Annotated in this window: 38 protein-coding genes (1 of these 38 only partly in view); 22 read left to right on the forward strand and 16 right to left on the reverse strand. The window is 60.8% G+C overall.

Annotated features, from left to right (window positions below; translation table 11 throughout):
- The 3 genes in view from PspCFBP13528_RS20265 to PspCFBP13528_RS20275 are tightly spaced (at most 15 nt apart) and all read right to left on the reverse strand, a layout consistent with a single transcriptional unit that may run on beyond the window.
- A protein-coding gene (locus tag PspCFBP13528_RS20265) for a metal-dependent hydrolase (protein ID WP_065952485.1) crosses the window boundary here: on the reverse strand, positions 1-382 show its 5' end (the start). Its footprint begins 461 nt before the window's first position; only the first 382 of its 843 coding nucleotides appear in the window; it begins with the start codon at positions 380-382; the stop codon falls past the left edge of the window.
- Positions 383-397: 15 nt separating this feature from the next.
- Positions 398-1,288: an SDR family NAD(P)-dependent oxidoreductase gene (locus PspCFBP13528_RS20270; protein ID WP_065952486.1), complete on the reverse strand. Its 891-nt coding sequence runs from the start codon at positions 1,286-1,288 to the stop codon at positions 398-400.
- A complete protein-coding gene (locus tag PspCFBP13528_RS20275) occupies positions 1,285-2,823 on the reverse strand; it encodes an NAD(P)/FAD-dependent oxidoreductase (RefSeq protein WP_101220518.1) in 1,539 nt (512 codons plus the stop codon). The genes PspCFBP13528_RS20270 and PspCFBP13528_RS20275 overlap by 4 nt, the downstream gene beginning before the upstream one ends.
- Before the next feature lie 269 nt (positions 2,824-3,092).
- On the opposite strand from PspCFBP13528_RS20275, the gene PspCFBP13528_RS20280 reads away from it, so the two are divergent.
- From PspCFBP13528_RS20280 to PspCFBP13528_RS20330, 10 genes are all read left to right on the forward strand, one after another.
- The gene (locus tag PspCFBP13528_RS20280) at positions 3,093-4,091 is read left to right on the forward strand and encodes an alpha/beta hydrolase (protein ID WP_101220519.1); all 999 of its coding nucleotides are present in this window, start codon (positions 3,093-3,095) and stop codon (positions 4,089-4,091) included.
- Positions 4,092-4,391: 300 nt separating this feature from the next.
- The gene (locus tag PspCFBP13528_RS20285) at positions 4,392-5,672 is read left to right on the forward strand and encodes an alkane 1-monooxygenase (RefSeq protein WP_065952489.1); all 1,281 of its coding nucleotides are present in this window, start codon (positions 4,392-4,394) and stop codon (positions 5,670-5,672) included.
- Between the two features lie 132 nt (positions 5,673-5,804).
- Positions 5,805-6,299: an alkane oxidation protein activator PraA gene (praA, locus tag PspCFBP13528_RS20290; RefSeq protein ID WP_065952717.1), complete on the forward strand. Its 495-nt coding sequence runs from the start codon at positions 5,805-5,807 to the stop codon at positions 6,297-6,299.
- A 118-nt stretch (positions 6,300-6,417) separates the two neighbouring features.
- Complete coding sequence (praB, locus tag PspCFBP13528_RS20300) at positions 6,418-6,921, forward strand: alkane oxidation protein activator PraB (protein ID WP_178084447.1); 504 nt, start codon at positions 6,418-6,420, stop codon at positions 6,919-6,921.
- Between the two features lie 126 nt (positions 6,922-7,047).
- Positions 7,048-8,457 (forward strand): outer membrane protein transport protein, encoded by a 1,410-nt coding sequence (locus PspCFBP13528_RS20305; RefSeq protein WP_101220522.1) that lies wholly within the window; start codon positions 7,048-7,050, stop codon positions 8,455-8,457.
- A 232-nt stretch (positions 8,458-8,689) separates the two neighbouring features.
- Positions 8,690-11,215: an acyl-CoA dehydrogenase gene (locus PspCFBP13528_RS20310; RefSeq protein ID WP_137201372.1), complete on the forward strand. Its 2,526-nt coding sequence runs from the start codon at positions 8,690-8,692 to the stop codon at positions 11,213-11,215.
- A gap of 152 nt (positions 11,216-11,367) precedes the next feature.
- Positions 11,368-12,711, forward strand: a complete 1,344-nt coding sequence (locus PspCFBP13528_RS20315) for a 3-oxoacyl-ACP reductase (protein ID WP_137201373.1) — start codon at positions 11,368-11,370, stop codon at positions 12,709-12,711.
- A gap of 3 nt (positions 12,712-12,714) precedes the next feature.
- Entirely contained in the window at positions 12,715-13,623 is a 909-nt protein-coding gene (locus tag PspCFBP13528_RS20320; protein ID WP_137201374.1) for a MaoC/PaaZ C-terminal domain-containing protein, read from the forward strand.
- Positions 13,616-14,914, forward strand: coding sequence for an acetyl-CoA C-acetyltransferase (locus PspCFBP13528_RS20325; protein WP_137201375.1), 1,299 nt, complete (start codon positions 13,616-13,618; stop codon positions 14,912-14,914). Before PspCFBP13528_RS20320 ends, PspCFBP13528_RS20325 begins: the two co-directional genes overlap by 8 nt.
- Positions 14,915-14,945: 31 nt before the next feature.
- Positions 14,946-16,649 (forward strand): AMP-binding protein, encoded by a 1,704-nt coding sequence (locus PspCFBP13528_RS20330; protein ID WP_101220527.1) that lies wholly within the window; start codon positions 14,946-14,948, stop codon positions 16,647-16,649.
- A gap of 113 nt (positions 16,650-16,762) precedes the next feature.
- Here PspCFBP13528_RS20330 and PspCFBP13528_RS20335 read toward each other — a convergent pair whose 3' ends face one another.
- On the reverse strand, positions 16,763-17,878 hold the full coding sequence (locus PspCFBP13528_RS20335; protein ID WP_137201376.1) for a Gfo/Idh/MocA family oxidoreductase: 1,116 nt from the start codon (positions 17,876-17,878) through the stop codon (positions 16,763-16,765).
- A gap of 315 nt (positions 17,879-18,193) precedes the next feature.
- Between PspCFBP13528_RS20335 and PspCFBP13528_RS20340 the strand changes: the two genes are divergently transcribed.
- Both PspCFBP13528_RS20340 and PspCFBP13528_RS20345 read left to right on the forward strand, forming a co-directional pair.
- On the forward strand, positions 18,194-19,261 hold the full coding sequence (locus PspCFBP13528_RS20340; protein WP_137201377.1) for a YCF48-related protein: 1,068 nt from the start codon (positions 18,194-18,196) through the stop codon (positions 19,259-19,261).
- Positions 19,262-19,277: 16 nt separating this feature from the next.
- Positions 19,278-21,653, forward strand: a complete 2,376-nt coding sequence (locus PspCFBP13528_RS20345; protein WP_101220530.1) for an RND family transporter — start codon at positions 19,278-19,280, stop codon at positions 21,651-21,653.
- A gap of 102 nt (positions 21,654-21,755) precedes the next feature.
- Here PspCFBP13528_RS20345 and PspCFBP13528_RS20350 read toward each other — a convergent pair whose 3' ends face one another.
- Together PspCFBP13528_RS20350 and PspCFBP13528_RS20355 are read right to left on the reverse strand one after the other, a co-directional pair.
- Entirely contained in the window at positions 21,756-24,725 is a 2,970-nt protein-coding gene (locus PspCFBP13528_RS20350; protein WP_137201378.1) for a DUF6543 domain-containing protein, read from the reverse strand.
- A 291-nt stretch (positions 24,726-25,016) separates the two neighbouring features.
- Complete coding sequence (locus tag PspCFBP13528_RS20355; RefSeq protein ID WP_137201379.1) at positions 25,017-27,959, reverse strand: DUF6543 domain-containing protein; 2,943 nt, start codon at positions 27,957-27,959, stop codon at positions 25,017-25,019.
- Positions 27,960-28,126: 167 nt separating this feature from the next.
- Here PspCFBP13528_RS20355 and PspCFBP13528_RS20360 point away from each other — a divergent pair, with 167 nt between their 5' ends.
- From PspCFBP13528_RS20360 to PspCFBP13528_RS20370, 3 genes are all read left to right on the forward strand, one after another.
- Entirely contained in the window at positions 28,127-28,423 is a 297-nt protein-coding gene (locus PspCFBP13528_RS20360; RefSeq protein ID WP_065952719.1) for a DUF5629 family protein, read from the forward strand.
- Complete coding sequence (locus PspCFBP13528_RS20365) at positions 28,410-29,585, forward strand: lactonase family protein (protein WP_065952501.1); 1,176 nt, start codon at positions 28,410-28,412, stop codon at positions 29,583-29,585. Before PspCFBP13528_RS20360 ends, PspCFBP13528_RS20365 begins: the two co-directional genes overlap by 14 nt.
- Before the next feature lie 155 nt (positions 29,586-29,740).
- Positions 29,741-29,920, forward strand: a complete 180-nt coding sequence (locus PspCFBP13528_RS20370) for a hypothetical protein (protein ID WP_137201380.1) — start codon at positions 29,741-29,743, stop codon at positions 29,918-29,920.
- A 119-nt stretch (positions 29,921-30,039) separates the two neighbouring features.
- Here the strand turns inward: PspCFBP13528_RS20370 and PspCFBP13528_RS20375 are convergent, their stop codons facing one another.
- From PspCFBP13528_RS20375 to PspCFBP13528_RS20395, 5 genes are all read right to left on the reverse strand, one after another.
- Complete coding sequence (locus PspCFBP13528_RS20375; protein ID WP_137201381.1) at positions 30,040-30,633, reverse strand: glutathione S-transferase; 594 nt, start codon at positions 30,631-30,633, stop codon at positions 30,040-30,042.
- A complete protein-coding gene (locus PspCFBP13528_RS20380; protein WP_137201382.1) occupies positions 30,630-34,268 on the reverse strand; it encodes an SbcC/MukB-like Walker B domain-containing protein in 3,639 nt (1,212 codons plus the stop codon). The genes PspCFBP13528_RS20375 and PspCFBP13528_RS20380 overlap by 4 nt, the downstream gene beginning before the upstream one ends.
- On the reverse strand, positions 34,265-35,506 hold the full coding sequence (locus tag PspCFBP13528_RS20385) for an exonuclease SbcCD subunit D C-terminal domain-containing protein (protein ID WP_101220535.1): 1,242 nt from the start codon (positions 35,504-35,506) through the stop codon (positions 34,265-34,267). The genes PspCFBP13528_RS20380 and PspCFBP13528_RS20385 overlap by 4 nt, the downstream gene beginning before the upstream one ends.
- 260 nt (positions 35,507-35,766) lie before the next feature.
- A complete protein-coding gene (locus PspCFBP13528_RS20390; protein WP_137201383.1) occupies positions 35,767-37,011 on the reverse strand; it encodes a saccharopine dehydrogenase family protein in 1,245 nt (414 codons plus the stop codon).
- A gap of 28 nt (positions 37,012-37,039) precedes the next feature.
- Positions 37,040-38,137, reverse strand: coding sequence for a carboxynorspermidine decarboxylase (locus PspCFBP13528_RS20395; protein WP_065887408.1), 1,098 nt, complete (start codon positions 38,135-38,137; stop codon positions 37,040-37,042).
- Positions 38,138-38,842: 705 nt separating this feature from the next.
- On the opposite strand from PspCFBP13528_RS20395, the gene metE reads away from it, so the two are divergent.
- The 3 genes from metE (at position 38,843) to PspCFBP13528_RS20415 (ending at position 42,944) form a co-directional block, all read left to right on the forward strand.
- On the forward strand, positions 38,843-41,131 hold the full coding sequence (gene metE, locus PspCFBP13528_RS20405; protein WP_137201384.1) for a 5-methyltetrahydropteroyltriglutamate--homocysteine S-methyltransferase: 2,289 nt from the start codon (positions 38,843-38,845) through the stop codon (positions 41,129-41,131).
- A 50-nt stretch (positions 41,132-41,181) separates the two neighbouring features.
- Positions 41,182-42,291, forward strand: coding sequence for a cell division protein ZapE (zapE, locus tag PspCFBP13528_RS20410; RefSeq protein WP_137201385.1), 1,110 nt, complete (start codon positions 41,182-41,184; stop codon positions 42,289-42,291).
- Between the two features lie 161 nt (positions 42,292-42,452).
- Positions 42,453-42,944, forward strand: a complete 492-nt coding sequence (locus PspCFBP13528_RS20415; RefSeq protein ID WP_065952510.1) for a GNAT family N-acetyltransferase — start codon at positions 42,453-42,455, stop codon at positions 42,942-42,944.
- Positions 42,945-43,046: 102 nt separating this feature from the next.
- Here the strand turns inward: PspCFBP13528_RS20415 and PspCFBP13528_RS20420 are convergent, their stop codons facing one another.
- The 4 genes from PspCFBP13528_RS20420 to PspCFBP13528_RS27655 form a co-directional block, all read right to left on the reverse strand.
- Positions 43,047-43,259 carry a hypothetical protein gene (locus tag PspCFBP13528_RS20420; RefSeq protein WP_065952511.1) on the reverse strand — a complete coding sequence of 71 codons (213 nt, stop codon included), beginning with the start codon at positions 43,257-43,259 and terminating at the stop codon, positions 43,047-43,049.
- Between the two features lie 141 nt (positions 43,260-43,400).
- Positions 43,401-45,638 carry a TonB-dependent siderophore receptor gene (locus PspCFBP13528_RS20425; protein ID WP_137201386.1) on the reverse strand — a complete coding sequence of 746 codons (2,238 nt, stop codon included), beginning with the start codon at positions 45,636-45,638 and terminating at the stop codon, positions 43,401-43,403.
- Between the two features lie 129 nt (positions 45,639-45,767).
- Complete coding sequence (locus PspCFBP13528_RS20430; RefSeq protein ID WP_065952720.1) at positions 45,768-47,510, reverse strand: phosphoethanolamine transferase CptA; 1,743 nt, start codon at positions 47,508-47,510, stop codon at positions 45,768-45,770.
- 154 nt (positions 47,511-47,664) lie between these two features.
- A complete protein-coding gene (locus tag PspCFBP13528_RS27655; RefSeq protein WP_256544602.1) occupies positions 47,665-47,841 on the reverse strand; it encodes a DUF6026 family protein in 177 nt (58 codons plus the stop codon).
- A gap of 260 nt (positions 47,842-48,101) precedes the next feature.
- On the opposite strand from PspCFBP13528_RS27655, the gene gnd reads away from it, so the two are divergent.
- Genes gnd through PspCFBP13528_RS20445 form a run of 3 tightly spaced genes read left to right on the forward strand, consistent with a single transcriptional unit; the run spans position 48,102 to position 51,426 of the window.
- Positions 48,102-49,085 carry a phosphogluconate dehydrogenase (NAD(+)-dependent, decarboxylating) gene (gene gnd, locus PspCFBP13528_RS20435; RefSeq protein WP_065936262.1) on the forward strand — a complete coding sequence of 328 codons (984 nt, stop codon included), beginning with the start codon at positions 48,102-48,104 and terminating at the stop codon, positions 49,083-49,085.
- A complete protein-coding gene (gene zwf / locus PspCFBP13528_RS20440) occupies positions 49,082-50,605 on the forward strand; it encodes a glucose-6-phosphate dehydrogenase (protein WP_065952513.1) in 1,524 nt (507 codons plus the stop codon). Before gnd ends, zwf begins: the two co-directional genes overlap by 4 nt.
- Positions 50,602-51,426 carry a Cof-type HAD-IIB family hydrolase gene (locus PspCFBP13528_RS20445; RefSeq protein ID WP_065952514.1) on the forward strand — a complete coding sequence of 275 codons (825 nt, stop codon included), beginning with the start codon at positions 50,602-50,604 and terminating at the stop codon, positions 51,424-51,426. Before zwf ends, PspCFBP13528_RS20445 begins: the two co-directional genes overlap by 4 nt.
- Before the next feature lie 54 nt (positions 51,427-51,480).
- On the opposite strand, the gene PspCFBP13528_RS20450 is transcribed toward PspCFBP13528_RS20445, so the two are convergent.
- A complete protein-coding gene (locus tag PspCFBP13528_RS20450; protein WP_057722166.1) occupies positions 51,481-51,741 on the reverse strand; it encodes a hypothetical protein in 261 nt (86 codons plus the stop codon).
- Between the two features lie 327 nt (positions 51,742-52,068).
- Here PspCFBP13528_RS20450 and PspCFBP13528_RS20455 point away from each other — a divergent pair, with 327 nt between their 5' ends.
- Positions 52,069-53,394 (forward strand): sigma-54 dependent transcriptional regulator, encoded by a 1,326-nt coding sequence (locus PspCFBP13528_RS20455; RefSeq protein ID WP_137201387.1) that lies wholly within the window; start codon positions 52,069-52,071, stop codon positions 53,392-53,394.
- Positions 53,395-53,495: the final 101 nt, after the last annotated feature.

Here is a 53,495-nt window from a genome sequence, read left to right on the forward strand (position 1 = left end):
CGGTGTAGTGCTCAAGGGCGATGGTCACCGCCAGATTGAATGACGGTGGCAGGTGTTTCTTCTGCAGGTCCAGGAAGAATTTCAGGCGCCGGTCGAGGCGGTGCGCAGGCAGGCCCGCTGCTTGCAGCAGCTCGTTGTAGGCCACGTGTTCGCGGCTGTGCATGGCCTCCTGGCCGATGAAGCCCTGGATTTCCTTCTTCAGATCCGGATCGTCGATGCGGGTGCGGTAATGGCGCACGCTGTCCATGAAAAACAGCTCGCCCTGGGGAAACAGCAGCGACAGGGCATTGAAAAAGTGCGTCACGAACGGGCCTTGCTCATGCCAGTTGGTGATGCGCCCGGCGGGCAGGGCGAAGCGGATATCACGGCGAATCGGCAACATGGGGCGTACTCCTGTTCAGAGGCGAGGCTCGTCGTTGGTTTCAAACACGGGCGTGCGTGGCTTGGGGGCCATGCGCTTGCTGGCAAACACCACCAGCGCTTGATAAGCCGCCGGCAGGCAACGGGCGAGCAGGTCGAGGAAATAGGCATCGCGGCCGATCAGAACGCGGCGCCTGTTTTTGCGCACACCTTGCAGGATCACCTTGGCGGCCTGATCGGCGTCGGTGATAAACAGCTTTTCGAAATCGGCGCGCGCCTGTTGTTCGCTGTGGATCAGAAAGCCGGTCATGTTCGCGTCGATACGGCTGCTGCGGCAGATATCAGTGCGAATACCGCCGGGATGCACGCAGGTGGCGGAGACGCCGCAGCGTTGCAGGTCCAGCTCCTGGCGCAGCGCTTCGGTAAAGCCGCGTACCGCGAACTTGCTGGCGTTGTAGCCGCTCATGCCAGGCTGGGCGAACAGGCCGAACACGCTCGAGGTGTTGACGATATGCCCGTCGCCACTGGCCTTCAGGTAAGGCAGGAACGCCTTGGTGCCATGCACCACTCCCCAGAAATTGATGCCGACGATCCACTCCAGGTCGGCATAGTCCACGCCTTCCACGGTGCTCGACAGCGCCACGCCGGCATTGTTGAAGACCAGGTTGACCTGGCCGTGCTCGGCCGCACAACGCGCCGCCCACTCCAGCATGGCTTGGCGGTCTGCTACATCCAGTACCTGGAGGGTGACGGTCACCGGTGACAGGGTCGAAGCCCTGATCAAGTCCAGGGTGCGCTCCAGCCCCTGGCTGTTCTTGTCGGCCAGGGCCAGGTGGCAACCTTCCCGTGCCAGGGCCAGGGCCAATGCGCGGCCCATGCCAGAGGCCGCTCCCGTGATCGCCGCCACGCGGCCGTTGAATGACTTCATGACAGGCTGCCTTCTGTGGCGCAATGAGGGGTTGGCTCCGGACGCGGCACCGATGCAACCGGCGCCCGGCTGACCAGGTAGTCCTTGAGCGCAAAATGCCGGGTGATCTGCTTGAAGCGCCACGTCGAGGCGGGCCACAGCGTGGTGTTCCTGCCCGTGCGCGGGTCGAGGTACCAGCTGCGGCACCCGCCGGTGTTCCAGATGGTGCGCTTGAGCTTGCCTTGCAAGTGCTCGTTGTAGGCCTGCTCCACGGCGGGGTTGACCTCCACCATGGTGATGCGCTGTCGCTGCATCTGTTGCAACGCGTCAAGGATGTACGTGACCTGGGCCTCGATCATCAGGATCATCGAGTTGTGCCCCAGGCCGGTGTTAGGCCCGACGATCAGGAACAGGTTGGGATAGCCCGGCACCGTGGTGCCTTTGTAGGCGTGGGCGCCGTCATGCCAGGTGTCCATCAGGTCGACGCCGTTGCGCCCGATGATGCAGTCACGGGGCAGAGGATCGGCGGCCTGGAACCCCGTGCCGAAGATCAGGCAATCGGCGGGGTGCTTGATGCCGTCGGCGGTGATCACGCCATCGGCTTCGATGCGCAGCACGTTATCGGTCACCACCGCGACGTTACTGCGTGACAACGCCGGGTAGTAGTCGTTGGAGATCAACACACGCTTGCAGCCAATGGTGTAGTCCGGTGTCAGGACTTTGCGCAGGGAAGGGCGGGCCACCTGTTTGCGCAGGTGGCGCAGGGCGATTTTCTGCACCATCTTCATCAAACGCGGGTGCAGGGCAAAGCCCACCACGCGGCCTTCGAGCGCCCAATAAAAGGCGCCGCGCACCAGCCTCTGGGTAAACGGCAGATGCTTGAACAGCCAGCGTTCGACACCTGAGACAGGTCGGTCGGGTTTGGGCATGATCCAGGGCGGTGTGCGCTGGAACAGGTCCAGGTGCGCGACGTGCGGCGCAATCTGCGGCACGAACTGAATGGCGCTGGCGCCGGTACCGATCACCGCCACGCGCTTGCCCTTCAGGCTGTAGTCATGGTCCCACAGCTGCGAATGGAAACGCTTGCCCTTGAAACTGTCCAGCCCGGGGATGTCCGGCAGTGCCGGGCGCGACAGCCCGCCCATGCCCGACACCAGCACGCGCGCGCTGACCTGGCGGCCATCGCTGAACGTCAGTCGCCAGCGCTGTTGCTGATCATCGAACACCGCCCGCTGCAAGCCCATGCCGAAGCGCAGGTACGGCGCCAGCTCGAAACGCTGCGCGCAGTGCTCCAGGTAAGCGCGAATCTCCGCCTGGGGAGCAAATTGGCGCGTCCAGTCCGGGTTGGGTGCGAAGGAAAACGAATACACGTGGGACTGCACATCACAGGCACAGCCGGGGTAGTGGTTGTCACGCCACGTGCCGCCCAGGCTGTCGGCCTGCTCGGCGACAAAGAAATCGGTGAACCCGGCTCCCTTGAGTTTGATCGCCATGCACAGGCCGGCGAAGCCTGAGCCGATGATCGCGATGTCGACGTTGTCACTGTGGGCATTCATAGGTTGTCCTTTCTGGGCATCGGATGTGCTCCCGTTTTTTTGTTGTGTGTTTTAGATAGAACACCATTGCAAAGAAAAATTGAATTAATTATTTTAAAAAAGATTTTAAATAATCTACCTGAAAATTTCGCCTGCGCCAGGGTCTTGTTCGATACATGCGACTTGTCCGACAGACGCGCATAGAGGTTGGGGCCAAGGTAAGCGCGAAAGTTGAGGCCTCGATCAATCCCGGTCAGGTCGTCAGCAGCAGGGAAGCAGAGGACCGAGCTATGGCTGTCGAGTGGGTTGTCGCTGCGGGTGTGGTGATAGGCGCGAGCGCTGTGTTGTGGGTGTTCAGTGCCTGGATGACACGGCGCATCGAAACGGCTGTTCCGATCAATGGGCGCTTTGTCGAGGTGGATGGCGAGCGCTTTCACTATGTAGAAGAAGGCGAAGGCCCGGCGCTGGTGATGGTCCACGGGCTGATGGGCAGCAGCCGTAACCTGACCTACGCGTTATCCGGTCAGTTACGTGAGCATTTTCGCGTTATCAGCGTGGACCGGCCAGGCTCGGGCTACTCCACTCGGCAGCGTGGCACGGCGGCGGATCTGCCGGCCCAGGCTCGCCAGATTGCCGCCTTCATCAAGACCCTCGACCTGGACAAGCCGCTGGTGCTTGGGCATTCCCTGGGGGGGGCAATTGCCCTGGCCTTGGCCCTTGATCATCCCCACGCAGTATCGGGCTTGATCCTGGTGGCGCCCTTGACCCATCCCCAGCGCATGTTGCCGTTGGTCTTCCTGTCATTGGCGGTGCGCCCTGCCTGGCTGTGTCGCTGGATGTCGCGCACCTTGACGATGCCCGTCGGCCTGTTGACCCAGGGGGCGGTGGTCAAGGGCGTGTTCGCCCCCGATGCCGCCCCGCCGGACTTCGCCACGCGCGGCGGTGGCCTGCTGGGGATGCGGCCCGACAACTTCTACGCGGCGTCCACCGAGATCAACCGGGTCAATGATCACTTGCCGGACATGGTCACGCGCTACCCGCAGCTGACGCTGCCCATCGGCCTTATCTACGGCACGCGTGACAAAGTGCTCGACTTTCAAAAACATGGCCAGGGCCTGGCCAGCAAGGTGTCTGGGCTGAAGCTGCAGGTCGTGGAAGACCGTGGGCACATGCTGCCAATCACCGCCACCGAGCGCGTGGTGGCGTTGGTCGAGCAGGTCGCCAGGCGGGTTCGACCTGTACAGGCCGCCACTGTGTTGCATCCTCCGTTCGCCGTGGCGAGCAAATAATCGTGCCATTTCGTTCGCGGTTCCAGCGCGTCAACGCTTGCCCTAGACACCTGGCCAACGGTCTGAAAAAGAGACTGCCCGGTCACGGAAAAAAGGCCCGGATAAACTAGTTGACGACCTAACGATTCCGCGCTATTTATTTAAAAAAATTATTTCAATGTCCAATTTGAAACAGTTTTTGAAATGCCTAAGAGCGAATAAAATAATGAAAAAAACGCCTTTTATCGCATGGTCGATTTCTCGCAGCGCTCAGCGCTGCGTCACTGCCTTTTCTGCCTTCGGATGCATTCGGAGGTTGCCATGAACCCCGCTCTGACTGTTCCAGGCGTGTGGGCCGACGGCAAGCGGTACCTGTGGTGGCTGGGCATCATGCCCCTGGCGACCCCCTTGCTCTCGGGTGCCTTGGCGATCGGCACCGGTATCCAGCAACTGTGGTGGGTCGGTGTACTGGTCATCTTCGGCTTGATCCCCTTGATCGACGGCCTACTGGGTGAGGATGTCAGCAACCCGCCCGAATCTGCCGTCAGCCATCTCGAATCCCAACGCTATTACCGTTGGATCGTCTACACCGGCGTGCTGTTTGTGATCGCCTCGGTGGTCATCACCGGTTGGCTCGCCGCCGGCGGCATTGACTGGATCATTCGCGGCGGGCTTGTGCAGGCAACCGCCACGCTGGATCCTTCCAACTGGCTGGCAAAAACCGCCGCCTTCATGACCGCGCGCACCGAGTTGCACGGTCAGGTCAGTGGGTTCACCTATCTGGGCATGGCGATGTCCACCGGGGCTGCCACCGGTATTGCGATCAACACCGCCCATGAGCTGGGCCACAAGCCCAAGCCTCTGGAAGTGTTCCTGGCCAAGGTAACCCTGGCGCCGACCTTCTACGGCCACTTCTACACCGAACACAACCGGGGCCACCACGTGCGCGTCGCCACACCGGAAGATCCGGCCAGCTCGCGCCTGGGTGAAAGCTTCTGGGCTTTCCTGCCGCGTTCGGTGTGGTTCAGCGCACGCTCGGCATGGAACCTGGAGCGCGAACGCCTGCGCAAACTCGGGCTGCCGGCCTGGCACTGGAAGAACGCCGTGCTCAGCGCCTGGATGTACAGCGTGCTGCTCTGGGGCGCAATGATTGCCTGGCTGGGCGCGGCAGTGATCCCGTTTTTGATTATCCAGGGCATCTACGGTTTCTCGCTGTTAGAAGTGGTCAATTATGTCGAGCACTACGGCCTCAAACGGCAGAAGTTGCCCAACGGTCGTTATGAACGGTGTTCGCCGCGTCACTCCTGGAACAGCAACCGGATTGTGACGAATATCTTTTTGTTCCAGTTACAACGGCATTCCGATCACCATGCCAATCCAACCCGTAGTTATCAGTCGCTGCGCCACTTTGATGAATCACCGCAACTTCCTTACGGCTACGCCAGTATGATTGTCTGGGCGTATGTGCCTTACTTGTGGCGCCGACGGATGGACCATCGTGTATTGAATCATTATGCCGGCGATATAACCTTGACCAATCTTCAGCCGTCACAGCGCGTGAAGTATCTGGCGAAGTACAGTGGCGACGCCAAGCCGTTTTAATTTGAAATAGAAAACGCTTTTTCGAGTGTATTTCGATAAGGATTTCTACGTCGATTATTTGTTAGCTTATTTGCAAGACGGTTGTTTACCCAACGAAAATAAATTCAAGGGAAGGGCGTAAACATGCAAGTAATTCGTGTCACTATCAAGTTCACCGTTAATGTCGTTTTGGCCGCGCTGGGCCTGATCGCCTGTCACCAGGCACAGGCCGCCCGTATCGAACCAGCCGGTAGTGCATTTACCGCCCAGGGCCCAATCAGTTTTTCCAAGGGCGCGTTGATCAGTGCCGACTGCACCATCAAGGTCGCGGGCAAGGTGGCGGCCGATGGGACGTCGGTCAATATCGACAAGGTGACATTCGACGGCGGGCTCAAGTGCAGTCGGGTCGAAGCTATTAACTTGCCATGGCTCTTGATTGCGAAGGATACAAAAAGCGGCTCGATGTCGAAGATCAGCGTGGATGTGCATGCCTTCGGCCTGGGCGGCAAGTGCGGTCCTTCTACCGCAGTAGGTACGTGGGATAACGCCACCGGCAAGTTGGAGGCTGCCAATGTACCGATTGGTGATGACTGCACGATTAAAACGGTGTCGATCAAGATGCCGCCTGGTTTCAAAGTGGTTGAATAAGTTTGTCGGACTTAATTGAATTTGGCTGGGGTGCGAAGTTCTGCAGTTTCATCGTGACTTCGTGTTCATGGCCATTATCCCAGGCGAAATAACTCGCCATTATATGTGAGGCAAAATAATGAAAAGCTTGAAAACCCTCGTTTGTGCAACTTCGTTCGCCCTGAGCCTTGGTGCAGTGTCGATGGCCAACGCTGCCACTATCGCGCCTGCCGGTACGGCGTTCTCTACATCGGGTTCGATCACCGTAACTTCGCCCGCGTCGTTGAACCTCCCAGTGACTTGCAACATCGCCTTCACCGGTTCCGTCGCGGCTGATGGCTCGAGCGCTTCGATCACAGGCGCAACGGTCAACGGTTCCAACGCGCTGTGTGGCGTACCCAAGTTGTTGGGCCTGCCGTGGACATTGAATGTGGCAAGCGGTGGCCCTGATGCCTTCAACGGTACGGTGTCGGGCGTGAATTTCCAGATTCTCAACAATTGCTCCGCTTCGCCGGTGACCATCAATGTCGGCTTCAACAACTCCACCAACCAGCTGAAGGTGCCAAGCACACAAACCGTCGGCTCCTGCAAAATTACTGCTCTGACCGCTACACCAAGCCCGGCCTTTACCGTTACCCCATAAATGCCGTGAGCGTTTGACGTGATGATCACACGTTAAAACACGCCAGTGTCTCGCAAGGGGCACTGGCTGCGGGAGGCCAGGTCGGGACAACCGATCTCGGAGGATAAGAACAATAAGGAGTGGAGCATGAATAATAAGAAGCATCAGACACGTACGTTGTTGAGCCTGGCAATTCTCGGCGGCCTGATCACGGCAACGGGACCCGCACACGCCGGTGGTTTCACCACGCCGACCTTCGGCGCTCCCGGATGGGGACGTGCCTTCGGGGGTGGCTCACTGTTCCAGAATGATCCTTCCGCGGCCTACAATAACCCGGCCGGCATGGCTTTCATCGATCATACAATTTCTCAATTTACCGTCGATTACGCGCGCATCAACGTTAAATACAAAGGCACAGCCACGGACTATGCAGGCAACGCGCCTGCGGCGGTCGACCCTACGGATTTGAGTTCCACCCCGCGCACCGGCGATGGTGGGCAAGGGGGCTTTACCGCCTGGTTGCCAACCGGCTTCATGGTGGTACCGATCAACGACCGTTTTGCGTTCGGGCTGAGTCAGGTGGTGCCGATGGGTGCGCGCACCACCTGGGATGAAGACTGGATCGGTCGCGACTTTGCCGTTGATACGCGCATTGAAACGGTAGGTGTCACAGGCTCGCTGTCGTTCAAGGTCAATGACCAGTTTTCGGTAGGTGCCGGCGCCATCGTCCAGCACACCAAAGGCTTTGTAAGCCAGAATCTGGACTTGTATTCCGCCGCAGCCTTGTCGCCGGAAATCGGTATCCCGTTCCCTTCCGGCGTCGGCTCCTCGCTGATGCGGGTCAAGGTGGACAACACCTCGGTCGGCTGGTTTGCCGGGGTGGTCTGGAAGCCTACCGAATTCGATACCCTGGGCCTGAATTACCACGCGAAAATCAAGAATAAACTCGAAGGCAAGTACAGCCTGTATGCCGACGAGGCGAACAAGTCACTTATCGAAGGCGGCTTGCCGGCGCTGGCTTATCCGGGGTTGGACCTTAACGTCAACGGCGCCAAGGCTTCCACCCAATTGGACGTTCCCGCCAACGCCTCCGTCGACTGGGTCCACCAGTTCAATGATCGCCTCACGCTGGGCGCCAGCGTCACCTGGACTCAATGGTCGTCGTTCAAGGCACTGACATTGAAGTCCGAGGGCACGCAGCTCGTGTCGATTCCCTATAACTACAAGGACGCCTGGATGGTGTCACTGGGTGGCGACTACAAATTTACCGACGACTTCACGTTCCGCGCCGGTGTCGCCACCGACCAGACGCCGACCCGCAACTCTACGCGTGACCCGCGTATCCCAGACGGGGATCGGGTGTTCGCCTCCCTGGGCTTTGGCTACAACATCCGCGCGGTTCCCGGTTTGAGCATCGACGGCGCGTACTCGCGGCAATTCGTCGAGAAGGCCAAGCTCAGGACGCACAACCAGGATCGCCTGGGTGGCGCAACCCTTGACGGTAAAGCCGACGCCAAGGGTGAAGTGGTCAGCCTTTCAGCGACTTACGCGTTCTGAACCGTTGATGGCGCGCGACCTGTGCTGACAGGTCGCGCAGGCGTGCCGATGCAACCCGTTAATGACTTGACAGGCTGACCCGCTCGGCCCGTTATTTTTTCGCCAAAGAATTAAATAAAAATTTCAAAACAAAATTTGAATTTGTCTTTGCGAGTTTGTAGTGTGGCGCTAAGCCGTCGCTCAATCCGAGCGGCCGCAGGTGCCGCACCCTGAATCAAGTAGAGGTATCCCCATGGTTATCTGGTTATTGGTGGGTTTCGCCGCAGCGATTGCCCTGGCGTATCGACAAGCCTGCGCCCCCCACTGGCTGGGTGCTGGCCTGGTCTGGTTGGCGGCCGGTTATCTGTTCAACGTGGTGGCCGCATTCGGCGTCACCGTCGCGGCGGTGCTGGTGCTGCTCCCGGCCGTGGTGCTGGCGATCAAACCCCTGCGCCGTGTGCTGTTGACCAGCAAGGCCCTGGTGCTGTTTCGTACGATCATGCCGGCGATGTCCGATACCGAACGTGCGGCCATCGAGTCCGGCACGGTGTGGTGGGACGCCGAGCTGTTCAGCGGCAAGCCTGACTGGCAGCGCCTGCTGCAAGCCGCGCCGGCCAGCCTGAGTGCCGAAGAGCAGGCGTTCCTCGACAACGAAGTAGAAACCCTGTGCGACATCGCCAATGACTGGGAAACCACGCAGGTGTGGCAGGACATGTCCCCCGAGGGCTGGCAGTACACCAAGGACGCGGGTTTTCTCGGCATGATCATTCCCAAGCAGTACGGCGGCAAGGGCTTCTCCCACTATGCGCACTCCCAGGTGGTGATGAAATTGTCGACCCGCTGCTCGGCGGCGGCCATTTCGGTGATGGTGCCCAACTCCCTGGGCCCCGCCGAACTGTTGCTGCATTACGGCACCGACGCCCAGCGCAACTACTACCTGCCGCGTCTGGCGCGGGGCGAGGACATCCCGTGCTTTGCGCTGACCAGCCCGTATGCCGGCTCCGACGCCGGGGCAATTCCCGATGTGGGCATCGTGTGCAAAGGCCTGCACGAAGGTGAGCAAGTGCTGGGGTTCAAGGTGACCTGGGACAAGCGCTACATCACCCTCGGCCCGATTGCCACGGTGCTGGGCCTGGCGTTCCGTGCCGAAGACCCGGACGGCCTGCTCGGTGCCGCCGGTTCTCTGGGCATTACCTGCGCGTTGATTCCCACCTCCCATCCGGGTGTGAACAGCGGTCGTCGCCATTGGCCGTTGAACGCGGTATTCCAGAACGGACCGACCACCGGCAAGGACGTGTTCATTCCGCTGGAGTGGGTGATCGGCGGCCGCGAACAAGTCGGCAACGGCTGGCGCATGCTGATGGAATGCCTGGCGGCGGGCAGGGCGATTTCGCTGCCGTCGGCCAATGTCGGCCTGGGCAAAGTCGCGGTGCGTGGCACCACCGCCTACGCGGCGATGCGTAAGCAGTTCGGCCTGCCCATCGGCAAGTTCGAAGGGGTGCAGGCGCCCTTGGCGCGCATGGCCGGGCACCTGTATGCCTGTGACGCGGTGCGCAAGGTGTCGGTGGCGTCCCTGGATGCCGGTGAGAAACCTTCGGTGATCTCGGCCATTGCCAAATACCACGTCACCGAGCGCGCACGCATGATCGTCAACGATGGCATGGACATCGTCGCCGGCAAGGGCATCTGCATGGGGCCCAACAACTTCCTGGCCCGTGCCTATCAGCAAAGCCCGATCGCCATCACCGTGGAAGGCGCCAACATCATGACCCGCTGCCTGATCATCTACGGCCAGGGCCTGATCCGCTGCCATCCCTATGTGTTCCGCGAGATGGAAGCGGCGCGCCACCCGGATCGGCGCAAGGCACTGGAGGCGTTCGACAGCGCGATGTTCGGCCATGTGAGTTTTGTCCTGGCCAACACCGTGCGTGCGGCGGTGCATGCACTGACCGGTGGCCGGTTGCTGTCTGCCCCGGCCAAGACCGACCCTGCGCTGGCGTCCTACTATCGTCAGGCCAATCGACTGTCGGTTGTGCTGGCGCTGGTCTCGGACATTTCCATGGGCGTGCTGGGCGGTGCCCTCAAGCGCAAGGAAAGTATCACCGGGCGCCTGGGCGATATTCTTTCGCAGTTATACATCCTGTCCTGCGTGCTCAAGCGCTTCGAGGATGACGGTCGGCCCCAGGCGGACCTGCCGCTGGTGCATTGGGCGGCCCAGGATGCACTGCTGCGCGCCCATGAAGCCTTGGCTGAAGTGCTCGACAATTACCCTTCGAAACTCGCTGCCGCGGTGCTGCGGGGTTTAAGTTTTCCGTTCGGCATTCCCTTGCATAAACCGTCGGATCGCCTGCTGGCCCAGGTAGCCGATGTGGTGCAGACGCCCGGCGAAACCCGCGATCGGCTGCTGGCCAATTCCTACATCCCCCGCCCGGAAATCGACAAGCTGGCCTACGGAGAGCTGGGATTGCGCCTGTTGCCCCAGGTTGAGCTGATCGAGGCACGGCTCAAGCCCGCCATCAAGCAAGGCCTGCTCGAGCCAATGCCGATCTCGACCACGGCGTTTACCGGCTGGCGCGTAAAGGCACGGGCGCAGGACCTGATCAGCGACGACGAAGACGCGTTGCTCGCACGCTACGTGGAATACGCCGACCACGCTATCCAGGTCGACGATTTCCCGCAGGACTTCGGTTTGCTGGAGGCCCTGCAGCAGCGCAAGCAAGCATTGGAGCCCGCCGCCAAGCGGCGTGCCAGCCAGAGTGAAAATGCTTCGGTCAATTAACCCAAACGCGGTCCCAATGTGGGAGGGGGCCTGCCCCCGATGGCGGCTACAAGGTGCATCTGGGTGGGCAGACACACCGCTATCGGGGGCAAGCCCCCTCCCACAGGTGACCGGGTTTCCAAGGCAGGATTGTGTTGTGAATGGATCTATCTATGAGTGACAGCTACCTTTCTTTCGTCAACTCCTCCTGGGGCCGTCGCCTGGCCCAGGCCGTCGGCTTGCCGCAACCCTTGCCCCTGCAACGCCACCGCAGCGGCCAGCAGGGTCTGGCCAACCCGGTGATCGTCGCCGGGGCAGGGCGACTGGCGGAGCAGGTGCAGCGCATCTTCACTAGCACCGATACCGTCGCCGCCACACCCGCGACCCTCAGGGCGCCGTCCACGGTGAAGGTGCAAGGCGCGGTTTTCGATGCCTGCGGTGTGACCGACCTGCAGCACCTGGATGAGCTCTACCGGTTCTTTCACGCCAATGCCAGGCGCCTGGGCCAACACGCCCGCGTGGTGGTGCTCGGCACTGCCCCCGAACACTGCCGGGACTTGCCCCAGGCCGTCGCCCAGCGCGCGCTCGAAGGTTTGGTGCGCTCGCTGGCCAAGGAGCTGCGCCGGGCAATTACCGTGCAATTGATCTACGTGGCGCCCGGCGCCGAAGACGCGTTGGACAGCAGCCTGCGCTTCTTTCTGTCGCGTCGTTCGGCCTATGTGTCAGGGCAAGTGGTACGCCTGGAACAACCGCTGGACGACGCGCCGAGTGTTAATTGGGATAGGCCGTTCGCCGGCCGGCGCGCCCTGGTGACCGGTGCCTCGCGGGGCATTGGCCTGGCCATTGCCCAGGTGTTGGCGCGCGACGGTGCCCATGTGGTGTGTGTCGACGTGCCCCAGGCCCAGCTGGCGCTGCAACAGGCCGCCGACAGCGTGAACGGCTCGGCGCTGCCCCTGGACATCACCGCGCCGGACGCCGTCGCGTTATTGCAGGCGCATGTCGGCCAATACGGCGCCTTCGATGTGGTGGTTCACAACGCCGGGATTACCCGCGACAAGACCATCGCCAAGATGAGCGACGTTGCCTGGCGCAGTGTGCTGGCGGTCAACCTTGAAGCGCCGTTGCAGCTCAGCCAGGCGCTGCTGGATAACCAGGGCCTGAACCCCGGCGGGCGCATCGTTTGTGTGTCGTCGATTTCCGGGATTGCCGGCAACCTCGGCCAAAGCAACTACGCCACCTCCAAGGCCGGGGTGATCGGCCTGGTGCAGGGCCTGGCCCCGCTGGCGGCGGCGCGGCTGGTAACGGTGAATGCCGTGGCGCCAGGGTTTATCGAAACGCAGATGACCGCGAAAATCCCGCTGATGATCCGCGAGGCCGGGCGGCGCATGAATTCCCTGTCCCAGGGCGGGCAACCGATCGACGTGGCCGAGACCATCGCCTGGCTGGCCCATCCCGCCTCGGGCGGAATCAATGGCCAGGTAGTGCGGGTGTGCGGCCAAAGCCTGCTGGGAGCCTGAGCCATGGACTATGTGACGCAGATTATCGACCCGCCGCCCTCGCGCACCCGACTGTTGCTCGACGGGGTGCGCGGCTTGCGCAAGCCCAAGCCCGACGCCGTGCCGCCATTGCCCAGGGAACGCCTGGTACGCCCGGCGGTGGAACTGTCGGGCGCCGCCATTGCCGCCTATGGCCGCGCCTGTGGCTTTCGCCGCGAGCAGGGCGTGCCGCTGTCCTATCCCCATGTGCTGGCGTTTGCGCTGCATTTGATGCTGCTGACCCGCCCCAGCTTTCCGTACCCGGCCAGCGGCATGGTGCACCTGGCCAATCGCATTCGTCAGCATCAACGCTTGCATGAAGGTCAGGCGCTGCGCCTGGAGGTGTATTGCGAACGCTGGGTTGCCCATCCCAAGGGGCAGGCGCTGAGCATCGCCACCCGTGCCTACGCTGAAGAAACCCTGGTGTGGGAAAGCGACAGCCTGTACCTGCGCCGCGAGGTGAAAAATCCCATCGGGGAGTTGTGGGTGGACGCCTTGCCGTTACAGGAAGAGGGCTTGCTGCGCACTCAGCGATGGGTCTTGCCTGCCGATCTGGGGCGCCGCTTTGCCCAGGTCTCGGGCGACTTCAATCCGATCCATACGTCGGTAGTGGGCGCGAAGATTTTCGGCTTTCGCCGCGCCATCGCCCACGGCATGTGGACCCTGGGCCGGGCACTGGCCGCACAGCAGCCACCGGGTGGCCTGGCCCGTGCCGAGGCCCATTGCGATTTCAAGCTGCCGATCTTTCTGCCCGGCCAGGTCGCCCTGTGGAGTCACCCTGTGACCGGTCCGCTGCGCGAGTTCGAAGTGCGCACTGTGGCCGGTGACCAACCGCATATGCGCGGGTTGTTTATGTGGGATCAACCGCCTGGAATGAGTGCCTTGCATGAGTGAATACAGCTTCAATCCGCCCCCGAGCCGACGCGTGGCGATCATCGGCGGTAACCGCCTGCCGTTTGCCCGTTCCAACACCGTCTATGCCCATGAGACCAATCAGGACTTGCTGGTGGCCGCACTGCAAGGCCTGGTGGACCGCTACAACCTGCATGGCCAGCGCCTGGGTGAGTTTGCCGCCGGTGCGGTGATCAAGCATTCGCGCGATTTCAACCTGGCCCGGGAGTCGCTGCTGTCGACCACATTGTCCGCGCAGACGCCTGCCTACGATGTGCAGCAAGCCTGCGGCACGGGCCTTGAGGCCGCGTTGCTGGTGGCCAATAAAATCGCCCTCGGCCAGATCGAAGTGGGCATCGCGGGGGGCGCCGATACCACCTCCGACGCGCCCATCGGCATCAACGAATCCCTGCGCCACACCTTGCTCGCGGCCAATCGGGCCAAGGGCCTGGGCGATAAACTCAAGACCCTGTTGAAGGTGCGTCCGTCGATGTTGTTCAAGCCGCTGCTGCCGCGTAATGGCGAGCCACGCACCGGCCTGTCGATGGGCGAGCACTGCGAAGAAATGGCCAGGCGCTGGCAGATCAAACGCCTGGCCCAGGATGAATTGACCCTCACCAGTCACCAACGCCTGGACGCGGCCTATCAGCGCGGTTTCTTCGACGATCTGATCAGCCCCCATCGGGGCCTTGCACGGGACAACAACCTGCGCGCCGACATCAGCCTGGAAAAGCTCGCCGGCCTGGCGCCGGCCTTCGACCGCCAGAGCGGTACGCTCACCGCCGGCAACTCGACGCCCCTGACCGATGGCGCTTCGGTGGTATTGCTGGCCAGTGAAGCCTGGGCCGCCGCCAATGGCTGGCCGGTGCTGGCCTACCTGCGCACCGGCGAAACGGCCGCGGTGAATTTCGTCGACGGCACCGAAGGCCTGTTGATGGCCCCGGCCTACGCCGTACCGCGCCTGCTCAAGCGTGAAGGCCTGGGCTTTGCCGACTTTGATTTTTTCGAGATCCACGAAGCCTTCGCCGCCCAGGTGCTGTGCACGCTCAAGGCCTGGGAAGACCCGGACTACTGCCGCGAGCGGCTGGGCCTGGACACGCCGCTGGGCACTATCGACCGCAGCAAAATGAACGTCAACGGCGGCTCGCTGGGCTGCGGCCATCCGTTTGCCGCCACCGGCGGGCGGCAACTGGCGGCGCTGGCCAAGGCCATCCATGAGCGCGGTGGCGGTCGTGGGTTGATCTCGATCTGTGCGGCGGGCGGGTTGGGTATTACCGCCATCGTCGAAAAGTAGCCTCATCCACAACAACAATAAGGACACTGCCATGAACGCCATCAGCCTGGAACAGACCGAACGCATCTGGTTGAACGCCTACCTGCCCGGCGTGCCGGCGGACATCGATGCCGCCATCGAGGATTACCCCTCATTGCGCGAAGTGTTCCTGGAGCACCTGGAAAAATTCCGCGAGCGCGTGGCCTATGTCAGCATCGGCACGCCAATGACCTACGCCGATTGGAACATCCAGGGCCACGCCTTCGCCGCCTGGCTGCAGGGCCAGGGGGTGAAACGGGGCGACCGTGTCGCACTGATGATGCCCAATTGCCTGCAGTACCCGATCTGCCTGCTGGGCACGATTCTGGCGGGCGCGGTGGTGGTCAACGTCAATCCGTTGTACACCGCCCATGAACTCAAGCACCTGCTCAAGGACAGCGGCGCCGAGACCGTGGTGATCTTCGAAAACTTCGCCCACACCCTGGAAAAAGTTGTGTCCGGCAGCAGCGTCAAGCGCGTGGTGGTGGCGGCCATCGGCGACTTGCTCGGCACCTTCAAGGGCGCGGCGATGAACTTCATCCTGCGCAGCGTGCAAAAACAGGTGCCGGCTTTCAGGTTGCATGGTTCCGTGCGTTTCAACCAAGTGCTCAAGCAGGGGCGGGGGCTGACGTACCTGCCGGTCAGCCTGGACCGCGATGAGCTGGCGTTTGTGCAATACACCGGCGGCACCACCGGCGATGCCAAGGGCGTGATGCTCAGCCATCGCAATATCATCGCCAACCTGTTGCAGGCCAAGGCCTGGGTCGGCGATCAACTGGACCAGGACAAGCAGGAAACCAACGTCACCTTGTTGCCGCTGTACCACATCTTTTCCCTGACGGTGAATTGCCTGATGTTCATGTGCCTGGGCGGGCGCAATATCCTGATCGCCAACCCACGGGACGTGAAGCGGGTGCAGATGATCCTGCGCAAGGAGCGCTTCAACGGGATCGCCGGGGTCAACACGCTGTTCAACGGCCTGCTGGAGAACAAGGAATTTTGTGCGCGGGACTTTTCCGACCTGCGCCTGGTGATTGCCGGCGGCATGGCCACGCACACGGCGGTGGCCAAGCGCTGGAAGGACGTCACCGGCGTACCGATCGTCGAGGGCTACGGGCTGACCGAGTGCTCACCGGTGGTGAGCATCAGCCCCATCGACATTCATCGTATGCGCGAGATGGCATTCACCGGCAGTATCGGCGTGCCCTTGCCGTCGACCTGGGTGCGCTTCATGCGTGAAGACGGTGAACTGGCCGAAGTCGGCGAGCCGGGCGAATTGCAGGTGCGCGGTCCGCAAGTGATGCAGGGCTACTGGAAGCGTCCGAAGGAAACCGCCGAAGTGCTGGACGCCGAGGGCTGGTTGTCCACCGGTGATATCGGGGTGATGGATGAACGCGGTTACATTCGCCTGGTGGACCGCAAGAAGGACATGATCCTGGTCTCTGGCTTCAACGTGTACCCCAACGAAATCGAAGACGTGGTGGCGATGCACCCAGGGGTGGCGGAAGTGGCGGCGATTGGCGTGGAAGATGGCGTGACCGGCGAGAGGGTCAAGATCATCGTGGTCCGCAAGGACCCGAGCCTGACCCAGGAGCAGATCCTCGCTCATTGCCGGGAATACCTGACCGGGTACAAAGTGCCGCGCTATGTGGAGTTTCGCACCACGGAATTGCCCAAAACCACGGTGGGCAAGGTACTGCGCCGAGCCTTGCGCTGATAGTGAAGATGACTGCGATCAAATGTGGGAGGGGGCTTGCCCCCGATTGCAGAGTGTCAGTCACCGAATCATTGGCTGACCCACCGCCATCGGGGGCAAGCCCCCTCCCACATTTAGATCGAGTTCACTTGGACCCAGCGTTCTTCTTTGGACGCAATGCGAATCGCCGTCGCCAGCCGCTCCACCGCCCACGCCGCCTCAAAATCAGTGCCATCGCCACGTTGCCCCGCCAGCGCCATGATCAGCTCCTGCACCTCCAACGTCTTGAGCTCGTTGTAGCCCAACTGATGCCCCGCTGCCGGGCTGAACGCGGCATAGCCGGGCAGGGCAGGGCCGGCGAGCAAACGCTGGAAACCGTCCTGGCCGACGCGGCACAGGCGCAGTTCGTTCAAGCGTTCCTGGTCGAACGCGAGGGTGCCGAGGGTGCCGCTGATTTCGAAACTCAAGTGGTTTCTGTAGCCGTGCTTGAGCCAACTGCTGCTCACCGTGCCGCGCGCGCCGTTGGCAAAACGCAGCAGGGCGTGCACCTGGTCATCCACGGCGATGGATTTCAATTCGCTGCTGCCTTGGGAGGCCGGCCGTTGCGCGTGGACGGTGTGGGTATCGGCGCACACGCTGACCACTTCGCCGACCAGATAACGGGCCATCGACAATAGATGGCTGCCGAGGTCCGCCAGTGCGCCGCCCGCGTGTTCCACCTCACAGCGCCACGACCAGGGCGAGGCCGGGTCGGCCATGAAGTCTTCGCTGAACTCGCCCTGGAAACTGATGATCTCGCCCAGTTCGCCGCTGGCAATCATCTGTCGCGCCAGCACGATCATCGGGTTGTGCTGGTAGTTGTAGCCGACGCGCGTCACCACTCCGGCCGCGCTGGCCGCTCGACGCATCGCATCGGCCTGTTGCAGGCTGACCGCCAGCGGCTTCTCGCAATACACCGCCTTGCCCGCCGCGATCGCGGCCATGGCCATGGGGTAGTGAAGGTGGTTGGGCGTGGTGATGGCTACTACATCGACCCTGGGGTCGTCGATCAGGGCCTGCCAGTCGGCATGGGCCTGGGCAAACCCCCAGGCACTGGCGCAACGCTGTGCGCGTTCGCTGTCGGCATCGGCCAGCGCCGCCAGTGCAAGCGTGACCGGCAATTCGAAGACCGCCCGGGCGTTATTGAACGCCAGCGCGTGGGCGCGCCCCATGAAGCCTGTGCCGATCAAGCCGATTCCGAGTTCACGCATCGCCGTGGTCCTTTGGATTATTGTTTTCGGGAAGCCTATTAATGGAATAAATATTCTCAATATTCAATAGATAGAATAAAAATTCATTAGGGTGGCGATCACCAGGCGCAGGCGAATCATCATTTCAGCTGATGCAGCGATATTCAGCTTGTGGCCAAATGCCGTCAGTTAACAAAAGATAACGTAGCGCCGATTGTCAGACGATTCGAAAGCCCGATAGGATGGCCCGTGCTTGTCCCAGGCGCTCTAGATTGCAGGTTTCAGAGCCCTGCGCCAGGCGACACGACCTAACAATAATAAATGGGAGAAAGGTCTATGAGTGAGCCTGTCATGGGTTGGGATGTTTGCCGCCCACGCGCCGCACGCAAGGTTGCGTTGCTGGCCACAGCGCTCTCGCTGTTTGGAGCCGTCGCATTACCGGGTATTGCCCAGGCCGCCAGCGATACCCCCGCCGCGGCGGCGTTTGCGATTGAATCCCCCAAGGCCGCCAAAGGCCTGATGATCGATGTGGTCCACGCCGGCAAGCGCCTGGTGGCGGTCGGTGATCGCGGGCATATCCTCTATTCCGATGACCAGGGCAGCACCTGGGTTCAAGCCAAAGTCCCCACCCGGCAACTGCTCACGGCGGTGTTCTTCGTCGATGCCGAGCGCGGCTGGGCGGTTGGCCATGATGCGCAGATCCTTGCCAGCAGCGACGGCGGCGCCAGCTGGACCCAGCAATACCAGGACCTCAAGCGCGAAGCGCCGTTGCTCGACGTGTGGTTCAACAATGCCAATCACGGCCTGGCCGTGGGCGCCTATGGTGCGCTGATCGAGACCTCCGATGGCGGCAAGACCTGGCAAGACGTCAGCGACCGTCTCGACAACGAAGACCAGTTCCACCTCAACGCCATCGCCTCGATCAAGGACGCCGGCCTGTTCATCGTCGGCGAGCAGGGCAGCATGTTCCGCTCCAGCGATGACGGCCAGACCTGGGAAAAACTCGAAGGTCCCTACGAGGGCTCGTTGTTTGGCGTGATCGGCACCGCTCAGCCGCGCACCCTGCTGGCCTACGGCCTGCGCGGCAACCTTTACCGTTCCACCGACTTTGGCAGCACCTGGGAGCCGGTCGAGTTGAATGCCGCCCGGGGTGCCCTCGAATTCGGGCTGTCGGGGGCGACCGTGCTCGATGACGGTTCCATCGTCGTGGTGGGCAATGGTGGCAGCGTGGTGGTCAGCCACGACAATGGCCAGACCTTCAGCGTATTCAACCGCCCGGACCGGATTTCGCTGTCAGCGGTGACGGCGGCAGGTAATGGCAACTTGATTCTGGTTGGGCAGGGCGGCGTTCGCGTCGCCACGGCCACCGGCGCCGAACCGCTCCTGAATAAAGAGCCAAAATAAGAAGAAGGCGGGAAATATGAGCAGTCATCACAACGATAAAGCGACCTTTCTTGAGCGCCTGATCTTCAACAACCGCCCGGCAGTGATCGTGATCTGCCTGCTGGTGAGTGTCTTCCTGTTCTGGCAGGCGACGTTGATTCGCCCGTCCACCAGCTTTGAAAAGATGATCCCCCTCAAGCACCCCTTCATCGAAAAGATGATGGAGCACCGCAATGACCTGGCCAACCTGGGCAACACGGTGCGCATTTCGGTGGAGGCCAAGGACGGCGACATCTTCACCAAGGAGTACATGGAAACCCTGCGGCAGATCAACGACGAGGTGTTCTACATCTCCGGCGTCGACCGCTCGGGCCTCAAGTCGCTCTGGAGCCCCAGCGTACGCTGGACCGAAGTGACCGAAGAAGGCTTCGCCGGCGGTGAAGTGATCCCGCAGAGCTACAACGGCTCGCCGCAAAGCCTCGATCAACTGCGCAACAACGTGCTCAAGTCCGGCCAGGTCGGGCGTTTGGTCGCCAACGATTTCAAATCGAGCATCGTCGATATCCCGCTGCTGGAGTCTTATCCGGACCCGCAGGACCAAGGCAAGTTGCTGGCCCTGGACTATCGCAAGTTTTCCCATGAACTCGAAGACAAGATCCGCGACAAGTTCGAAGCCCAGAACCCCAACGTCAAGATCCATATTGTCGGCTTTGCCAAAAAGGTCGGCGACCTGATCGACGGTCTGGTCATGGTGGTGCTGTTCTTCGGCGTCGCGTTCGTCATCACCCTGGTTCTGCTGCTGTGGTTCACCCACTGCCTGCGCAGCACCATTGCGGTGTTGAGCACGACCTTGGTGGCGGTGGTCTGGCAACTGGGGCTGATGCACTTCTTCGGTTTCGGACTGGACCCGTACTCGATGCTGGTGCCATTCCTGATCTTCGCCATCGGCATTTCCCATGGCGTGCAGAAGATCAACGGCATCGCCCTGCAATCCAGCGAGGCGGACAACGCGCTCACCGCCGCGCGGCGCACCTTCCGGCAACTGTTCCTGCCGGGGATGATCGCGATTCTCGCCGACGCAGTGGGCTTTATCACGCTGCTGATCATCGACATCGGCGTGATCCGCGAACTGGCCATCGGCGCCTCCATTGGCGTGGCGGTGATCGTGTTCACCAACCTGATCCTGCTGCCGGTGGCGATTTCCTACGTCGGCATCAGCAAGCGCGCTGTCGCCAAGAGCAAGAAAGACGCGAATCGCGAACATCCGTTCTGGCGCCTGCTGGCCAAATTCGCCAGCCCCACCGTCGCCCCGGTGTCGGTGCTGCTGGCCCTGGTCGCGTTTGGCGGCGGCCTGTGGTACAGCCAGAACCTGAAGATCGGCGACCTCGACCAAGGCGCGCCGGAACTGCGCCCGGATTCGCGTTACAACAAAGACAATAACTTCATCATCAGCAACTACTCCACCAGCTCCGACGTGTTGGTGGTGATGGTCAAGACCCGCGCCGAAGGCTGCTCGCGCTATGAAGCGATGGCGCCCATCGACCAGTTGATGTGGAAGATGCAGAACACCGAGGGCGTGCAGTCGGCGATCTCGCTGGTGACCGTGTCCAAGCAGATGATCAAGGGCATGAACGAGGGCAACCTGAAGTGGGAAACCCTGTCGCGCAACCCGGACGTGCTGAACAACTCCATCGCCCGTGCCGATGGCCTCTACAACAACAATTGCTCGCTGGCGCCGGTGCTGGTGTTCCTCAACGACCACAAGGCCGAAACCCTCGACCGCGCGGTGCATGCGGTGCAGGACTTCGCCAGGGAGAACAACAAGGATGGCCTGGAATTCATCCTTGCCGCCGGTAACGCCGGGATCGAAGCTGCCACCAACGAGGTAATCAAGGAATCGGAGCTGATCATCCTGATCCTGGTGTACCTGTGCGTGGCGACCATGTGCATGATCACCTTCCGCTCCTGGGCGGCGACCCTGTGCATCGTGCTGCCGCTGGTACTGACCTCGGTGCTGGGCAACGCGCTGATGGCGTTCATGGGCATTGGCGTGAAGGTCGCGACCTTACCGGTGGTGGCCCTGGGCGTCGGCATCGGCGTGGATTACGGCATCTACATCTACAGCCGCCTGGAAAGCTTCCTGCGCGCCGGCCTGCCGCTGCAAGAGGCGTATTACCAGACGCTCAAGTCCACCGGTAAAGCCGTGCTGTTCACCGGCCTGTGCCTGGCCATCGGCGTGTGCACCTGGATCTTCTCGGCGATCAAGTTCCAGGCCGACATGGGCCTGATGCTGACCTTCATGCTGCTGTGGAACATGTTCGGCGCGTTGTGGCTGCTGCCGGCACTGGCGCGGTTCCTGATCAAGCCCGAGAAGCTGGCGGGGCAGAAGGGCAATTCGTTGTTTGCGCACTGAGCCAGGTTGCCCATAGGCCATGTGGAAAAAACGCCCGACCTGGCTCGTCGGGCGTTTTTACTTTCTACTTGTCGATGGCGGCGTCTTGCCTTGTTCTGAAGGCTATGCGTCGGTCACGGTGGGCGAAATCTGGGCCCTGCGAGTGCGTTCGCTGGACAGTCGCTTGAGCACGCTACCGCCTTTCACGCGCAGCCTCATATCGAACGACCAATTGCCTTGTTCGTCCACTTTCACGCGAGGTCCACGCGTACTTGTATTATCGCGAACGATCGCCATACGTTCGTCGTCCAGCATGACGACCTTGAAACGAATCCCATGGATAATCAGGTGCCAGGCGTTGTCGATCAGGTACAGCCCGCGGTACGGGCCATCCGGCGATGCTGCAGGTAGCTCTTTGAAATAGGCAACGCCGAAAAAGCTGGTTATGTTCGCCCAATGCCCATACGGCATTCTGTTTCGGAAATAGGTGTATTCAAATTCCAGTGCTGAATCGAGCTTTTTGTTGGCTCCTTCGTAGTAGCCAATCACGTTTTGCGTGAGTATCACGTTGCTGTGGAGCTGCTGGCCCTGCGGGGATTGGCGAGGTGCGGGCAGGCGTAATGCGCGGTCTTTGAGCAGGCAATCCACGGGCTCGGAGGTCGTCGCAACCGGCATGCTTTCGGCGAGCAGGTTAGCCAGGTTGAGTGTCAGATCGGCTATGGCCACTTCTCGTGCGACGGGTTCATTGCTGTTGAGTGCAGGCAGATCAGGCGTCAATTGATTCACCAACGTGCCAAGCCAAGTAGTCAGCAAAACAGGTGCTCGGTGTTGCGCCAGCAATAACGTATTGAAGGGGCCGCCGCCCATTTCCAGTAAGGCTGTCCAGCGTCTTTTTTTATTCAGCGACGCACTGTCGCCCCCCACATCGATCAGCGCTTCTACGAGGTAGTAGTAGAGGAAGGACTGTGCGTTCGAGAAGCCCATGGCTGTCAGCGAGCGCTCTACCTCGCGTTGATCGGCCAGTTGTGCAGCAGGTGGAGGTGAAACGGGTACAAGCGGGTCATCCTGAGAAACATCAAGATGATGGGGCGCCAGGAAGCCACCGTTTTCGTAGACAGTCCGTGCCTCATCGGGCAACCAGGCCAGCACACTGTCTTGCAGGTCTCCTGGCTGTGAGATGGCATTCAACAGCGCGTCGCGTGTGGCGAACTCACAGAACGATTGTGTATAAAAAGGGCGGTACAGCAGCTGGGGACCTTGGGTCCGGTCCTGCGCTTCGATGAGGAACATAGCGCTGACTACGTCAGGCTCAGCTGCAGGCGCGCGCAACAGGGCCAACGGTTGGATGATCACCGACGGGGTGTCGGCGAAGCCTTCGCTTGCGATGGAGGGTTCGTTGATGGGGTGCTGCAACAGCGTGGCAAGGTATTCGGCGCCCAGTGCGCTGACGCTGCTCGGTTGTTTCAGATGTAACTCCAGCGCCTGCAGCGGTAATTGATAACATAACTGGGCGACGAGCTTGCGCCGGCGCTCGAAAACCTCTGGGGTGTAATCCAATAACTGTGTTTCCAGGTAGTCGGAATAAGCCTTGCCGATATCCAGTCTCTCAATCAGCCCGCCGGTGCGGGTGATGAAGTCCGCCGTCAACCAGTCGGGCAGGGCCAGCCCATCATGGTGTGCCAGCGTGATGGCGCCAGCGGGGCGGCCCTTCAGGCAGGTGATGACCAGTTCCGTCAGGCTCATCGACTGGGTGGAGACGCTCTGGGACGTGCCTTCGGCGTCAGCAACAAGCGTCACGGTGACAAGCACTTTGTCGGGTGCATATGTCTGGGGTAGCGCAGCCTCTTCGTCGCTCGCAGGCATGCTTTGCTGCTCGGCGTCGAGCGCCGTTGCCAAGGCGGCGGCGGTGAAGGCGTTGATGTCCGTGATGCCGCTGAGAAAAGTATGGCCTTTGCTTAGCAACTTGCTGTTAGCCAACCCCAGGCTGTAGCGGGAATAGTTTTTCTTAGGCATGGGCGAGGCGTTTTGGAGCCAATCCGGCAGATGCTGGCGCAGAGCATTTTGAAACTGTGCCTGGACTTGGGTCGTCTTGGCAAAGTAGAGCGCAGGGTCGCTGAGCTCATGGTAAAGCGCTTGCAACTTGGCCTTCCCGAAGTCGCAGGGCAGTTGCACCGCTTCAATGTCCAGCAATTGTTGATTCAGGACCAGTTCGGCTTGATGCCCGAACGCATCGCCATAAATTTCGTAACGCTTGCAGCTCAGCGAGTTGACGCGGTATTGAGCGGTGAGGGCGCTGCCCCAATGCTGGTTGAAAGCATCCATCGAAGCAAATGTCTCGATTTTTCCACCTGGATGACATAACAGAACGACCGTGCGCGTATCGACGGTACGCTCCAGCAGCAACTCGGGAGCAAATAGAACCGAGTTGCCGCTGGCGCTGTTCAGGTAGGTTTCCAACTCGTAGGCAAGGGTGTTGCTTTTGTAGTTGTTCGACCAGCGAGGATAGCTCTCAGGGAAGTCAATGATCTGTTGTACCGTCTCGCGTTCAATATCACTCAAGCCTGGCTGGGTCAGAACTGAAATCTGCAGCGCTTGCACAAGGCTGTCAGTGAGTAAACTCCAGCGGCTGGGTTGCTCGCCGGACGGGTTCCAATAGGCGGTCAATGCCTGTTGCAAGCCGATCGGCAGCGACCAGGTCAGTTCGCGAATCAGTGCCTCGATCTGCATCATGTCAAGCGCGTCACCGGCGGGGGTGGTGATGGGCGTGGGTGCCTGCTCAGTGAGGAAAAAGGCGTACGAGCCTACCGCACGAAAGTCCAAGGCGGCCCCTGTTGCCAGATAGTCCAGCGCTTTTGTCGTGAGGCATTCGTAGGTATAGCTTCCATCGGCCTGGGGGATGGCTAACTGGGTGCGAGGAAGGTCCAATGCCACGCCGGGATATTTTTGCGTAATGGTTGTCGCCAATATGTGCTGGATCACGGACTCAAGACTGGGGCGGCCGGCGAAAAGTGCATCGACGGTAGCTGCCATGTTGGGGTATTGCGTGAGCGTCACGTCGGTGGTCTGTGGCTCGTCGGTGGGTGGTAGCAACATATAGGTGTCTCCACGATTGGTTGATCGAACATCATGCGATTGATGACGAGTTAACGCCGATCTCGTGGAGAAGGAGGGGTAGCCGGGTACCTCAGGCTGCGCGCTGGGGTTTTGTGGCTGTTGCCAGCGCTGGGGCGGTTGCTGATCAAAGGTGTAAAGCTGGCGGGGCAGGAGGGTAAGCGGCTTTTGCCGAGCATGCCACGTTGTTCGTCCGCCACAGCCTGTGGACTATCGGCTGCCGCCAGCAATGAGGCGTAGCAGCACCGCGCTGCGCCTTGGTTTCCAGGTATGTCAGGTGCTCTCTGAGTTGTTCGATAAGCTAGTGTTTTGCCGGGTACTGCGCCGACGTTCGGTGGTTATACGCGTGAGAACCGTGCCGCCGCTCAGGCGCAAACGCAGGTCTGGCGACCACTGGTTTTGTCCGTCCCGTTTGAGATGGGGCCCTGGGCGAGTCGTGTCCCTGTCGTCGACTATCATCACCCGCTCGCCCTCCAGCAGGTTGACCCTGTAGAGAAAGGGGTCGATAAATGCATGCCAGACGCCTTCTATCACATACAGCCCTCGACGCGGGCCGTAACGTATAGGTTCGGGCAGTGTGTCAGGACGATCCGCGTTTAACCTCATTACGTTCCACCACGCATACCTCGACAGTTTGTTTTTGACGTGGGTGTATGAAAACTCTAAGGCAGAATTGAGTTTTTTGTTGGGTCCAAGATAGTAGCCTTCGCTGTGCTCGGTCAGCGGTGCGCCTTGGGTGCGTGGCCAGTGTTCCGGTGCCAGGCGAGGTGCGAGGGGGCGCATTACGCGGTTCTTCAATGTGGTTTCCAGAGGCGCGTGAGGGGTGCCATTTGGGGACCTTTCGACGAGTAATATGGCCAGGTTGACTATCATTTCGGCGGTCGCTGTCTCTCGTGCAACGGGGTCTTGGCTGTCGAGATTGGGCAAATAAGGCCGCAATTGGTTTGCCAGCTCGCACAGCCAAGGTGTGAGCAAGACAGGGTCTCGCCGCTGCGGCAGTAACAACGCATTGAACAGCGTACCGCCGGTTTCCAGCAGTGCGGTCCAGCGGTGGCTTGGCTGGGGCGTTGAGTTGCCATCGGCCTCATCGACCAAGGCCTTGACGTTGCAGTCGTAAAAGTAAGGCAGCAACTGTTCATAATATAAATAGGGCAGCTGCTCGTTACCTACAGGCACCGCCAATTGTGCGGGGGTGGGAGGATCATCCGGGACAGGCTCGTCATCCAGGCCACCCGGCGGAATGTGCGGCGTTTGGAAACCACCCTTGTCATAGATTGCACGTGCTTCGATGGGTAGCCACGCCAGTACGCTCTGTTGCAGGTCTGTGGGCTGTGCGATCGCCTCCAACAGGGCTTCACGGGTCGCAAATTCGCGTAAGGACTCGGCGTATAGCGGGCGGTAAAGCACATGCGGGCCTTTCGTAACGTCCCACGCTTCAATGATGAACATGGCGTTGACCACGTCCGGTGCTGCTCCCGCTTGGCGCAACAGCGCCAACTTACGCATGACGATCGACTGGTTGTCTACAAAGCGTTCGCCCTGATCTTCCAGCAATAGCGTGGCGACGTAGCGGACGCCCAAGGCGCTGATACCGCCCTCATTTTTCAGGTGCAGCTCAAGCGCCACCAACGGTAGTTGGTAGCGCAACTGCTCGGCGAACAGGCGCTTGCGCTCGGTCACTTCCGGGGCGGGGCTCAACAGGCGCGATTTGAGGTATTCGGGGTAAGTCTTGCCGATGTTGATCGTTTTGATCAAACCATCGGTGCGGGTGATGAAGTCCGCCGTCAACCAGTCGGGTAAGGCCAGACCGTCACGATGTGTCAGCGTGAAGGGCACACGAGGGCATTCCTTCAGATTGGTTATGGCCAGTTCGGTCAGGCTCATTGGCGTGCCCGCCACCGACTGCGTTGTGCCGGAGGTGGCGGCATTGTGGGTAAAGGTGAGCAGCACTTTGTCGGGGGCATAGGCATCGGGTGACGGAGCTTGCTCGGCGCCCGGTTGTGCGCGTTGTTGCTCTGCACTCAGGGCCCTTGTCAACGCATCAACGGCAAAGGCCTGAAGATCCAGGATATCGCTGAGAAAGGTACGGCCCTTATTGAGCAATTTGCTGCTGCTTACCCCGAAACTATAACGGCAGTAGTCTTTTTTCTGAGCCTCGGAGGCGCCGTGCAGCCACTGCGGTAATTGCGGGTTCAGGAAACGCTGATACTGCGAATTGACGTGGGTTGTGCTGGTAAAACAAGACGCTGGGTTGCTGAGTTCATGGTAAAGCGCTTGCGCAGTGGTCTGGCCAAGGTTACAGGGCAGGCGCACGGCTTGGACGTTGTTCAACTGCTGATTCAGGATGAGTTCTGCCTGATGCCCGAACACATGGTTCTGAAATTCGTAACGCTTACAGCGTATTGAGTCGACGAGGTAGTGGTCGTTGATCCGGGCGCTCCAGTGCTGGTTGAACGCAGCCATCGAGGCAAAGGGTTCGATTTTCCCTCCGGGATGGCATAACAGCACGGTGGTACGTGTCCCGACGGTGCGCCTGAGCAACAGCTCAGGGGAAAACAGAACCGCGTTGCCGGTGCTGCTGCTCAAGTAGGTTTCCAGCTCGTAGACCCGTGTTCTTTGTTCTACGTATTTTGTAACGCGCTGACCATTGTCAGGAAGGTCGATGATTTGTTGCACAGACTCGCGCTCGAAATCGGTCAGCCCCGGTTGTCTCAGGGTGCTGATTTGCAGCGCTTGCGTGAGGGCATCGCTGAGCAAGCTCCAACGACTGGGTTGTTCGCTGATCGGGTTCCAGTAATCGGTCATTGCGTCCTGTAGCCCGATCGGCAGCGACCAGGCCAATTCGTGAATCAGTTTCTCGATTTGTTTGATGTCCGGCGTCTCGCCCGCGGGTGTCTTGACGGGGTGGGGGACGTTCTCGGTGAGGAAAAATGCGTGTGCCCCAACGTCGCTGAAGTCTATCGGTGCTCCCGTTGCCAAATAGTCGAGGGCTTTTGTCGTGAGCCGCTCGAACGTATAACTGCCGTCGGCAGCGGGCATGGCCAGTTGCGTACGGGATAGATTCAGCGCCAGGCCCGGATATTTTTCGTCAATAGTTGCGGCCAGTGTCTTCAGTACAACGCTTTCAAGGTTCGGCCTGTCTGCAAACACAACGCTGACGGCGCCGGCCATGCTGGCGCTGTCAGTGGGTGGTGCGTTGGAGGGGGACGGTTGCATTAAGAGAGACTCCACGTTTGTCGATCAAACATCACAGTGATGCTCGACTACTTAACGCTGATCTCTCGGTGAAGAAGGGGTAGACGGTTACCCCATGCTGGTCAGGGGCTTAGGTTGATGCAGCAATTTGCCCTATCATGAGGTCTTTCCCCTTGATGATTGATGTCATGACTGCCGACACCGCTACTTTGCTCGATGCGTTTAAAGATTGCCAGATGGTCGAAATTGATGGGTTGCATACCTTTGATTTCAGCCTGGATGACCAACTGCTGCTGATCACCTGCATGGATGGCCGCGCCGAGAAACGCTGGAGTTTCAGTCTGGAGCAAGTCAACGCGGCGGTGTTTGATCAAACCTTGCAAAGCTGGACCCTTACCGGTGACTCGGGCGAGCATCGCCTGGTTTGCATGAGTGGTGTCACCGGCAACAATAACGACGAGGACGAAGCGGATGATGATGCGTAAATTCTGGCCCCTGCTGATGGCCGGCAGTGTTGGCGCGATGTCGGTGCAGGCCGCACCGGCCGATACCCATGCACTGTTGGTCGGCAGCTATACCGCCGGCAGCAGCGAAGGGATCTATCGCCTGCAATTCGACAGCCGCACCGGGCAGTTCAGCGGCAAGCCGGTGCTGGCGGCGAAAACCGCCAACCCGTCCTGGCTGACGCTTTCCAAGGACCAGACGCAGCTGTTTGTGGTCAACGAAAACGGTCCGGGTCAGGACGATGTGGTCGGTCGCGTCAGCAGCTACCGCATCGATCCGCAGAACCATCAGCTCACCCTGATCAATCAGGTGCAGAGCCTGGGCAATGAGCCGACCCACTCCAGCGTGGCCGCCGACGGGCGTTATCTGTTTGTCGCCAACTATTCGGTGGTGGAAGACCCGGGCGGAAGCCTGGCGATTTTGCCGCTGGACACCCGCGGCAAGCTGTCGGCGCCGGTGCAGTTGAGCGGGCACCCGGCCAGCGGTGTGAACCCTGAACGCCAGGCTTCCAACCACGTGCATTCGGTGGTGTCGTCGCCGGACGGCAAGTATGTATTCGTGCAGGACCTGGGTGCGGACAAAGTGTTTGCCTACCGCTACGACCCCAAGGCCAACCACGAGCTGCCGCTGACCCCGGCCGAGCCGGCCGCCGTGCAACTGCCACCGGGCAGCGGCCCGCGCCACTTGCTGTTCAGCGCCGATGGCAAGCACGCCTGGCTGACCACCGAGATGAGCGCCCAGGTGGCGGTCTTCGACTACAACGATGGCAAGCTTGCGCAAACCCAGTTGGTGGATTTCGCCGCCGGCCAACCGGTGTCCGATAAAGCCGGCGCTGCGCTGCACGCCTCCAGCGATGGCAAGTTCCTCTACGTCAGCAACCGTGGCACGGCCAATCAACTTGTCGTCTTCAGCATCGACCCGGCCACCGCGCACCTCAAGGAAATCCAGCGTCGCTCGGTCGAAGGCGACCACCCGCGCGAGTTCAGCCTGGACCCGAGCGGCAAGTTCCTGCTGATCGCCAACCAGAAAAGCAATGAAATCGTGGTGGTCGAGCGCGACCCCAAGACCGGCCTGCTGGGTAAAACTGTGCAGAAATTGCCGATCGATGCGCCGAGTGACCTCAAGTTCCTGGTGCGTCAATAAGCCACAGGCCCCAAGACGCGGGGCCTGAGCTTTACTATTAATTTTATTGATGACGGCTACTGTTTCAAAGCATTTCTAAGGTTCAACCCTCGGGCGTAAGTTGGGTTCCAAGGCCTCCCCGGCCACCAAAACGAACGCACACGAGGGTTACCGCTATGAACTTCAATCTTTTCTCGATCATCGCCGCTTCCGCTGTTTCCGCGACTGTTGCACTGCCGGCTGCAGCCAGCGTGGAAGTCACCGGCAAACAATCCAGCACCACTGCCTATACCCAGAAGTACCTGCAACAAAGCGCCAACTTCTATGCTGCGCTGGATCACAAGATCCGGGGCTAACACAGATCAACCTGTGGGAGGGGGCTTGCCCCCGATTGCGGTGGGTCAGCTACAGATAAGCAGACTGACACATTGCCATCGGGGGCAAGCCCCCTCCCACAGGTTGATTGATGTTGGTTTTAGGGTTTTGCCATCACTGCCATAAACAGCTGCGACTCCAGAATCCGCTGCAGCCACGCCTGAAGCCGCCGATACGGCGCTCCCGCAAACCATTCGCGATCCACATGAGCGAACTGCCGTACGAACGGCACCACGGCCGCGTCCGCCAGGCTCAGGTGCCCGGCGAGCAAGTACTCACGCTCCGCCAGCAAGTCCTCCAGCTTCTGCAGGAACACCTCACCCTCGGCCCGATAATGTTCCATCGGTTGTTCGGGGTAGCGCTCGGCGTACTTGTATCGATTCAAGTGATGTTTGAACACCTGGTCATTCTCGGCGATCAACGCCAGCACCGCAGGGTCGCCTTGCAGCATCCAATCGTCGGGATCGTGCTGCGCCAAGGCCCATTGCATGATCTCCAGGCTTTCCTCGATCACCCGGCCGTCAAGGCTCAACACCGGCACGGTGCCCTTGGGCGACAACGCCAGCATTTGCGCCGGTTTGGCCTTGAGGCTCACCTCGATGATCTCGACCGGTACGCCTGAATAGCGCAACGCCAACCGCGCGCGCATGGCATAGGGGCAGCGCCGGAACGAATACAGCAGCGCCTCGCTCACTTGACCTCCAGGGTGCTCAAGCCGTTGCCCTGGCGCTTGACCTGGATCTGCACCGGGATGCGTTCGTGCATTTCCTGCACGTGGGAGATCACCGCCACCTTGCGCCCCTGGGCCTGCAAACCGTCCAGGGCATCCATGGCCAGTTGCAGGGATTCGGGGTCGAGGCTGCCGAAACCTTCGTCGATAAACAGCGACTCGATCTTCAAGGTACTGGAAGCCATCGAGGCCAGGCCGAGGGCGAGCGCCAGGGAGACGAGGAAGGTTTCGCCGCCTGACAGCGAGTGCACCGAGCGCAGCTCGTCGCCCATCTCGGTGTCCATCACCAGCAGGCCAAGCATGCTGCCGCCGCGTTTAAGGCGGTAGCGGCGCACCAGCTGGCGCAATTGCACGTTGGCATGGTGCACCAGCAGGTCGAGGTTGTAGGCCTGGGCGATTTTGCGGAACGTGTCGCCGGTGGCCGAGCCGATCAGCGCATTCAGGCGGGCCCAACGCTGCCATTGGTCATAGGCCTTGGCGATCTGTTCGGCCAGGGCGTGGTTGGCGTCCTGGCGTCGCTGGTCTTCGGCCTGGCGGGCGCGCAGTTCGGCGCAGTGTTTCTCGCCCTCGGCCAGTTGCTGGTTGAGCGCGGCGAGGCTGGTGTCCAGCTGTTCGGCGTCCAGGTTGCCGGTGTGCAAGGCCTGATGCTCGGCGAGGCGCTGTTCGCGCTCCTGCAGCAAAACCTTGGCCTGCTCGACGGCTTTTTCGCGGGTGTGCAGCTGCTGGCGCAGGTCTGTGACCTGGGCCTCGTCGAAGGCCAGCAGACGGGCCAGGCCTTCATCATCAAGCTCGGGGTGCGCGGCGCGCCACGCATTGATACGCGTGTCCAGGGCCTGTTGCTCCGTCTCGAGCGCTTGCTGACGTTCAAGCAGGGCCTTGAGATCGGCGACCAGTTGCACCAGCGCCGTGTGCACCGCGTGCAACTCCTGGCTGGCGTCGGCTTCGCTTTGCCGCGCCTGGGTGACGGCCTGGTCCAGCTGCTGTTGCCACTGTTCGGCACTCTTGTGCTCGCCGAGCAGGGCGCTGAGTTTGGCCTCGGCGTCGTGTTGCTGGGTGCAGAGCTGCGCGACCTGCAGATTCAGTGCTTCCAACTGCTGCTGGCGATGCTGCTGATGGGTCTGTTGTTTTTCAATGGCCTGCTGGCGCGCTTGCTGTTCCGCCAGTTCATCGCGCTGATGGGCCAGTTGTTCGAGACGCTGGCTGACCTGCTGGTCAAGCTGCAGGAAGGTCGCCGCCGGCTCACTGCGCAAGCCTTCCAGGGTGGCGGCGGGCAACAGGCTGGCGAAGCTGGCGAGCTCCGTATCGAGGCGCTCGCGGTCACTGGCCAGGGCGCGCTGCTGGTCGAGCAACACTTGGCGGGCCTGCTGGCTGGCGTCCTGGGCGGTCTGCAACTGCTGCTGCAAACGGCCGGCGTTTTGTTGCAGGTTGAGCAGGGCGCCCTGGCGCTGTTCGTCCTGGGCGATGCTTTGCGTCAGTTGGGCCAGTTGCTGGGCCAGCCAGTCGGTACGCTTGACGGTGTCTTGATGCAACAGCGTCGCGTACAGCGGGTGCGCTTCAAGGCTTGGCGCCAACGCCTGCTGCTGCAGCGCCAGCTGTTCCTGTTGTGCCAAAAATTCCTTTTGTTGAGCGATCAGCCCACCCACTTCGCCGCGTAGCTCGGTGAGTGTTTCCTTGAGGCGCTCGACGGCTTGCTGCGCTGCGGCCTCTTCGCTTTCATCGTGGCGACCCAGGCTCTGCAACAGCGCTTCGGGCTGGTGATACGGATGTTCGTGGCTGCCGCACACCGGGCAGGGCTGGTCATCCTGCAACTGTTCGCGCAGTTCCTCGACGCTGGCACTGCGGGCCAGGCGCTGGCGCTCCAGCAGTTGTTTGGTCACCGTCAGGGTTTGCTCGGCCACCGTCAGTTCGGCTTTGGTTTGCAGGCCGGTCTGGTTCAGTTGCTCGCGTTGCTGCGCCGCGTCGGTGAGTTTTTGCGCCAGGGCGCCGGCCTGTGTGTCGAGCTGCTGCTGACTGCCCCACAAGCGGGCGAGGTCTTCGAAGGCGCGTTGTTGCTTGCGATTGTCCTGCAGGAGGCTGGCGAGCAATTGAATCTGTTCGGCTACCGCGTGCGGTTCGGCGCCGGCCTCCTGGTACAGCAGGTCCAGGGCTTCGCGTTGCTGGGTAAATTGCTCGACGGCGGCGTTGACGCGCTGTTCAAGTTGCGGCAGTTCGGCCTCGCCCTGTTTCAGGCGATTGCCGATTATCATCAGTTGTTGCAGGCGGTCGCGGTAGGCCGTCCAGGCATCGCTCAATGGCGCGAGGGTGGCGCTGCGCTCCAGTTCGGTGGCCAGGCTTTGCAGACGCTCGGCGACCTGGGCCTGCTTGTCCTGCAGGCCCTTGAGCAAGGCTTGGCCTTCGCGGCAGGCGCTTTCATGCTGCTGTTTGTCCTCGGTGCGCTTGGCCAGGTCTTTGGTCAAGTGCGTGAGGGTGGTCTGTTCTTCGAAGGCCTGGCGCAGCAAGGGCGCGGCGTGTGCCTGGTTCTGCTGGGCTTGGGCCAGGGCCGATTGAGCGGCGGCCTGCTGTTGTTGCGCCTGTTCCTGGCGACTGTGCAGCGCGGTTTGTTGCTCAAGGTGCTGTTGAATCTGCGCGGCGAGCGGGGCCAGCAATGCGTCGAGTTCAGCGCGCCGCACGAAGTGATGGCGCTGCGGCGCGAGCTGGTCCAGGCGCGTCAGGTCCTGGCGCTGCTGGCCTTGGCTGTCCCACAATTGTTGGGCTTGCTGCAGTTGCTCGGCGGCGCTCTGCTGGCGCTCCTGCCACTCGCGCAACTCCTTGAGCCAGGTGTGCTGCAACTCCAACTGCTTGAGTTGGGCCTGCCGGGTTTTGAGTTGCTGTTGTGCCTGGCCCAGCTGTTGATCCAGCTCGGCGCGCGCTTCGCCAGACAGAGGCACCACGCCGCTGGCCTGGTCCTGCAACTGTTTGTGAACGTCCCTGGCATCCTTGGCCTTATCGAACGCACGGCGACCCAGTTGGGTATACAGCGCGGTGTCGGTAAGTTTTTCCAGCAGTTCGCTGCGCTCGTTGTCGTTGGCCTTGAGAAAGGCGCTGAACTCGCTTTGCGCCAGCAGCACCGCGCGGGTGAATTGTTCGAAGTTCAGGCCCAGGGCCAGTTCCAGCTGGGTCTTGTATTCGGTTTTCTGACTGGCCAGCAGCTGTTCGCTGTCCAGGTCGATCAGGCTCTGGCGGCTGTTCTGCAACTTGCCGCTGGCCTTGTCGCGCGCGCGATTGGCTTCCCAGCGTGCACGGTAGCGGCGGCCGCTGACGCCGACGAAATCCACCTCGGCATAGCCGCCGCCGGTGCCCCGCCTGAGCAGGGTGCGCGGGTCGCCGATGGAAATGTCGCTGTCGGCATCCGGCATCTTGGCCTGGCCGGTATCTCCCAGGCGCGGCACCGCGCCAAACAGCGCCAGGCACAGCGCATCGAGCAAGGTGCTCTTGCCGGCGCCGGTCGGCCCGGTGATCGCAAACAGACCGGCACTGGCCAGCGGCTCGGCGGTGAAGTCGATTTCGAACGGCCCGGCCAGGGACGCCAGGTTTTTCAGGCGGATGGCGAGGATCTTCATGGCTGTTCAGCCTCCTGTTGCACTTCCTGGAGCAGCACGGCGAAGTCCTTCAAGGTCTGTTCATCCACTTCGCTGCCATAGCTGTCCTGCCAGGCGCGGCTGAACAATTGCTGAGGGGTGAGTTGGTCGAGTTCGACCAGACGCTCTTCGTCACCGTCTTCGCGCGGGCCAATGCCTGCGTATTCGGCGGCGATGCGCACCAGCCGTACGGCCTTGCCTTGCAGGGCGGTTTCGATCTGCTGGCGCAGGTCCGGCTGGGGTTCGTCAAGGCGTACCCGGACTTCAAGCCACGGGTGCCGTTGGGTTTCGGCCAGCAAATCCACATCGGGCAAGTCGGCCAGCTGTTTGAGGATCTCTGCCAGAGGCGCGGCTTCCAGGCGTTGCAGGTTGACCGAGCGCGGAATCGGCAGCGGTTCGACGCTGACCAGTCTTTCGCCCTGGAACGTCACGTCGAGCACCTGGTGCTTGTAGCCGATTTCGGAAAAAGACAGCGGAATCGGCGAGCCGCTGTAGCGGATGCGCTCTTCGCCATTCACCTTCTGCGGCTTGTGCAAATGGCCGAGGGCGACATAGCCGACACTTCTATCGAATAGTTTGGCCGGCAGCGCCTCGGCATTGCCGATGATCAGGCTGCGCTCGGAGTCTTCCGACACCGACCCCCCGGCCATGTGCGCATGGCTGATGGCAATCAGCGCCTGACCTTTTTTGCGTTTGGCATTGGCGGCGGCGATCAGCCATTCATGCACCTGGCCGATGCCCTGCAGGTAATCATCGCCCAACTGCGCGCCCGTGACTTCCGCCGGGCGCAGGAACGGCAGCGCCAGGCACCAGGCGGCGATCTTGCCTTTGGCATCCGGCAACGGGATCAACAGGCGTTCGGCATCCAACTGGCCATCATCGAGCCACAACACCCGGCCCAGGGCGTGGGTGCGCAGGCGGCGCATCAACGGTGCGGGCAGTTCGATGCGCGAACCGGAATCATGGTTGCCGGCAATCATCACAATCGTCAGTGTCGGATTTTGTTCGTGGGCGCTGATGATGAAGTCATACAGGCGCTCCTGTGCCTTGAGCGGCGGGTTGACCGTGTCGAAAATATCGCCGGCGATCAACAGCGCATCCGGGCGATGGACCTTCAACTGGTCCAGCAGCCATTCAAGGAAACAGGCGTGTTCGAAGTCGCGTTCCTGGCCGTGCAGGTTTTGCCCAAGGTGCCAGTCGGAGGTGTGGAACAGACGCAAGGCGAACTCCGTGCAGAAGAGGGAAAGGAGGGGAGTTTACCTGTAAAAGCACACGGGGTGCCTGCAGGTAGGCCCGGATCCAATGTGGGAGAGGGCTTGCCCTCGATAGCGGTGGGTCAGCCTGCTTACCTGAATCTGAAGCACCGCTATCGGGGGCAAGCCCCCTCCCACAGCGATCGCGTTGCTTTATTGGGTATCCGCGCCCCAACAAAAAATGCGCCCCTGAGGGCGCATTTCTTTGTTCGGCCAGCGATCACCCGTCAGGCAGGCGCATTCCAGGCCCGATCACCGTGCGCGTCCTTGATACGGGTCGGCAAGCCCATCACGTCCAGCGCTTTCAGGAACGGCTCGGCCGGCAGTTCCTCGACGTTGGCCATGTGTTTCACATCCCACTCACCACGCGCTACCAGCAGCGCGGCGGCGACCGGTGGCACGCCGGCGGTGTAGGAGATGCCCTGGCTGTCGGTCTCGGCAAAGGCTTCTTCGTGGTCGGCCACGTTGTAGATGAACATCTCGCGCGGCTGGCCATCCTTGGTGCCTTTGACCAGGTCACCGATGCAGGTCTTGCCGGTGTAGCCGGGAGCGAGCGAAGAAGGGTCGGGCAGGACGGCCTTGACCACTTTCAACGGCACCACTTCCAGGCCTTCGGCGGTCTTGACCGGTTTCTCGGAGAGCAGGCCGAGGTTTTTCAGCACGGTGAACACGTTGATGTAGTGTTCGCCGAAGCTCATCCAGAAGCGCACGTTGGGCACGTCGAGGTTTTTCGACAGCGAGTGCACTTCATCGTGGCCGGTGAGGTAGAGGTTCTGCGAGCCGACGACCGGCAGGTCGTCGGTGCGTTTGACTTCGAACATGGTGTTGCTGGTCCACTGGCTGTTCTGCCAGCTCCACACCTGTCCGGTGAACTCGCGGAAGTTGATTTCCGGGTCGAAATTGGTGGCGAAGTATTTGCCATGGGAGCCGGCATTGACGTCGAGAATATCGATCGAATCAATGCGGTCGAAATGCTGTTGCTGCGCCAGCGCGGCGTATGCGTTGACGACACCCGGGTCGAAGCCCACGCCAAGGATGGCGGTGATGTTCTTCTGTTTGCACTCTTCCAGGTGGTTCCATTCGTAGTTGCCGTACCACGGCGGGGTCTCGCAGACCTTGCCCGGCTCTTCGTGGATGGCGGTGTCGAGGTACGCCACGCCCGTGTCGATGCAGGCGCGCAGCACCGACATGTTGAGGAACGCGGAACCCACGTTGATGACGATCTGCGAGTCGGTCTCGCGGATCAGGGCCTTGGTCGCTTCCACGTCCAGGGCGTTCAGCGCGAAGGCCTGGATGTCGGCGGGAACCTTGAGGCTACCCTTGGCCTTGACGCTGTCGATGATGGCCTGGCATTTGGAGATGTTGCGCGACGCGATAGCAATACGACCAAGTTCGTCGTTGTGCTGCGCGCACTTGTGGGCCACCACCTTGGCGACACCTCCTGCACCAATGATAAGAACGTTCTTTTTCAATTGCTTTATCTCTCCTTTATCCGCCAGCTTACGAAAGGCTGGACAGGTAGTCGTCGTAACCAAATTCACGAACCACTTCGACTGTACCGTCGAGTTGTTTCACTACGATGGACGGCATTTTCAGGCCGTTGAACCAGTTTTTCTTGACCATGGTGTAGCCTGCGGTGTCGATGAACGACAGCCGATCGCCGATGGCCAGCGGACGATCAAATTGGTACTCGCCGAAGATGTCCCCGGCCAGGCAGGATTTGCCGCACACCATCACGGTGTGTTCGCCCTCGCTTGGCGCCAGCTTGGCGTTGAGGCGATAGATCAGCAGGTCCAGCAGGTGGGCTTCGATGGAACTGTCGACCACGGCGAGGTTCTTGCCGTTGTAGAGGGTGTCAAGCACGGTGACTTCGAGCGACGCACTGTTGGTGATCGCTGCTTCCCCCGGTTCCAGGTACACCTGCACGCCGTACTTCTCGGAGAATGCTTTCAAGCGTGCGCAAAACGCGTCCAACGCATAGCCTTCACCGGTGAAATGGATGCCGCCGCCGAGGCTGACCCACTGGACCTTGTGCAGCAGCGCGCCGAAGCGTTCTTCGATGGTGCCGAGCATCTTGTCGAACAGACTGAAATCGCCGTTTTCACAGTTGTTGTGGAACATGAAGCCGGAGATCTGCTCGATCACCCCTTCGATCTTCACCGGGTCCCATTCGCCCAGGCGACTGAACGGACGCGCCGGGTCGGCCAGCAGGTAATCGGAGCTGCTCACTTGCGGGTTGACCCGCAGGCCACGGGTCTTGCCTTCGCTGCGCTCGGCAAAGCGCTGCAGCTGGCTGATGGAGTTGAAGATGATCTTGTCGCAGTTGTCCAGCATCTCTTCGATTTCATCATCGGCCCAGGCCACGCTGTAGGCATGCGCCTCACCTTCGAACTTCTGGCGGCCGAGCTTCAACTCGTACAGCGACGACGAGGTGGTGCCGTCCATGTATTGCTGCATCAGGTCGAACACCGACCAGGTGGCAAAGCACTTGAGTGCCAGCAGAGCCTTGGCGCCGGACTGCTCGCGCACGTAGGCAATCTTCTGCATGTTGACCAGAAGCTTCTGTTTATCGATGAGGTAGTACGGCGTTTTGATCATTTTTGAGAGCCTGCGGCGGTGCCTGCCAAAAAAGGACACGCATTGTGCCCGCACTTGGAACAGATCGAAAGGTTAGTGGGCGGAATTTGCGTGCCGGGTTTCAAGCATAAGTCCTGAGTATGACCATCCATGGATGTACACCGCCCTAATGTGGGAGGGGGCTTGCCCCCGATGGCGGTCTTAGGGTCGACCAGGATGCTGGATCAGACCGAGTACATATCCGTTTCTGCGGTCACGGCTGCTTAGGGTTCCGCTTTTACAGCGGGTCACTTTTGGAAAAGAGCCCCAAAAGTAACCAAAAAGGCTCTTGCCCCACCACTCGGCACCTCGCCCAGGCTCGGTGTGCCCGAACGCAGGCTTGAATCCGTGGGCCGCCGCAATGGGCCATCCCTGGCCCAGTGCGGCTAACCCGGCGTCCTGCCGGGTTGCCCACGGATTCAAGCCTGCGTTCGGCCAGCGTGGTTTAACGGGGCGCCTGAGATCAAAAGCAGATCAAGATCAAGATCAAGAGCGACTCGCTTCGCATTGTGGTTACGGGGGGGCGCTGCGGCTTTGCGTTGCTGTCTGAATGGCTGTTGGGGCGAGCAGCAGTATCCGTCCTGTATGAATGAATTTTGTGTTCATCTCGAGAAAAATGAGTTTGTCTCATCATTGCTGTCTCCCGACAATGACCGCCATAGATACCGACATTGGAGATAAAAAGTCATGGCAGTCGCTCATTCCCTCGGATTTCCGCGCATTGGACGCGACCGTGAACTGAAAAAAGCGCAGGAAGCGTTCTGGAAGGGCGAGCTCGATGAAGCCGGCCTGCGCGCCGTGGGGCGTGACTTGCGCAAGGCCCATTGGGACCTGCAGAAACAGGCCGGCATCGAGCTGCTGCCCGCGGGTGATTTCGCCTGGTACGACCAGGTGCTGACCCACTCGCTGATGTTTGGCGTGGTCCCGGAGCGTTTCCGCCCGGCCGATGGCCAGGCCACGTTGCAGACGTTGTTCGGCATGGCCCGTGGCGTCAGTGATGCGTGCTGCGCCGGCGCTCACGCCCAGGAAATGACCAAGTGGTTCGATACCAACTATCACTACCTGGTGCCGGAGTTCAGCGTCGATCAGCAATTCCACCTGGGGTGGGAGCAGTTGTTCGAAGAAGTCCAGGAAGCCCGCGACCTCGGCCACACCGTCAAGCCGGTGGTGATCGGCCCGCTGACGTACCTGTGGCTGGGCAAGGCCAAGGGCGGCGATTTTGACAAGCTTGACCTGCTCGACCGCCTGCTGCCGCTGTACGGCCAGATCTTCCAGCGCCTGGCCGAACTGGGTGTCGAGTGGGTGCAGATCGACGAGCCGATCCTGGTGCTCGATCTGCCGCAGGCGTGGAAGAACGCTTTTGAGCGTGCCTACAACCTGATCCAGCGTGACCCGTTGAAGAAACTGGTGGCCACCTACTTTGGCGGACTGGAAGAAAACCTCGGCCTGGCCGCCAATCTGCCGGTCGACGGCCTGCACATCGACCTGGTACGGGCACCGGAGCAATACCCGACCATTCTCGATCGCTTGCCGGCTTATAAGGTGCTGTCCCTGGGCGTGGTCAACGGCCGTAACGTGTGGCGCTGCGACCTGGAAAAAGCCCTGGCGACGTTGCAACACGCTCAGGAAAAACTCGGTGAGCGTCTGTGGGTCGCGCCGTCCTGTTCACTGCTGCACAGCCCGGTGGATCTGGCGCGCGAAGACCAGTTGGACGCCGAGTTGAAGAGCTGGCTGGCCTTCGCCTTGCAAAAGTGCACGGAAGTCGCGGTACTGGCCCAGGCCCTCGACCAGCCCGAAGCGCCGCAGGTGCTGGCGGCGCTGGCTGAGAGTCGCGAGGTACAGGCTGCGCGCGCCGCGTCGCCGCGTATTCACAAGCCCGCCGTGCAAGCGCGCGTGGCCGCTATCAGCGCCAACGACAGCCAGCGCCAGTCGCCCTTCGCCCAGCGTATCGAGAAACAACGGGCCGGCCTCAACCTGCCGCTGTTTCCTACCACTACAATCGGCTCGTTCCCGCAAACCGCGTCGATCCGCCTGGCGCGCCAGTCGTACAAGGCCGGCAAGTTGAGCGAAGCCGAATACGTCGAAGCGATGCACAGCGAGATCAGGCACGCGGTCGAGGTGCAAGAGAACCTCGGCCTGGATGTGCTGGTGCACGGTGAAGCCGAACGTAACGACATGGTCGAATACTTCGCCGAGCAATTGGACGGCTACGCCTTCACCCGTTTCGGCTGGGTGCAGAGCTACGGTTCGCGCTGTGTGAAACCGGCGCTGATCTATGGTGACCTGAGCCGTCCGAAGGCGATGACGGTGGAGTGGATTCGCTATGCCCAGGGCCTCACGCGCAAGGTGCTCAAGGGCATGCTGACGGGCCCGGTGACCATGCTGATGTGGTCGTTCCCACGGGAGGACGTGAGTCGCCAAGAGCAGGCCCGGCAACTGGCCCTGGCGCTGCGCGATGAAGTGGTGGACCTGGAAGCCGCCGGTATCAGGATCGTGCAGATCGACGAGGCCGCGTTCCGCGAAGGCTTGCCCTTGCGTCAGGCGCAATGGCCACACTACCTGGACTGGGCCACCGAAGCGTTCCGCCTGTGTGCCTGCGGCGTGCGTGACGAGACCCAGATCCACACCCACATGTGCTACAGCGAGTTCAACGATGTGATCCAATCCATTGCGGCGATGGATGCCGACGTCATCACCATTGAAACCTCGCGCTCGGACATGGCGTTGCTGGATGCGTTCGAAGCCTTCGCTTACCCCAACGACATCGGCCCTGGCGTCTACGACATCCACTCGCCACGGGTGCCGGAGGTGGCGCAGATGGTTGACTTGCTGCGCAAGGCAGCCAAGCGGATTCCGGCTGAGCGATTGTGGGTGAACCCCGATTGCGGCCTGAAAACCCGTGGCTGGCCGGAGACGGAAGCGGCGTTGATTCACCTGGTCACGGCGGCGCGCCAACTGCGTGCGGAACTGGGCTGAGGGCGAAGATTGCGCGGCTGGCGTTCGCGTTGTGCGTCATACTGGCACCCATGACTTTCGACTCGCCGCTCGCCGCTTATCAACACGCTATCGCTCAGCAAGGCTTCGTGCCCGACGACGCTCAGCGCCGTGGGGTGCAGGCCTTGCAAACCTGTCATCAGGCGTTGCACCAGGGCGGTTCGCCGATTGCGGGTGTTTACCTGTGGGGCCCGGTGGGGCGCGGCAAGACCTGGCTGATGGACCAGTTCCATCAGAGCCTGCGTGTGCCCGCGCGCCGCCAGCATTTTCATCACTTCATGGGCTGGGTGCACCAGCGCTCGTTCCAGCTCACCGGTACCCGGGACCCGCTGCAGGCGGTGGCGCGGGAACTGAGCCGGGACGTGCGCGTACTGTGCTTCGACGAGTTGTTCGTCAATGACATCGGTGACGCAATCATTCTCGGCCGCCTGTTTCAGGTGATGTTCGAGGAGGGCGTGGTGATGGTGTGTACCTCCAATCAACCCCCTGAGCAGCTGTACGCCGAAGGTTTCAACCGTGAGCGGTTCTTGCCGGGTATCGAGGCGATCAAGCGGCATATGCAGGTGGTGGCCGTGGACGGCGGCGAGGATCATCGCTTGCATCCCGGCGTCGGCCTGCAGCGCTACTGGGTCAATCGGCCCGATGTACTGGCCGCGTTGTTCAGGCAGATGAGCGACGGGCAAACCGTCAGCCACGAGAAGGTGGTGAACGTGGGGCATCGCACGATAGCGGCGGTGCAGGCCAGTGACACGGTACTGTGGTGCCGCTACGCCGAACTCTGCGAACAACCCCTGGCCGCGATGGATTTCATGCTGCTGTGCGATCACTTCAAGGCCATCCTGCTGGCAGAGGTGCCCAACCTCAGCGCACAGCAGCGCCCTGGTCGCATTGCCCGTGGCACCGAAGACGGCGCCGAACGCGTGGTTGCGGGGGATCGCCAATTGCCAGAGTTGTCCAGGCATGATGACAGCGTGCGCCGCTTTATCGCGCTGGTGGATGAATGTTATGACCGTAAAGTGCCGTTGTTCATCGAGGCCCAGGTGCCGCTGGAGCGCCTCTATACCGAAGGCTACCTGGCGTTTCCTTTTCGTCGCACCTTGAGCCGCTTGCGCGAAATGCAGCTGCAGCGCTTCGGCGCCTGAGAACCCCGTGTTCACTTCGTTTGAGGCGTTGGATGCGCGCAATCTACGCGCTTTCTGTCAGACATTTGTCGTTAATCTCCTTCATCTACTGCCGACTCCATGCTTACAATTACCCTTCTCAAAGGGAATCGGTTCCCTGGTTGTCGTTATCGAGGAAGGAAATGGACACCCCAGACATCCTGGTGCTGCAAGCCAGCTACACCAACGCCGTACACGCCGATGCCATCGGTTCGCTGCTCAACCACTATGCTGAGGACCCGATGGGCGGCGGCCACCGTTTGGCGGCCGATCTGTTGCAGCAACTGCCTGCGGAACTGGCCAAGCGCCCTCATGCGTTCAGTGTGCTGGCGTTCGTTGGGGGTGTCCCGGCCGGGCTGGTCAATTGCTTCGAGGGGTTTTCGACGTTCGCCTGTCGGCCGTTGGTCAATGTCCACGATGTGGTGGTGGCGCAACAGTTTCGTGGCTTGGGGTTGAGTCAGAAGATGCTGCAGAAGGTCGAGGAAATCGCCCGGCAGCGCGGTTGCTGCAAGATCACCCTGGAAGTGCTTGAAGGCAATGCGCTGGCGCAGTCGGCGTATCGCAAGTTCGGTTTTGACGACTCGGTATTTGATCCCGCCCATGGCCGCATGTTGTTCTGGAACAAGGCGCTTTAATAAAAGCACTGCAAAAAAAGGCGCCATTGAATGGCGCCAAATAGAACCTTTGCCAAAGGAGCGGGTTGGCACAGGGTACGTGCGAATTAACTCAGCATTAAATCAACTGTTGGGCTGAGCAGGTTCGGCAGTAGTGGCTTTAGTCGGTTTGCCATCGGCGGACACAACTTGCTGTTCGGCCTTGCCGTGGGTTGTTTGCTGAATGAAGCTGAAGTTGTTGTAGAACTCCCTGGAGCGCTCTGAACCGCCCTCTGCAAAGGCCGCGGCGGAGGTCAGGGTTATCAGGCTGGCAAACATCAGTGTCGAAAGTTTCATGACGGTATTCCCATTAAAAGTGATAAGTGTCCGGTCACTCCGTGATCAGATCGTGGGGCGACTATGGCGTTAGCTTATTAAGTGGGAATTAACGAAATTGGCCCGCGAAGTTAATGTTTTTCAACTTCGCGGAGCAGGGCGCTACAACCTCCAGTCCAAGGCCAGGGTAATCGAGCGCGGATCGCCCCAATACACGCCATTGTAAAAACCGACGCGCTCGTAGTATTTCTTGTCGAACAGGTTATTGACGTTGATCGATGCCGTAAGCTGTTCGTCGAACTGGTAGCGCGACATCAGGTTGACCACGGTGTAGCCCTGTTGCTCGATCTTCGCCCGCGTGGTGATCGAGTTGCCTTCGTCATCGCGCTGGCCCGTGGGCCGATTGCCGAAGTCATGGATACCGCTCTGCCAATTCACCGCGCCGCCCACGGTCAGGTTGCGCCAGGCCCCCGGCAGGCGGTAAGCGCTGGATATTTTCAACAGGTTCAACGGTTGGCCGGTATTGTTGCGCTGGCCTGCGCCGTTTACCGAATGGGTATAGGTGTAGCCCGCAGTCAGGTTCCAATCCGGTGTGATTTCCCCGGCCGCCTCCAGTTCGAAACCCTTGACCTTGTTACCTTTGCCGCCGGACTTGTAGTACTCCTCGCCAGTGACCGGGTTGGGCGGCACCGCGTCATCGCGCTCGGCAACGTTGTCCTGGGTGCTCCAGAAATACGCGGCCGCCAGGTTCAGGCGCTCGTTGAGCACGCTGCCCTTGAGGCCGACCTCGTAGTTGCTGCCCAACACCGGCTCCAGGTACTTCTTGTTGACGTCTTTGGCGCTTTGCGGCTTGAAGATGTCGGTGTAGCTCGCGTAGACGGTGTACTGCGGGGTGATGTCGTACAGCAGCCCGGCGTAGGGCGTCCACATATCGTTATGAGTCTGGCGGGTTTTGCCGGAAGCGGTCAGTTGATCATTGGCGTTGTATTCGGGGGTGGCGCTTTCCAGCTCCCAACTGCCGTAGCGGCTGCCGAGTACGGCGTGCAGACGGTCAGTCAGGCTTAGCCGAGTGGCGAGGTAGCCGGCCTTCTGTTGTTTCTTGCTGTGCTCGCCCTTGAGGTCGGTGACATCGTCGGTGAACTTGCCGATACCGCCCATGTGCTTCCAGTCCTCGATGGCGTAGTAGCTTTTGGGCAGATTGCTGCGCATGAACGGCGAAATGTCCCGTTGCGCGGCCTCGCCATAACCCATCATCAGCTGATGTTCGCGGCCCAGCAGCGCGTAGCTGCCAGCCAGGTTGAGGTCGATGGCTTCCATTCTCGACGTGCCGCGCATATGGCTGGCCCAGGCGGTCATGCCGCTGCGGTCGGCATTTGGCAAGCCTGCGCCGCCGTAGTACACCTTGCCATCGGTATCACTCTGGCGATGGGTGTAGGCGGCCTTCAGGTGCCAGTCGCCGCCGAGGCGATGGTCGAGGGTGGCGAAGGTGGTCTTGTCGGTCAGTGGCCAGGAACTCCAGTGCGCGGCCATATTGGTGGAGCGCGACAGCCCGGCTTTGCCGCCCTGGCTGTTCCAGTAGGGCACGGTGCCCCAGGAAGTGCCTTGTACCTGTTTGTCCTGGTAGTCAAAACCTACGGCCAGCACGGTGTCGTCGGACAGGTCGCCCTCGAGAATGCTGTAGCCGACTGCCCGCTGCAGTGCATAGTTATCGCGAAAGGATTGGCTGTCACGGTAAGCCAGTACGCTGCGTCCGCGCAGCTTGCCGTCGAAGGCCAGCGGGCCGCCGACGTCGAGGTAGCTGTAATAGTTGTCATGGGTGGCGCCACTGATCCCGGTTTTCGCCTGCCATTGGGCGGTAGGGCGCTTGCGTACCATGTTGACGGTGGCCGAGGGGTCGCCCGCGCCGGTGGTCAGGCCGGTGGCGCCGCGCACCACTTCGATACGGTCGTAGATGATGGTGTCGGCGTCGCTCTTCATGTAGCCGAAGGTGTTGAGCATCCCGTCAATCTGGAAGTTGTTGATGCCGTAGCCACGGGAGGTATAGGACACGCGGTCCGAGTCATTGTGCTGGACGTTGATGCCGGTGGTCTGGCGCAACACGTCGGTCAGGGTGTTGAGGTTGAAATCATCCATCTGCTGGCGCGTGATCACCGAGATCGATTGCGGGGTTTGCTTGACTGACAGGTTCAGGCGGGTGGCGGTGCTCATCGATCCCGTGGTGTAGGCGCCGGTGTGCTCGGTGGTCGCGCCCAGTCCCTCGGCGGTGACGCGGGTGGCGCCCAGTTCGAGGGTTCCGGCGGGGGCTTGTTCGGGGTCGGTTTCGGCCAGCAGTTCAGGGCTTAGCGCAAGGCTGAACAGGCCCAGGGTAACGGTGATGGAACGGGTAAAAGGCGCGAGCATCGCGGCGAACTCCTTGTCGTCTTTGAGGCCGCCCCCGGAGAGGGCGGGTATGGCTCAAAGACGAAAGGAGACGGGGAACTTTAGGCTTAAACGAGAATGATTGTTATCTTTCTGTTACAAGCCTCTCGGTTACTTGATCACCACCTCGGTGCTGTTGGCCTTTTTCGGTTTGATCAAACTGAAGTCGATCAAGGCTTTCTGCTTGGTCTCGTAAGGGTTGCCGATCAGCAGGGGGCGCGGCTTGAAGCTGTCGCTGACCAGGCTTTTGCTGCGGTCCAGTTCATCGAAGCTCAAGCCGGCCAGGTCCGCCCAGGTATGGATCAACTGCGAGCTGCTGTAAGGCCGTTGCAGGTCGCCGGCGAAGCTCCAGTCGTGGCTTTCGCGCCACTTGGGTGAGGCGTAGGCCATAAAGGGAATGGTGTACATCGGCGCGGTCGGCTTGCCTTCGTTGCGGCCCAGGGTGTCATGGCCGGCAGAGTCGAACACGTCTTCGCCGTGGTCCGACAGGTACAGCAGGAAGCCGTTGGGGTCGGTCTTGGCGTAGTCCTTGATCAGGCTCGAGACCACGAAGTCGTTGTACAGCACCGCGTTGTCGTAGCTGTTGTATGTCGGCAACTGAGCGTCGCTGACTCCGGGCGGCACGCCCTGGCGATCAGTGAACTTGTCGAACGTCGACGGATACCGGTACTGATAGCTCATGTGCGTGCCCAGCAAGTGCACCACGATGAACTTGCGCTCGGCGGTATCGGCCAGGGCCTTGGAGAACGGCGCGAGTACATCGCCGTCGTATTGGCGGGCGTTCTGGTTACGGTTGTTGTTCAGGTACACCTGCTCGTCGGCCTGTTCGGAAAAGGTCGTGAGCATGGTGTTGCGCTTGGTCATGGTCTGCTGGTTGGTGATCCAGAACGTCTTGTAGCCGGCCTGTTTCATCACGCTGACGATCGACGGCGTCTTGAGGTACAGGTCCGGGTTTTCTTCGTCGGCGAAGGTCAGTACCTGTTGCAACGCCTCGATGGTGTAGGGGCGCGGGGTGATGACATTGTCGAATACCGCCAGTTGGTCGCGCAGCTTGTCCAGTTCCGGGGTGGTATTGCGCGGGTAGCCATAAAGGCTCATGCGCTGGCGGTTGGTGGACTCGCCGATCACCAGCACCAGGGTAGACGGCTGGCCGGCCATGCTGTCCTTGAGGTTCTTCAAGGGTGGAATCTGGCTGGCACTGGTCAGCATGCCTTGCATGTTGTCCAGTTGTTCGGTGTAGCGGCGGTAGGCGACGATCATCTGCCAGGGCACGGCCGGTTCGATCCGCGTTTCAAAGCGGTCAATGGCCTGTTCCATCGTGTCACTGGTGGCGATCTGCTTGACCAGCGGGTAGCCGACCACGGCCAATACGATGGCGATGGCCGCCACGATCGATTGGCCGCGAGGCAAGTACACCGGGCGCAGGCGTGTCCACAGGAACACCGCGAAGGCCGTGTGCGCTATGAACGCCAGCACGATCCACCAGGCAAAGTACTGGGTGGCGTATTCGCCCGCTTCAGAAATGTTCGATTCGAACATGATGAAGATCACGCTCTGGGAAAATTCCTGCTGGTAAATGAAGAAATAACCCAGGCTGGCCATGGAGCAGGCCCACAGCACCACGCCGATCACGGCGGCAAGCACCCGCGTTTGCCGCGGGAACAGCAGCATCGGCGCCAGCCACAGCGCACTCATGAAGAATGCCTGGCGGAAACCACTGAAGCCGGACGTACCGGTCAGTTGGATAAGCAGTTGGGTAATACCCGAGAAATACCAGAAAAACAGGAATAACCAGCCAAGGCCGGCCCAATCAAAGCCTTTCGCAGTCGTCGTGCTGCGTTTGAACATCGCCATCCAGCGCCCCATCAGAAAATGATCGTTGCGCACAGGCGCGCAACATCGGGCCGCTCAGAACATGAGCGGCATCGCGGGCGGGAGTATCGGGACAGGTGTGTGAAAACTTTGTGAGTTTTCTGTAGGTATTGCCTTACAAACTAACCAAGCGCCTTCAGCAGAGCGCGGGCTTGGCGCCGGACGGCAGCTCAAGCTGGGCCTGGAGGTGTGAACGCAGGCGCAGGACTTCCTGTTGCAACTGATCGCGCTCGTCCTTCAACTGACGCAATTCATCGCGGCGGATGTTGACATAGAGGGTCTGTGGCGGTCGGGTCATCTGTGCTGTGCTCATTGCTTGCCTCGCAAATAGCCGGGTAGATCGCGCCGCCGAAACAGGTGAGCGGCAGCAGTCGTGGACAAGTTTGAATTCTTTTTCACATCAAGGGAACTTTTTTATTTTTGGTGGTCGTGTGACTTTTGCCGCCGTGATGGTGAAACGATGGCAACTTTTTTACCATGAAACTACACGGATCCGCTCTGGACTAACCCTCATTAGCCTCATTGCGCTATAAACTATGTCACACATTTTTTAGCAGTTAGGAGCATCAGCACATGCAACTGGGGATTATCGGACTAGGCCGCATGGGCGGTAACATTGCGCGGCGCCTGATGCTCAATGGGCATACCACCGTTGTATATGACCGTAACGAAGCCTTTGTCAAAGGCCTGAGCGAGGAGGGCGCCACCGGCGTCGCCGACTTGAAAGCCCTGGTGGCCGGCCTGCAAAAGCCTCGCGCCGTGTGGGTCATGTTGCCGGCGGGCGCTCCCACCGAAGACACCATCAATGAACTGAGCGGGCTGCTGGAAAGCGGTGACGTGATCATTGACGGTGGCAACACCAATTACAAGGACGACGTGCGTCGCGGCAAGGCCCTGGCGGAAAAAGGCCTGCACTATGTCGACGTCGGCACTTCCGGCGGCGTGTGGGGGCTGGAACGCGGCTACTGCATGATGATCGGTGGCGACGTGGAAACCGTGCAGCGCCTTGATCCGATCTTCAAGAGCCTGGCGCCTGGCATCGGCAGCATCCCACGCACCAAGGACCGTTCGGCCTCTGCGGACCCGCGTGCCGAGCACGGCTACATTCATGCCGGCCCGGCGGGCTCCGGTCACTTCGTCAAGATGATCCACAACGGCATTGAATACGGCATGATGCAGGCGTTTGCCGAAGGTTTTGACATCCTCAAGACCAAGAACTCGGACAACCTGCCCGAAGACCAGCGCTTTGACCTCAACGTGGCCGATATCGCCGAAGTCTGGCGCCGTGGCAGCGTAGTGTCGTCGTGGCTGCTGGACCTGACCGCCGATGCCCTGGCGACCGACCCGAAGCTGGACGGCTATTCCGGTTCCGTGGCGGACAGTGGCGAAGGCCGTTGGACCATCGAAGCGGCCATGGAGCAGGCGGTGCCGGTACCGGTCCTGTCGACGTCGCTGTTCGCCCGTTTCCGTTCGCGCCAGCAGAGCACCTACGGTGACAAAATGCTTTCGGCCATGCGCTTCGGCTTTGGCGGCCACGTGGAGACTTCCAAAAAATGACCGCCAACGGCAAGAAACCCAAGGCCGAACCCGCTCCACCCACCACCTTGTTTCTGTTCGGCGCCCATGGCGACCTGGTCAAGCGCCTGCTGATGCCGGCGCTGTACAACCTGAGCCGCGACGGGCTGCTGGGCGATGGCCTGCGGATCGTGGGTGTTGATCACAACGCCATCAGCGATGCGGACTTTGCCAAGAAGCTCGAGGACTTCATTCGAACCGAAGCTGCCGGCAAGGTCCGGGGGAGTGCCGACAATGCGCTGGACCCCCAGTTGTGGGCCCAGTTGGCCAAAGGCATCAGCTACGTCGAGGGTGACTTTCTCGACGACAGCACCTACGCCGATATCGCGCAGAAAATTGCCGACAGCGGCAGCGCCAATGCAGTGTTCTACCTGGCGACCGCACCGCGCTTCTTCAGTGAAGTGGTGCAGCGCCTGGGCAGTGCCGGATTGCTCAATGAGACGGACGAGGGTTTTCGCCGCGTCGTCATCGAGAAACCGTTCGGTTCCGACCTGGCCAGCGCCGAAGCGTTGAACGCCTGCCTGCTCAAGGTGATGAGCGAGAAGCAGATCTATCGCATCGACCATTACCTGGGCAAGGAAACGGTGCAGAACATCCTGATCAGCCGTTTCTCCAACGTGCTGTTCGAAGCGTTCTGGAACAACCACTACATCGACCATGTGCAAATCACCGCTGCTGAAACGGTCGGCGTGGAGACCCGGGGCAATTTCTTCGAAAAAACCGGCACGCTGCGGGACATGGTGCCCAACCACCTGTTCCAGTTGCTGGCGATGGTCGCGATGGAGCCGCCGGCAGCCTTTGGCGCCGATGCAGTGCGTGGCGAGAAGGCCAAGGTGGTCGGTGCGATCCGCCCCTGGTCCCTGGAAGATGCCCGGGCCAATTCGGTTCGCGGCCAGTACACCGCCGGTGAAATCGCCGGCAAGCAACTGCCGGGCTATCGCGAAGAAGCCAATGTTGCGCCTGACAGCAGCACCGAGACCTTCGTCGCGCTGAAGGTCATGATCGACAACTGGCGCTGGGTTGGTGTGCCGTTCTACCTGCGTACCGGCAAGCGCATGAGCATCCGCGACACCGAGATCGTGATCTGCTTCAAGCAGGCGCCGTACGCGCAGTTTCGCGACACCGACGTCGATGAACTCAAGCCCACCTACCTGAAGATCCAGATCCAGCCAAATGAAGGCATGTGGTTCGACCTGCTGGCCAAAAAGCCTGGGCCGACCCTGGAGATGGCCAATATTGAGTTGGGTTTTGACTACAAGGATTTCTTCGAGATGCAACCATCGACGGGGTACGAAACCCTGATCTACGACTGCATGACCGGTGACCAGACCTTGTTCCAGCGTGCCGACAACATCGAGAACGGCTGGCGCGCCGTGCAGCCGTTCCTGGATGCCTGGAAAGAAGATGATGGAATCCAGGCCTACAAGGCCGGCGAAGATGGCCCGGCGGCGGCGGATGCATTGCTGGCCCGTGATGGCCGTGCCTGGCACAGCCTCGGATGAGTGATGCAGCGATTCATCCCATCCGTTTTATCCTCAGTGATGTGGACGGCACCTTGCTGCATCCGGATCACCGCCTCAGCCAGCGCACGGCCGATGCGGTTCGCGCGTTGCGTGAGGCCGGGGTGTTTTTCAGCCTGGCCAGCGGTCGCCCGCCCAAGGCCATGATGCACCTGATCGAGACGTTCGGTATCGACGTGCCAGTGGCGGGCTTCAACGGCGGTACGTTGATCAACCCGGATGGCAGCATTCTGGTAGCCCACCATCTGCCGGCGGAAGCGGCGTTGGTGACGCTGGCGCTGTTCTCGGCCGAGCCGGATGTGGAAGTCTGGGTGTTCGCCGATGGCGACTGGCTGCGCCGTGACTCGCCAGGGCCGATGGAGCAGCGCGAAGCCGACGGCCTGGGGTATGGGCCGGTGGTGGTGGAGAGTTTCGAGCCCTACCTGGACCGGGTCGACAAGATCGTCGCCGCGAGCAATAACACGCAGTTGCTGGTGGAGCTGGAAGCGCAGTTGCAGCCCAAGGTGAAGGGTCTGGCTCAGGTTTCCCGTTCCCAACCGGTCTATCTGGATGTGACGGCGATGCTGGCCAATAAAGGCGAAGCCTTGAAGACCCTGGCGGCGCACCTTGGGGTGCCGCTTGCGCAAACGGCGGCTATTGGTGACGGCGGCAACGATCCGGCGATGTTTCAGGTGGCCGGTTTATCGATTGCCATGGGCCAGGCGGAAGAAACCGTCAAGCGTCAGGCCAGCGTCGTCACCGGCAGTAATATCGAAGACGGTGCTGCCGAAGCGTTCGAGCGATTTATCCTCAACGCGCGATAAGTCAGTGCAACTTCCGATCACTGTAATGCGGTGATCGGAAGTTACTCGGTCGACTTACTTGGGCATTGCCCACTGCTGCAACTGGTGGCCATCTTTGTCGAGCTCGGCACGTGCCTGCAACAGCAAGTCTTCCAATTGCGCCGGGTCGGTGTAAGTGGTCGATGACAGCTGTTTACTGCCGATACGGGTATTGGTGCGGTCGATGACGCTCAGGCTGAGGGCGCCATGACCATCGTGCCAGGCCACGCACTGGAAGGGCTGGAAAGCACGGTCTGCAATCAAAAGAGCTTCGTTGATGCGCAGCGGAGCGTTCATGTGTGTCGTCTCTCTCTGTGCCCATTCAAGTGAATACCGGCGGTTGGGCTGACCGTGCGGTGGGTTACTTGTACTGATGCACGATGGTGGGGGGCGGGTCACATGCTAGAACAAGAATTTTTAACTTTCCCTGACTGACGTCATGTAAGCGGCTGTTTTGAAAGCAGAACTAACGTTTGGCACGCGAGCAACTTTTTACCGGTTGATGGCTTTTTGCTCGCAGTTATAGCGAAAGGGTACAAGCGTCGCGTCAATATTTTGCTATGTTCCCATCTTGCTACTACAAACTATTGTTTCTATTAAAAAAACTGACGCCAAGGAATAGTCATGGTTGTGACTTCTGCGCAACGCCGCTTGCTGGTCGTCGACCCTTGTGAGGATTGTCACGGGTTGCTGCCCGGCTTGCGCACGGTCGGATGGGAAGTGGACAGCTGTACCCTCGAAGCCGTGGGCGAGCGTTCCTGCGATGTGGGCCTGTTGCGGTTACAGCCTTGTCATCTGGAGCGGCCCGAGGCGGTCAAGGAGCTGATTGGTCGTAGCGGTACCGAATGGATCGCGGTACTCAGCCAGGATGTGTTACGCCTGCAGAACGTTGGGGATTTCGTCTGCGAATGGTTTTTTGACTTTCACACCTTGCCGTTCGACGTGTCGCGGGTGCAGGTTACCCTGGGGCGCGCCTTTGGCATGGCGCGCCTGCGCGGCAAGGGCAACACCCCGGTGGGTGGGCCTGAGCATGAGTTGCTGGGCGATAGCCGGCCCATTCGCGAACTGTGCAAATTGTTGTCGAAGCTGGCGCCCACTGAATCGCCGGTACTGATTCGGGGGGACAGCGGCACCGGCAAGGAACTGGTGGCCAAGATGCTGCACCGGCAGTCCCAGCGACACGCCAAGCCGTTCGTGGCGATCAACTGCGGTGCGATTCCTGAACACCTGATCCAGTCGGAACTCTTCGGCCATGAAAAGGGCGCCTTCACCGGTGCGCATCAGCGCAAGGTCGGGCGTATCGAGGCAGCCCACGGGGGCACGCTGTTTCTCGATGAAATCGGTGATCTGCCGATGGAGCTGCAAGCCAACCTGTTGCGGTTTCTCCAGGAGAAACAGATCGAGCGCGTGGGCGGTAGCCAGCCCATCCCGGTGGATGTGCGGGTGCTGGCTGCCACCCACGTTGACCTTGAGGCCGCAGTCGAGAAGGGCACCTTTCGCGAGGACCTGTATTACCGGCTGAACGTGCTGCAAGTCGTCACCGCGCCCCTGCGCGAACGCCATGGCGACGTGGCGATGCTGGCCAATCACTTCTCGCGTTTCTATAGCCAGGAAACCGGCCGCCGCCCGCGCAGCTTCAGCGAAGAGGCCTTGGTGGCGATGGGGCAACACCCGTGGCCGGGCAACGTGCGTGAATTGGCCAACCGTGTGCGCCGTGGCCTGGTCCTGGCTGAGGGGCGCCAGATCGAAGCGGTTGACCTGGGACTGCAAGGCCCCCAGGCCGTGTCGCCGCCGATGGCAACACTGGAAGATTATAAGCACCGCGCCGAACGTCAGGCATTGTGCGACGTACTCCACCGGCACAGCGACAACCTGAGCATCGCGGCCCGGGTGCTGGGCGTTTCCCGGCCGACGTTCTACCGGTTGTTGCACAAGCATCAGATCCGCTAGGGACCTTTGTGGGAGGGGGCTTGCCCCCGATGGCGGCCTCCGGGCCGACCAGGATGTTGGATCAGACCGAGTACATATCCGTTTCTGCGGTAACGGCTGCT

The organism is Pseudomonas sp. CFBP13528 (assembly GCF_005233615.1).
GTDB classification, from domain to species: domain Bacteria; phylum Pseudomonadota; class Gammaproteobacteria; order Pseudomonadales; family Pseudomonadaceae; genus Aquipseudomonas; species Aquipseudomonas fluorescens_AM.

Coding starts and splice junctions, on each gene's coding strand:
- PspCFBP13528_RS20270 (WP_065952486.1), bottom strand. CDS start 1,288: ATGAAGTCATTCAACGGCCGCGTGGCGGCGATCACGGGAGCGGCCTCT.
- PspCFBP13528_RS20275 (WP_101220518.1), bottom strand. CDS start 2,823: ATGAATGCCCACAGTGACAACGTCGACATCGCGATCATCGGCTCAGGC.
- PspCFBP13528_RS20280 (WP_101220519.1), top strand. CDS start 3,093: ATGGCTGTCGAGTGGGTTGTCGCTGCGGGTGTGGTGATAGGCGCGAGC.
- PspCFBP13528_RS20285 (WP_065952489.1), top strand. CDS start 4,392: ATGAACCCCGCTCTGACTGTTCCAGGCGTGTGGGCCGACGGCAAGCGG.
- praB (WP_178084447.1), top strand. CDS start 6,418: ATGAAAAGCTTGAAAACCCTCGTTTGTGCAACTTCGTTCGCCCTGAGC.
- PspCFBP13528_RS20305 (WP_101220522.1), top strand. CDS start 7,048: ATGAATAATAAGAAGCATCAGACACGTACGTTGTTGAGCCTGGCAATT.
- PspCFBP13528_RS20310 (WP_137201372.1), top strand. CDS start 8,690: ATGGTTATCTGGTTATTGGTGGGTTTCGCCGCAGCGATTGCCCTGGCG.
- PspCFBP13528_RS20315 (WP_137201373.1), top strand. CDS start 11,368: ATGAGTGACAGCTACCTTTCTTTCGTCAACTCCTCCTGGGGCCGTCGC.
- PspCFBP13528_RS20320 (WP_137201374.1), top strand. CDS start 12,715: ATGGACTATGTGACGCAGATTATCGACCCGCCGCCCTCGCGCACCCGA.
- PspCFBP13528_RS20325 (WP_137201375.1), top strand. CDS start 13,616: ATGAGTGAATACAGCTTCAATCCGCCCCCGAGCCGACGCGTGGCGATC.
- PspCFBP13528_RS20330 (WP_101220527.1), top strand. CDS start 14,946: ATGAACGCCATCAGCCTGGAACAGACCGAACGCATCTGGTTGAACGCC.
- PspCFBP13528_RS20335 (WP_137201376.1), bottom strand. CDS start 17,878: ATGCGTGAACTCGGAATCGGCTTGATCGGCACAGGCTTCATGGGGCGC.
- PspCFBP13528_RS20340 (WP_137201377.1), top strand. CDS start 18,194: ATGAGTGAGCCTGTCATGGGTTGGGATGTTTGCCGCCCACGCGCCGCA.
- PspCFBP13528_RS20345 (WP_101220530.1), top strand. CDS start 19,278: ATGAGCAGTCATCACAACGATAAAGCGACCTTTCTTGAGCGCCTGATC.
- PspCFBP13528_RS20350 (WP_137201378.1), bottom strand. CDS start 24,725: ATGTTGCTACCACCCACCGACGAGCCACAGACCACCGACGTGACGCTC.
- PspCFBP13528_RS20355 (WP_137201379.1), bottom strand. CDS start 27,959: ATGCAACCGTCCCCCTCCAACGCACCACCCACTGACAGCGCCAGCATG.
- PspCFBP13528_RS20360 (WP_065952719.1), top strand. CDS start 28,127: ATGACTGCCGACACCGCTACTTTGCTCGATGCGTTTAAAGATTGCCAG.
- PspCFBP13528_RS20365 (WP_065952501.1), top strand. CDS start 28,410: ATGATGATGCGTAAATTCTGGCCCCTGCTGATGGCCGGCAGTGTTGGC.
- PspCFBP13528_RS20370 (WP_137201380.1), top strand. CDS start 29,741: ATGAACTTCAATCTTTTCTCGATCATCGCCGCTTCCGCTGTTTCCGCG.
- PspCFBP13528_RS20380 (WP_137201382.1), bottom strand. CDS start 34,268: ATGAAGATCCTCGCCATCCGCCTGAAAAACCTGGCGTCCCTGGCCGGG.
- PspCFBP13528_RS20395 (WP_065887408.1), bottom strand. CDS start 38,137: ATGATCAAAACGCCGTACTACCTCATCGATAAACAGAAGCTTCTGGTC.
- metE (WP_137201384.1), top strand. CDS start 38,843: ATGGCAGTCGCTCATTCCCTCGGATTTCCGCGCATTGGACGCGACCGT.
- zapE (WP_137201385.1), top strand. CDS start 41,182: ATGACTTTCGACTCGCCGCTCGCCGCTTATCAACACGCTATCGCTCAG.
- PspCFBP13528_RS20415 (WP_065952510.1), top strand. CDS start 42,453: ATGGACACCCCAGACATCCTGGTGCTGCAAGCCAGCTACACCAACGCC.
- PspCFBP13528_RS20420 (WP_065952511.1), bottom strand. CDS start 43,259: ATGAAACTTTCGACACTGATGTTTGCCAGCCTGATAACCCTGACCTCC.
- PspCFBP13528_RS20425 (WP_137201386.1), bottom strand. CDS start 45,638: ATGCTCGCGCCTTTTACCCGTTCCATCACCGTTACCCTGGGCCTGTTC.
- PspCFBP13528_RS20430 (WP_065952720.1), bottom strand. CDS start 47,510: ATGGCGATGTTCAAACGCAGCACGACGACTGCGAAAGGCTTTGATTGG.
- PspCFBP13528_RS27655 (WP_256544602.1), bottom strand. CDS start 47,841: ATGAGCACAGCACAGATGACCCGACCGCCACAGACCCTCTATGTCAAC.
- gnd (WP_065936262.1), top strand. CDS start 48,102: ATGCAACTGGGGATTATCGGACTAGGCCGCATGGGCGGTAACATTGCG.
- zwf (WP_065952513.1), top strand. CDS start 49,082: ATGACCGCCAACGGCAAGAAACCCAAGGCCGAACCCGCTCCACCCACC.
- PspCFBP13528_RS20445 (WP_065952514.1), top strand. CDS start 50,602: ATGAGTGATGCAGCGATTCATCCCATCCGTTTTATCCTCAGTGATGTG.
- PspCFBP13528_RS20450 (WP_057722166.1), bottom strand. CDS start 51,741: ATGAACGCTCCGCTGCGCATCAACGAAGCTCTTTTGATTGCAGACCGT.
- PspCFBP13528_RS20455 (WP_137201387.1), top strand. CDS start 52,069: ATGGTTGTGACTTCTGCGCAACGCCGCTTGCTGGTCGTCGACCCTTGT.